Here is a 56,021-nt window from a genome sequence, read left to right as displayed (position 1 = left end):
CGCCGCCCCCTTCTTGTTCAAGGGGCCGCGCCAACGGCGCGGGAATACGGTGGATTGGACCATTGATCATCTGTGCCGAAGGCGCAGGCGATCAATTCCAGCTCAGAACCACCTTGCCGGCCTTGCCCTGTTCCATCAGGTCGAAGCCCTTCTGGAACTCATCGATCGGCAGCTGGTGGGTCATCACCTTGCCCAGCGGGAAGCCGGACAGCACCAGCTGGGTCATCTTGTACCAGGTCTCGTACATCTTGCGGCCGTAGATGCCCTGCACGGTCAGGCCCTTGAAGATGATCTTGTCCCAGTCGCAGCCGGCGCCCTTGGGCATGATGCCGAGCATGGCGATCTTGCCGCCGTGGTACATGCAGTCGAGCATGTCGTTGAACGCGCGCGGGTTGCCGCTCATTTCCAGGCCCACGTCGAAGCCCTCCATGTGCAGCTCCTTCATCACGTCCTTGAGCGAGGTGTTGGACACGTTGACCACGCGGGTGGCGCCCATGTCGGCGGCCAGCTTCAGGCGGAAATCGTTGACGTCGGTGACCACCACGTTGCGCGCGCCGATGTGCTTGCAGATGCCCGCGGCGATGATGCCGATCGGGCCGGCGCCGGTGATCAGCACGTCCTCGCCGATCACGTTGAACTCCAGCGCGCAGTGCGCGGCGTTGCCGTACGGATCGAAGAAGGCGGCCAGCTCGGACGGGATCTGGTCCGGGATCGGCCACAGGTTGCTGGCCGGCATCACCATGTATTCGGCGAAGGCGCCGTTGACGTTGACGCCGATGCCCACGGTGTTCGGGCACAGGTGCTGGCGGCCGCCGCGGCAGTTGCGGCAATGGCCGCAGACGATGTGGCCTTCGGCCGAGACGCGCTGGCCGATTTCATAACCGGTCACGCCCGGGCCGATCTCGGCGATGCGGCCGACGAACTCGTGGCCGATGGTCAGGCCCGGCTTGATCGTGCGCTGGCTCCACTCGTCCCACAGGTAGATGTGCAGGTCGGTGCCGCAGATGGCGGTCTTTTCCAGCTTGATCAGGACCTGGTTCGGACCGGGGGTGGGGACCGGAACCTCTTCCAGCCAGATGCCCTTGGCGGCTTCGCGTTTGACCAGGGCCTTCATTGTTTGCTGCGCCATCGGGGTGGAACTCATCTGGGGGAAAACGCGGATTATAGAGCCGCTGGCGTTTTTCCCATGTTGCAGCGCGGGTGGGCTGGGCGGTGGCCATGCCCATCATGGCCGCACTGTGTGCGGCCAGCCGACCATGGGTCGGCTCTACCCGGCTTCGGGCCGGGGCAGCGGCTGGGCTAGAATCGGCGGTTCTTTCACCAGGGGCTGCTCAATGCGCTCGAACCTGCTTGCCTTCTCCGTCGTCGCCAGCCTTGGGCTGGTCCAGGTCGCCCATGCCGCTGAAGGCATGTGGGTGCCGCAGCAGCTGCCGGAAATCGCCGGCCCGCTCAAGCAGGCCGGCCTGAAGCTGTCCCCGGAGCAGATCTCCAACCTGACCGGCGACCCGATGGGCGCGGTCGTGGCATTGGGCGGCTGCACCGCCAGCTTCGTCTCCCCGCAGGGCCTGGTGGTCACCAACCACCACTGCGCCTACGGTGCGATCCAGCTGAATTCGACGGCCGAGAAGAACCTGATCAAGGACGGCTTCAACGCCCCGACCCTGAAGGACGAACTGAGCGCCGGCCCGAACGCCCGCGTGTTCGTGCTGGACCAGATCACCGACGTCACCGACCAGGCCAAGGCCGCCATCGCCGCCGCCGGCAAGAACCCGCTGGCCCGGACCCGCGCGCTGGAGGCCTTCGACAAGGCCCAGACGGCCGCCTGTGAAGCCGATGCCGGCTTCCGCTGCCGCCTGTACAGCTTCTCCGGCGGCAACACCTACCGCCTGTTCCGCAACATGGAAATCAAGGACGTGCGCCTGGTCTACGCGCCCCCGGGCAGCGTCGGCAAGTTCGGTGGCGACATCGACAACTGGATGTGGCCGCGCCACACCGGCGATTTCTCGTTCTACCGCGCCTACGTGGGCAAGGACGGCAAGCCGGCCGCCTTCTCGGCCGACAACGTGCCTTACCAGCCCAAGCACTTCCTGACGTTCGCCGACCAGCCGCTGGGCGCCGACGACTTCGTGATGGTGGCCGGCTACCCGGGGCGCACCAACCGCTACGCCCTGGCCGGCGAGTTCAATGAAACCGCCAGCTGGACCTACCCGACCATCGCGCGCCACTACAACGCGGTGCTGAAGATGATCGACGAGGCCGGCAAGGCCGACCCGGACGTCAAGGTGAAGTACGCCGCCACCGCGGCCAGCATGAACAACGTGGCCAAGAACTACGCGGGCCAGTTGGAAGGCTTCAAGCGCATCGACGCGGCCGGCCAGAAGCAGGCCGAAGAAGCCGCCGTGCTGGCCTGGCTGAAGAAGCGCGGTGCCGCCGGCAAGCCGGCCCTGGCCGCACATGCGCAGCTGATCCAGCACCTGGACACCAGCAAGGCCACGCGTGAGCGCGACCTGTTCGTCAGCCAGTTCAACAGCACCTCCGCAGTGGGCTCGGCGATCACCCTGTACCGCCTGTCGATCGAACGCAGCAAGGCCGATGCCGAGCGTGAGGTCGGCTACCAGGAACGTGACCTGCCCTCGATCGAAGGCGGCCTGAAGCAGATGGACCGCCGTTACGTGCCGCGCATGGACCAGCAGCTGCAGACCTACTGGCTGAGCCAGTACGTGGCCCTGCCGGCCGCGCAGCGCAGCAACGAGGTGCTCAACCAGTGGCTGGCCGGCAGCGACAAGGCCGCCGTGGATGGCCTGGTCGGCAAGCTCTCGGGCACCAAGCTGGGCAGCCTGGATGAGCGCCTGAAGTGGTTCAAGGCCGACCGTGCCGCCTTCGAAGCCAGCACCGACCCGGCGATCCAGTACGCGGTCGCGGTGATGCCGGCGCTGCTGCAGCAGGAAGAGCAGAAGAAGACCCGCGAAGGCGAGTCGCTGGTATCGCGCCCGCTGTACCTGCAGGCCGTGGCCGACTACAAGAAGAGCAAGGGCGAGTTCGTCTATCCGGACGCCAACCTGTCGCTGCGCATCACCTTCGGCAACGTCATGGGCTACGGCAAGGACGGCGTGAACTACACCCCGTTCACTACCCTGGAAGGCGTGGCGGCGAAGGAAACCGGCGAAGACCCGTTCGATTCGCCCAAGGCGCTGCTGGAAGCGGTCAAGGCCAAGCGCTATGGCGGCCTGGAAGACAAGCGCATCGGCTCGGTGCCGGTGAACTTCCTGTCCAACCTGGACATCACCGGTGGCAACTCCGGTTCGCCGGTGCTCGATGCCAACGGCAAGCTGGTCGGCCTGGCCTTCGACGGCAACTGGGAATCGGTGAGCTCCAACTGGGTGTTCGATCCGGTGATGACCCGCATGATTGCCGTGGACAGCCGTTACATGCAGTGGATCATGCAGGAAGTGGCGCCGGCGCCGCAGCTGCTGAAGGAACTGAACCTCAGCAAGTAAGCCGACACGTCGGTTTCGATGACCCCGCAGCGAAATCTGCGGGGTTTTTTTATGTGCGACGTACAGTCAAGCCCGCGGCGTCTTGTTTTCCCCCGTGGGGGCGCGCCGGCCTGGGCCGGGCAGGGTAGGCCAGCAAGCCAGCATGCCCGCACGCAACGAAGCGCAAAGCGCCGCACAGCTTCACCGCCGCGACCGGGTATGATCCCTGTTCGGTGTGGTTTCACAGGACGTGAACGAAACGCCGCAACCTCCTCCCCCCAAGGACCCCTTGTCCGCATGCGCATCCTGCTTGCCCGTCACGGCGAAACGCCGTGGAATGCCGAAGGCCGCTACCAAGGCCAGATCGATATCCCGTTGTCGCCGATCGGCGAAGCCCAGGCCAAGGCCTTGGGGGAACGCCTCAACTCGGTCGACATCACCCGCGCCGTCGCCTCACCGCTTGTGCGTGCCCAGCTGACCGCCCAGCTCGCCCTTGGCGCCGAGCGTGCCCCGATGCTGCTGACCGAGCCGGACCTGCAGGAAATCGCCCACGGCGAATGGGAGGGCCTGCTGGCCAGCGAAATCCACGAGAAGGATCCCTCCCGCCTGCGCGCCTGGCGCGAAGAGCCGGATACCGTGCTGATGCCCGGCGGCGAATCGCTGCGCCTGGTGCTCGAGCGCAGCTGGCGCGGCCTGGCCCGTGCCGCCGAAGGCCTCGGCGAGCATGACACCCTGCTGGTGGTCGCCCACGACGCCGTCAACCGCGTGATCCTGTGCCGCATCCTCGGCCTGCCGATCTCGCGGCTGTGGACCTTCCGCCAGGCACCGACCACCCTCAACCTGCTCGAAGGGCCCGACCTGGACCAACTGGAAGTGGTCCGCCTCAACGATTGTGCCCACCACACGCCGTTCTTCGGCGAAGCCAAGCACCGCGCGCTGTAACGCACTGCGTCCCATCCTGCCGTCCGCCCCAACGATTCCGATCCAACGACCATGACCACCACCGCCCGCCCGCAGACCCTCTCCGACTGGCTCGGCTACATCGAGCAGCAGCACTCCGCCACCATCGACATGGGGCTGGACCGGGTGCGTACCGTGGCGCAGGCGATGGGGCTGGGCGCACCGGCCGAGCGCAGCATCGTGGTCGGGGGCACCAACGGCAAGGGCTCCACGGTTGCCTTCATCGAGGCGATCGCCCGTGCGGCCGGCTGGAAGGTCGGCGCGTACACCTCCCCGCACCTGCTGCGCTACAACGAGCGTGTGCGCATCGATGGGCAAGACGCCAGCGATGACGAACTGATGGCCGCCTTCAACGCCATCGAAGACGCGCGCGGCGATACCACGCTCACCTATTTCGAGTACGGCACCCTGGCCGCGCTGCATCTGTTCGCACAGGCCGGGCTGGATCTGGCCGTGCTTGAAGTCGGCCTCGGCGGGCGCCTGGATGCGGTGAACATCGTCGATGGCGACGTGGCGGTGATCACCACCGTAGACATCGATCACAGCGATTGGCTGGGCGAGGACCGCGAAGCGATCGGCACCGAGAAGGCCGGCATCATCCGGGGCTGGAAGCCGGTCATCCTGGGCGAAATCGATCCGCCCTCGAGCGTGCTCGCGCGCGCCTACCTGCTCGGGGCCAATGCCATCCGCGGCGGCAGCGACTTCTTCGCCGAGGCCATCGATGGCGAACGCTGGCGCTGGCGTGATGTCGGCTTCCGGCTTGAACTGCCGCACCCGGCCCTGCGTGGCCCGATCCAGCGCGCCAATGCCGCCACCGCGATTGCCGCGCTGCGTGCCCTGGATCGCCCGCTGCCGCGCACCGCCTTCATCGAGGGCGTGGCGGCCGCGCGCATCCGTGGCCGCCTGCAATCCTTCGATCGTGATGGTGTGGAGGTGCTGGTCGATGTCGGCCACAACCCGCAGGCCGCCCGTGAGCTGGCGGCGGCGCTGAAGGCCAGTCCCGTCACCGGCAGCACCATCGCCGTGTTCGCTGCCCTGCAGGACAAGGATGCTGCCGGTGTGGTGGATGCCTTGGCCGATCAGGTCCAGCAGTGGCATCTGGCCGGCCTGGAGGGCGCGCGTGCGCAGAGTGCCGCGGAACTGCAGGCACGCCTGGCTGGTACGGCTGCGGCCGCCGCAACGCCGCACGCGACCGTCGTGGAGGCACTGCAGCATGCCGTGACGCAAGCCAACGCCGGCGACCGCGTGCTGGTGTTCGGCTCCTTCCATACCGCCGCACAGGCGCTGCAGACGCTCGACCCCGGCGCCTGAGGGCGCTTTGCGGTGCCGTTCAGCCGCATCAGCCGCCGCACACGCGCGCACCCGTATAATCGCCGTGGCATTCCGCCGCGCCGCCTGCCTGCCTTCACGTGGATACTCCTCTGAAACAGCGACTGATTGGTGCCATCGTCCTGGTGGCGTTGGCCGTGATTTTCCTGCCCATGCTGGTCAAGGGTCCCGCACCTGACAGTGGTGTCGCCAACGTGCCGATCAGCGCACCGGCCGCGCCATCGGACGGTCAGTTCGAAACCCGCGAGCTGCCGCTGGTCGCACCGACCGGTGGTGCCACCGGCCTGCAGAGCGGCGCATCGACCACCCAGCCGCTGGCCGACAGCGCTGCCGTCGCCGCCGATCCGGCCCCGGCCGATACCTCGCCGGCCGTCGCCGCCGGCAACTACGCCGTGAGCTTTGGCGCCTACGCCAGCGAAGCCGATGCCGACCGCGTCATCGCCTCGTTGAAGAGTGCCCAGCTGGCGGGCTTCCGCGAGCCGGCCACGATCAACGGTCGCCAGGCCTGGCGCGTGCGCGTGGGCCCCTACGCCGACCGCGCGCTGGCCGAAGCGGGCCGCCTGCAGGCGGTCAAGGTGCGCAACGATGTCAAGGCCGAGGTGATCACCCTCGATGCGCGCGCGGCCACCGCGGTTGCCGCGACCCCGGCCGCCACCGCACCGACTCCCTCGGCTGCACCGCCGGCCTCCAGCGCCGCCGCCGCGCCATCGGGCAACACGGTGAAAACCGAATCCCTGCCGGCCGAACCGGTCGCGGCCGCCAAGCCGGAACCGAAGCCGGCCGCGCCCAAGCCCGAACCCAAGCCGGCACCGGCACCCAAGCCCGAAGCTGCCGCTGCGGCGCCTGCTGCCCCGGCGGCCCCGGCGGCCAGCAGTGTCGGCTTCGCCGTGCAGCTGGGTGCCTTTGGCCAGGCCACCGAAGCCAACGCGCTGCGCGACAAAGTCCGCGCCGCCGGCTTCAGCGCCTTCGTGGAGCAGGTCCGCACCGACAAGGGCACCCTCAACCGGGTCCGCGTCGGGCCGGTCGCCAACCGCGCCGATGCCGAGAACCTCAAGGCCCAGGTCGCCGCCAAGGTCGGCGTGGCCGGCATGGTCCGCCCGCATCCCTGATGCCTGACCTGCGCCGCCCCGCAGCTGCTGGACGGCGCCTGCCGCGCGGCCTGACGGCATGATCGACATCGTCCTGCTGGTCCTGATCGGCGCCTCGGTCCTGCTGGGGCTGATGCGCGGCTTCGTCGGGATCGTGGTCGGCACGCTGTCCTGGCTGCTGGCCGGCTGGGCCGCATTCCTGTTCGGCAACGACGCGGCGCACTGGTGGGCCGCCCCCCTGGAACCGGGCACCGGCCACTATGTTGCCGGCTATCTGGGGGTGTTCCTGATCGTCATGATCGCGGTGGGCCTGATCGGCATGCTGATCAAGGCCGCCGTGAAGGTCACCTGCCTGACGGGCGCCGACCGCGTGCTGGGCGGCGCGCTGGGCCTGGTCCGGGGCGCCTTCCTGGGCTGCGTGCTGCTGATGCTGGCCGCCTTCACACCGTTGCCGCAGGAGCCGGCCTGGCAGACTTCGCAGGTGCGCCCGCTGCTGCAGCCGGGCGTGCGCTGGATGCAGGCGCAGCTGCCCGAGATGGCGTTGCCGGAGGTGAATCTGCCGCAACTGCCGACGATGGATTTGGGCAAGCCGCTCGCGACAGGCGATAATGGCGTCCTTGGCGAGGTAGTGGCAGGGCGCGGATGGCCGCGTCCCGTTGACGAGGGGAGGGAGACGGCACCTGCCGACGCTGCGGCGCGCGGGCCGGCTTCCACACTGCCAGTCAATATCGAGCCGGCGCACCCGCGTCCGGACGACACCGCTCCGGCACGGAACGGTACCCCCGGCCAGGCACGGCCACCTTCACTGTAGATGGGCGCAGCCCAGCGGAGAACTCGCACCATGTGTGGCATCGTCGGAATCGTCGGCAACCAGAACGTCGCCGGGCAGTTGTATGACGGCCTGACCGTCCTCCAGCATCGTGGCCAGGACGCGGCCGGCATCGCCACCGCCGATGGCACCCGCCTGCGCGTGCAGAAGGCCAATGGCCTGGTGCGTGATGTGTTCGATGCCAAGCGGATGTCCACGCTGGAAGGCCGCGTCGGCATCGCGCACGTGCGCTATCCCACCGCCGGTTCGGAAGGCATGGACGAGGCGCAGCCGTTCTACGTGAACTCGCCGTACGGCATCGCGCTGGCCCACAACGGCAACCTGATCAATACCGAAGCCCTGCGCCAGCAGGTGTTCGAGCAGGACCGCCGCAACGTCAACACCGATTCGGACAGCGAAGTGCTGCTGAACGTGTTCGCCTTCGAACTGGACGCGCAGCGCCAGCTGACCCCGGAAGCGGCGATCCGCGCCGTGGCCGCCGTGCACCGCCGGGTCAAGGGTGGCTATGCGGTGATCAGCGTGGTGCTGGGCCTGGGCCTGGTGGCCTTCCGCGATCCGCATGGCATCCGCCCGCTGGTACTGGGCAAGCGCGCCCACGCCGAAGGCGATGAATACATCGTGGCCTCCGAATCGGCCGCCCTGGACGTGCTCGGCTTCCAGCGCGTGCGCGACGTGCGCCCGGGTGAAGCGCTGGTCATCACCGCGCGCGGCGAGCTGTTCTCCGAAGTCTGCGCCGAGCCGGTCGAGCACAGCCCGTGCATCTTCGAGTACGTGTACTTCGCGCGCCCGGATTCGATGATCGACAACGTGTCGGTGCACAAGGCGCGCATGCGCATGGGCATCAAGCTGGGCGAGAAGATCCTGCGCCTGCGCCCGGACCACGACATCGACACCATCATCCCGATCCCGGATACCTCGCGCGATGCCGCGCTGGAGATCTCCAACACCCTCGGGGTGAAGTACCGCGAAGGCTTCATCAAGAACCGCTACATCGGCCGCACCTTCATCATGCCGGGCCAGGGCGAGCGCGTGAAGTCGGTGCGCCGCAAGCTCAACCCGATCCACCTGGAGTTCCGCAACCGCGTGGTGCTGCTGGTGGATGACTCGATCGTGCGCGGCACCACCAGCCAGCAGATCGTGCAGATGGCGCGCGACGCCGGTGCCCGCAAGGTCTACCTGGCCAGCGCCGCGCCGCCGGTGCGCTATCCGAACATCTACGGCATCGACATGCCGGCGGCCGAAGAACTGGTCGCGCACAATCGCAGCATCGAGGAAATCGAGAAGCACCTGGGCTGCGACTGGCTGATCTACCAGGACATCGAGGACATGGAAGCGGCGGTGAGCGAAGGCAATCCGGAGCTGAAGTCGTTCGATTCCTCGTGCTTCAACGGCGTCTACCCGACCGGGATCGAGCCGGGCTATTTCGAGCGCATCCAGCAGCTGCGTTCGGACGATGCCAAGCACAAGCGTCGCGCCTGAGGGCCGGGCATGAGTGATGTGTTGGACAGCGCGGCCGGCGATCTGCTGCAGGCCGCGCAGCAGTGCCTGGCCGAGCCGGATCCGCTGCGCAAGGTTGCCTTGACCCAGCACTATGCCGTGCAGTTCCGCGCCGGTCGCCTGAAGGCACCGGCCGATGCGCCGCCACCGGCGCCGATCCGGATGCCGGGGCGCCCGGCCAGGCCGACGCTGGTCCACCCGCGCGATCTGCCGCGGCGTGGCCTGGGCAGCGTGGAGGGGCGTGCCGCGTTCGTGCATGCCATCGCGCATATCGAACTCAATGCGATCGATCTGGCCTGGGATGCGGTGTACCGATTCCGCGGCCTGCCGACGTCGTTCCATGCCGACTGGGTCAGTGTGGCCGATGACGAATCGCGCCACTTCATGCTGCTGCACGATCGGCTGCAGGCCAATGGCTATGCGTACGGCGATTTCGACGCACACAACGGCCTGTGGGAAATGTGCGAGAAGACCGCGCACGACGGGCTGGCGCGCATGGCGCTGGTGCCGCGCGTGCTCGAAGCGCGCGGGCTGGATGTCACCCCGGGGATGATCGTGAAGCTGCGTGCCGGTGGCGACCATGCCACCGCCGATGTGCTGGAGATCATCCTGCGCGAAGAAGTGGCGCACGTGGCCGCCGGCTCGCGCTGGTACCGCTGGTACTGCACGCGTGAAAACGTCGAGCCGCGACCGCGGTTCATGGCGCTGCTGAAGGAATACGCCGGCGGCTATCTCTATGGCCCGTTCAATCTCGAAGCGCGCCTGCTGGCTGGCTTTGATGAGGAAGAACTGGCCGAGCTGATCGAACAGACCGAGCTGCGCGGTCAGGTGTTGGCCAGCACCACGCGCTGACCGCTCGCGGTCGGCCGGTTGACGTAGAACAGGCCTGGCCCGGGTCGATACGGCAACTCCCGGGTGCCTTCATCGGCGGCGTAGAGCAGCGCGGTATCGCCCAATGCATCGAAGTTCCAATGTGCTGACTGCATCAGGTAGCGCTGGCGCAGCAGCAGCTCCTGCGCGGCGTCCAGCGGCTGGCCGGCCAGCAGCCGCGCTGCGATCGGTTGCAGCTCCATCGGCAACGCCAGCGCAGGCAGCTGATCGGGCGAGGTCGTCCACGCCACGCCCGCCCCGGCGGCGCGCTGGTGCAGCAGCCGCAACGCGATGAACTGGTAGCGCGCATCGATCTCGCGGCGCAGGACGACCGCCGCGTACCCACGCAGGGTGAGTTGCGGCAGCACGCTGCGGCTGCCGGCGATGCGCTGCAGCTGCCACTGGTGCCAGACATCGACCCAGATCGCGTCATCGCCCAGGCCAAGCGTGCGCTGCCAGCGGCGGCAGGTTGCCTGCGCGGTGCGGTAGACCGTGCTCGCGCGCAGCAGTGCCGGCGGCGGCACCGCGCCTGGCGCCAGCCCGGTACCGCGCAGCAGCTGACCCTGGGGCCGGCTGAGCAGCTTGGGCCCTTCGATACGCTGGTCGTAGCCGCCGCCAATGTTGGCGTGCACGCCCGGCAGGGCGATCTCTTCGTGCTCGGGCGCCACGCTGGTGAGCGCGAAATGCTCGCGGTGTTCATCGCGGGCGACCAGCTGCACCACCTTGTCCGCACAGCCGGGGCGCAGCGCGAGCGCCGGCATCTCATCGCGGTGCTGGCGGCCGATCGCCACCACGGTATCGAGCAGCCCCACGAAGCGTACCGGCCGCGCGGTGGCGGGGAATCCCGGCGCCAGCGCCCAGCCCGAGCGCACCAGCTGTTCGCGCAGCCACGCGGCACCGGCGGGCGCATTGAGCACGTTCACCACGTCGCGTGCACTGGCCGCGCCACGCGAATAACCGAACAGATCCACCCGCACGCTGCCCAGGGTATGACCGGGCTGCGCGCGGGCCAGCTGGCGCAGCGCCTCCGGCAGCAGCTGCTCCAGCGCGCGCCGTCGTTTGGCGCGTACGCCGGTGCGTCCGATGCCGAACGCCAGCCCCATCAGGTCGTCTTCCTCGCCGGTACGCGTGCCCACGCCTTCGATGTAGATCGACAGCGCGAGGGTGCTTCCGGCCGGCGGCAGCTGCCGATGGTCCGGGTACAAGGCGTGCAGCCGCGCGATGTTGGTCAGGCCGTTGCTGTAACTGCTGGTCAAGCGGCTCTGGTACGGCGAGGCATCATCGGCGACCACCGCAGGTGGGCGCGGCGCAGGCGTGGTGGCACCGGGCGGGCGCGAAGCGCGCTGCAGGTTGTCGGCGTTGTTGCGGGTGCCGTCGAAGAACAGGCCGATGTGCAGCGACACCGTCGGCGTCGTCGGTTGGGTAGCTGCCACCGCCATATCGTCCCTGTTCCCCGAGGATGCCCGGCTAAGGTAGCGCGGAAGCCCCGCGCCGGAACAGCACGGCAGGCAGGGCTGCTGCCGGCGTCAGCTCGCCAGCGAATCGAGGGTCCAGCCGTCTGGGGTGACGCGCAGCACCGAGCCCTGTTCGTACCAGTCGCCCAGCACGATGCGCGTGCAATCGCGGCCCCCGGCCTGCAGCGCATGGATGGCGGGGCGGTGGGTATGGCCGTGGATCATGGTGTCCACGCCGTAGCGGCCGAAGGTAGCATCCACTTCCGCCGGCGCGACATCGGTGACGGTCTCGAACTGGGCACGGTCCCCCTGCTTCATTTCCGACTGGCGCGCCTGGCTGGCATCGCGGGCCTTCTGCGCGAAGGCAATGCGCGCGGCCAGCGGCTGCGACAGGAACTGCGCCTGGAACACCGGGTCGCGGGTCTGTGCGCGGAACTGCTGGTAAGCGGTGTCGTCGGTGCACAGCAGGTCGCCATGCTGCAGCAGCACCGGGCGGCCGTACAGATCGATCACACTCGGGTCGGGCAGGATCGTGAATCCCGCGCGGCGCGCATAGTCCTCGCCGACCAGGAAATCGCGGTTGCCTCGGATGAAGTACACCGGCACGCCGGCGTCGGCCACGGCATGCAGCGCGACCGCGACCGCATCGGCGGCCGGGGAGGGCGTGTCATCGCCGATCCAGGCTTCGAACAGATCGCCCAGGATGTACAGGGCATCGGCCTGCATCGCTTCATCGCGCAGGAACGCCAGGAACAGGTCGGTGATGGCTGGACGACTCGGGTCCAGGTGCAGATCGGAGATGAACAGCGTGGTCATGCCCGCATTGTAAAACGGGATCACGGGCGAGGCATCGCTGCAGGGTGAAGCGCCTGGCTGCGTCAACGCAGCACGGCCATGGCCGCTACAGCGGCAGCCACTGCAGGCTGGCCGCCGCCAGCAGGGCGGCAATCCCGGTCGCGGCCAGCACATCGCTGGGGTAATGCAGCCCCAGCACGACCCGCGACAGCCCGATCAGCATCGTAAAGGGCACCAGCACCGGGGCCAGCCACGGGTAATAGGCCAGTGCCACGATCGTGAAGGACACCGCGTGCAGGGTGTGCCCGGACGGGAAACTGAACTCGTCCAGCGGCGCCACCCAAGCGCGGATGCGCAGGTCGGCGGCGTAGGGCCGCGGGCGTCGCGTCCAGCGTTTGAGGCCTTTGTACAGCAGCAGGGCCATCAAGCCGGTGGCGGCCATGTGCAGCGAGGCGCGCAGGCCGTCCAAGCCATCCAGCAGCACCAGCGCACCCATCAGTGCGTACCAGAAGGCGCCATCACCCAGGCGGCTGATCACCGCGAAGGCATGGCGGATCCGGCGGTGCCGGCAATAGTGGTTGGCGCGGCGGCACCAGCGCGTTTCGCGGCCACGCAGGGCGTCAAGCGGCGTGGTCGGCATGTGCCCTCCGGGCGTGGGCCAGTTCAGAGAGCAGCGCATCGAACTCGGCGACCACGTGCTGCGGATGCAGGCGCTTCATCGCCGTGGCGGCGTTACGGCCGAGCCGGTGGCGCAACGTATCGTCGCCGGCCAGCTGCACGGCGGCGGTCACAAACTCGCTGTCGTCACTTACGGCGATGCCGTTCTCATCGGTACGCAGGTATTCGCGGGCGGCGCCGTAGTCGAAGGCGACCGTGGCCAGTCCGCTGGCCATGGCTTCAAGGGTCACGTTGCCGAAGGTCTCGCTGCGGCTGGGGAACAGGAACAGATCGCCGCTGGCGAAATGCCGCGCCAGCGCGTCGCCGCGCTGCACGCCGCAGAAGATGAAGTCCGGGTTGTCGTGGGCCAGCCTGGCGCGCGCTGGGCCATCGCCGACGAAGATGAAGCGCGCCTTCGGGCGTACCTGCTGCAGGCGGCGGAACGCTTTGACCGCCAGCCCGAGATTTTTCTCCGGGGCGATGCGGCCGACATGGATCGCCGCGAATCCGTTGCCGTCGATGCCCCATTCCTCACGCAGCGCCGGGTCGCGCCGCTCGGGTTCGAACTGGCTGCTGTCCACCGCGCGCGCCAGCAGACGGACGCGGTCGAAGCCCTGCTCGCCGAGGAACTGCTGCAGCTCCTGGGTCGGCACCAGCGTCGCATCGGCCTGGTTGTGGAAGCGGCGCATCCAGCGCAGCGCGGCGGCCTGCAGCCAGGCCACGCCGTAGTCGGGCAGGTATTCGTCAAAGCGGGTATGGAAGCCGGTCGCGACCGGAATGCCGAGGCGTCGCGCGGTGCGCAGTGCCGACCAGCCCAGTGGGCCTTCCGTGGCGATGTAGATCGCGTCCGGCCGCTGCTGCTGCCACTGGCGGCCCAACCGGGCGGGCGCGGGCAGGCCGAAACGCAGGCCGGGGTAGCGCGGCAGGTTGGCGCCGGTGACCAGGACGGTGCCTTCGGCGTTGTCCACATCGGACGGTTGCCGGGGCCGGACCAGATCCACCTGGTGGCCGGCGGCACGCAGCCCCAGTTCCAGGCCCTGCACGGTCAGGGCGACGCCGTTGACTTCCGGGGGATAGGTTTCGGTGACGATGGCATAGCGCATGGCGGGCCTCCGGTATGCCACGCATGCTGGGGCCGGGCGATGTAGCCGACATGACCGCCGTATGACGCCGGCATGACGCGCACGCCGGCAGAAAAACACCACGGCCCCGAAGGGCCGTGGTGATCAAGCGAGGTTACCGGGCGGCGATCAGAAACGCTGCTGGTACTTCATGTACAGGAAGCGGCCGATGTCGTAACCGCCGTAGTACGAGAACGTCGAGTTCGGCTGGGTGTACATGATCGGGCCGTACTTCTCGAACACGTTGTTGGCACCGACCGAGACGGTGGCGTCCCACGGCAGGGAGTAGCGGAACTGCACGTCGTGGAAGGTGACCGAGCCGCGCTCGTTGTAGTCACGCGAGCCGGCATACCACGGGGCCTGCACGCCGGGGTCGGAGCACTCGTCCGGTCGGGCTCGTGCGTTGATGCAGCGTTCCTTGACGCCGGAGTAGTAGCGGGCGGTCCAGCTGGCGCCGAAGTTGCCCACGTCCCAGCCCAGGGTCAGGTTGGAGCGCACGCGGAAGCCGCTGCCGATGCCGTTTTTCGTTTCGGGCACCACATCAGCGTCGTTGGTGGTGCGCTCGAGGTAGGAACTGACATAGGTCGTCGTCCATCCCGTGCTCAACTTGCCATGGCGGGTATCCAGGTGGTGGCTCAGCTCCAGGTCGTAGCCTTCGGTTTCCAGGAAACCGGAGTTGCGCCTGCCGTACGTCAACTGGTCCACGATGCCGGTGACCGGATCGCGGGTGAAGCCGCTGCAGCGCGAGGTGATGCCCTGCTCATAGCAGTCGCGCAGCATGTCGTTGGGGTGATCGTTGACGATGGTGTTGTCGATGCGGACCTTCCACCAGTCCAGCGCCACGTTGAGGTGGGGCACGAAGGACGGGCTCCAGACCAGGCCCAGCGTGCGGCTGGTCGAGGTTTCCGGCTGCAGGTCGGGGTTGGAGCCGTTGGTGAACGGCACCGGGGTCTGGTCGCTGCTGCTGGTGATCGGCACGCCGCCCTGGCGCAGCTGGCGGTAGGCGTCGGCATTGGCGATGTCGGCGGCGCACCGGGCGCGCACCTCGGCACTGCTGGCCGAGGCCCCGTAGACGGTGTCGCAGGGGTCACGGTAGCCGGTGGTGAAGGTTTCCGAACCGCCGCCATACAGATCGGAGATGGTCGGCGCGCGGAAGCCCTGCGCCCACGTGCCGCGCACCAGCAACTGCTCGATCGGCTTCCACTTGAAGCCGAACTTGCTGTTGAGGGTGGTGCCGAAGGTGCTGTAGTCCGAGTGGCGGGTGGCGGCGCTCAGGCTCAGCTCGCGCGCACCCGGCAGGTCGGCCAGGATCGGCACGCTCAGCTCCAGGTAGGCCTCATTGACCTTGTAGCCGCCCCCGGTCGGGCCGGCGGCCAGGTTGGTGGTGGCACCGCTCTGGGCCAGCGCATCGGGGATGAACTCACCGGCCTCCTTGCGCGTTTCCACGCCGAAGGCGAAGCCCAGATCACCGGCCGGCAGGGTCATCACCGTACCGGCGATGCTGGCGAACGCATTGCGGGTGGTGGTCTTGCCGCGCGTGATTTCCGGCGGGAACAGATGGTCGATCAGGGCCTGGTTGCCGCTCAGCCCATTGGGGTCGTTGCTGCCATACGGCGCCAGCGGGTTCCACGGCATGCAGCCCGCGATCGGTGCGCCCGGGACGCCACATTCCACCTTGCCGGTGGCCTCGTTGTAATACGACGGGCCGACCGCGTTCTTGACCCGTTCCTTGTGCAGATTGCCGGTCGACCGCTGCAGCAGTTCGCTGCGGTTGTACTGGTAGCCCACTTCCCAATCGAAGTACCGCTCGCCCACCTCGAAGCTGCCTTCCAGCGCGGCCACGGCGCGCCAGGTGGTCAGCTCGCTGGTGCTGACCCGCGGAACCTCCCAGGCGCGGCGGTTCCAGGCGATGTCGGTGGGGGTGTCATAGCCGTGGTGGTTGCCGAACGGATTGAACCAGCTGTCGGCCGACATCCGCCCGATACCGGCGGTGGCGGACTGCAGCGGATAGCCGGCCACCTGGCGCGTGGATGTGCGCTTGTTGTAGCCCAGCTGGGTGGTCAGGCGGATGTCATCGGTCAGGTCCAGGCGGCCATCGAGGAACAGCGAATCGCGCTTGAGCGGCGAGATCAGGTGCATCTGCTCCTGTGCGTTGCTGACATCACCGGTGAACGGGGTCAGATCGCTGAGATGGTAGTTGGCCGGGTTGGTCGGGTCGGCGCCGCGATCCAGCGAATAATTGCAGCCCGCCGCGGCGGTGCAGCCCGGGCCCCTCAGGCCAGTGATCTGGCCCCACTGGCTGAGCTGGGTCCAGTTGTCGCCGGGGTGGCGGGTGGTGTTCGGGAATTCGCTGAACCAGCGGTTGCGTGCCCAGACGCCCTTCTCTTCGGTGTGCTCGGCCGAGAAGGTCAACGAGGCGCGGTCGTTGGACCAGCCGGCCACCACATCGACACTGGTGCGCGCGCCATCGCCCTGGCTGTACTGGCCCTGGTAGACGTTGGCGGTCACGCCGCTGACGTTGCTGCGGGTGATGATGTTGATCACGCCGGCCATGGCGTCCGAGCCATAGATCGCCGAGGCGCCATCCTTCAGCACCTCCATGCGTTCGATCGCCGAGACCGGCACGCTGGAGATGTCCTGGTAGCCGCCGGTATTGATGCCCAGACGCTTGCCGTTGATCAGCACCAGAGTGCGTTGCGCGCCCAGGTTGCGCATGTCGATGTAGGTGCCGCCGGCATTTTCGCCGGCAGCGAGCACGTTGGAGCGGCTCAGCGCCGGGCTGCCGACCGCGGTCAGGTTCTGCAGGATGTCGGCAACTGAACTGAAGCCCTGCCGCTCGATGTCGGCGCGGCTGATCGCGAGCACCGGCTGGGCGGACTCGACATCGACCTGGCGGATGCGCGAGCCGGTGATCTCGATGCGGTCCAGGGTGGTCGGGGTGGCGTCCTGGGCGAGGACGGCGGTGGAAGCCAGGCCAGCGGTGCCGGCGACCAGGGCCAGGCGGATCGCCTGCCCCAGCGGGGTAGTGGATGAAGACATGATCGACTCTCTCTCTAATCGGAACGACGTCCAAGAAGTCGGCGGACCCAAGTACCGCCTTCTTCAAAAATCCAGCCCAATGAAGGCCGGTGTCCCGAGAGTAGATCGATTCGTTAAGCGTTCATGAAGGACATGTGAGGGCGTTCTCACAAATACGTCATGGGCCGTGCGTTCTGCGAATTCAGTCCACGAATTGCTGCAGACGCACGTTTGGAAGCGGGTAGAAAGCGTCAGGCAACAAAGGGGCGGAACTGCACACCGAGCCCGGCCATGCCTTCGGTTTCCCCGATCAGGTCCGCACGCAGCAGCGGACGCGCATCGATGTACGCCTGCGGCAGGATCAACGACAGGCGCGCGTCCTCGGCGGTCAATTCCAGCTTCGGCATCGGCGTGTCTTCGTGCGCGCGGTTGAGCAGCACTGCCAGGCGCAACAGGGCGGTCATGCGCCGTGCCGGTTGCAGCAGACGCTCGGGCAGCGCATCGAAGGCGGACTTGGAAATATTGCGGCGATGGCTGCGCACGAGCGCGGCGAGCAGCTGCTGTTCCTGCCGCGAGAAGCCGGCGATGTCCGAGTTCTCCAGCACGTAGCTGCCATGCACGTGGTAACCGCTGTGCGCGATCATCAGGCCAAGCTCGTGCAGGCGCGCGGACCAGCCGAGCATGCGCGCATCGTCCGGGTCCAGCTGCCAGCTTTCCTCGACCTGGGCCAGCAGGTTCATCGCGGTGTTCTCCACGCGATCGGCCTGGACGGTATCGATGCCGTAGCGCTGGGTCAGGGCCGCGACCGACTCGTCGCGCAGGTCGTTCTCGCTGGCGCGGCCGAGGATGTCGTACAGGATGCCTTCGCGCATCGCCGCCTTGCTCACCAGCAGCTTCTGCAGCCCCAGCGCCTGGAAGGCCGCCTCGAGCACCAGGATGCCGCCGGCGATGATCGGGCGGCGATCGGCGGACAGCCCCGGCAGATTGATGTCCTCGATGCGCTTGGCCTTGAGCAGCTCATCACGCAGCTGCGGCAAAGCCTCGGCGGTGATCGCGCCCTTGCTGAGCTTCATGGTGGCGCAGATTTCGCTGATCGCCTTGTGCGTGCCCGACGAGCCCAGCGCTTCGTGCCAGCCCAGCGCGCGGTACTTGTTGGCGAACTGCTGGAACTCCGCGCCGATCTCGGTCAGTGCGTCCTTCCAGCGCTTCTTGCTCAGCTTGCCGCCGGGGAAGAAGCGCCGCGTGCTGGCGATGCAGCCGGCCTGCAGGCTTTCGCGCTCCAGGGTCTGCATGCCCTGGCCGATGATGAACTCCGTGGAGCCGCCACCGATGTCGATCACCAGCCGGCGCTGGTCCGGCTTGGGCGGCTGCGCATGGGCCACGCCCAGGTAGATCAGGCGCGCCTCCTCGCGGCCGCTGACCACTTCGATGGCATGCCCGAGCGCGGTTTCGGCCGGCATCAGGAAGGCCTGCGGCGAGCGCAGCTGGCGGACCGTATTGGTGGCCAGGGCGCGGACCCGCACCGAGGGGATCGCGCGGATGCGCTGGCCGAACCGGGCCAGGCATTCCAGCGCGCGCTGGCGGGCTTCGGCGGACAGGCCGCCCTTGCCATCCAGGCCGTCGGCCATGCGTACGGTCTCGCGCAGGCGGTCGACCACCCGCAACTGCCCGAGGGTGTATCGCGCGATGACCATGTGGAAGCTGTTGGATCCCAGGTCGATGGCGGCGAGCAGGTCGCCATCCTGCAGGGCGGGCGGTGTCGTGGAGGTATGCGGCATTTGCGAATGTTAGCCGAACGGTGGGTCGCGAAGTCACCGCGCGCCCTTCACATGGGCAGGCTGCGACGACCGGTCGCATCGAAGGGGCAGGCAATGACCGCGTACCGACCAACGGTCGGTACCTACAGACCCTGCAGCAAGGCCATCTGCGCCGCATGCGGCGGCTCGTCATGGCCCGGCGTGCACTTGATGTAGCCGCCGTCGGCCTGCAGCTCCCAGGCGTTGAGGTTGTCGTCGAGGTAGTTCTGCAGCACATCGCGGTAGACCTTGCGCGCCAGCTCCGGGTCCAGGATCGGGAAACAGGTCTCGACCCGGCGCAGCAGGTTGCGTTCCAGCCAGTCCGCGCTGGCGCAGAACAGCTCCGAGGCGCCGTCATTGCCGAACCAGTAGACCCGGCTGTGCTCCAGGAAACGGCCTACGATCGAGCGCACCCGGATGTTGTCCGAGACGCCGGGCACCCCGGGGCGCAGGGTGCAGGCGCCGCGCACGATCAGGTCGATCTGCACGCCGGCCTGCGAAGCGGCATACAGCGCGCGGATCATCTGCGGTTCGTTGAGGGCGTTCATCTTGGCGATGATCCGCCCGGGGCGCCCGCTCGCAGCCAGCCGCGTTTCGCGCTCGATCCGCTGCAGCAGGCCCGGGTGCAGGGTGAAGGGCGACTGCAGCAGGCGCTTGAGCTTCATCCGCGGGGCCAGCCCGGACAACTGCTGGAACAGCAGATGCACATCGTTGCCGATGTCCGCATCGGCGGTGATCAGGCTCAGGTCGGTATACGCGCGTGCGGTGCCGCTGTGATAGTTGCCGGTACCCAGGTGGACATAGCGGCGCAGCTTGCGGCCTTCGCGGCGCACGATCAGCAGCATCTTGGCGTGGGTCTTGAACCCGACCACGCCGTAGACGACCTGCACGCCGGCTTCCTGCAGACGGTCGGCGAGGCCGAGGTTGGCCTCCTCATCGAAGCGCGCGCGCAGCTCGACCACCACGGTGACGTCCTTGCCGTTGCGGGCCGCCTGGATCAGCGCGTCCACGATCAGCGAGTCCTTGCCGGTGCGGTACAGCGTCTGCTTGATCGCCAGCACGTTGGGGTCGACGGCGGCCTGCTTGATCACATCCAGCACCGCGGTGAACGCATCGAAGGGATGGTGCAGCAGCACGTCCCGGCGCGCGACGATCTCGAAGATCCCGTCGCTGTCGCGCAGCGTGCGCGGGCTCAGGGCGGGGTACTTCAGTTCCGGCCGCTGGATCACGTCGTACAGCTGGATCACGCGGTTGAGGTTGACCGGGCCGTCGATACGGTAGACCGCGTTTTCGGTCAGCCCGAAGTTCTGCAGCAGGGTGCGCACGATGTCGCGCGGGCAGTCCTGCGCGATCTCCAGCCGGACCGCCGGGCGGTAGCCACGGTCGACCAGTTCATCGCGCAACGCCAGGGCGAGGTTCTCGACCTCTTCCTCGTCCACCACCAGCTCGGAATTGCGGGTCACGCGGAACTGGTAGGCCCCCTGGACTTCCATGCCCGGGAACATCTCATCGACGAAGGTCGACAGCACCGAGGACAGGAACACGAAGGTCTGCGGGCCGCCGAGTTGCTCCGGCAGCTGGATGATGCGCGGCAGCGAGCGCGGTGCACGCACGATCGCCAGGTGCCCGGCGCGGCCAAACGCGTCGGTGCCCTTGAGCACCACCACGATGTTCAGCGATTTGTTGAGGATCTTCGGGAACGGGTGCGAGGGATCCAGGCCGAGCGGGGACAGCACCGGCATGATCTCGTTGCGGAAATACGCGCGCAGCCAGCGTTTCTGGCGGTGGTTCCAGGAGTGCCGGCCGAGTACGTCGATGCCTGCCTCGTGCAGCGCCGGGCGCAGCGTTTCGTTCCAGCAGCGGTACTGCTGGTCCACCAGCTGTGCGGCGCGGTCGTGGATCGCATTGAGGATCGCCTGCGGCGTCATGCCATCCGGCGCCGGCGGCAGGCCGAACTCCTGCGCATGGCGCACGGCGGCCGCGCGGATCTCGAAGAACTCGTCCAGGTTGGTGCAGGAGATGCACATGAAGCGCAGGCGCTCCAGCAGCGGCACCTGCGGGTCCATGGCCTGGGCCAGCACGCGGAAATTGAAATCCAGCTGCGACAGTTCACGGTTGATGTACAGCGCCGGGTCGCGCAGCAGATCGCCGTCCACGGGTACGGCGACGGGAACAGGAGTACTCATGCGGAAAAGTCTTCGGCGGAAGGAAGGGAGGCGACCTCGGAGCGCGCACGCACCTGGTCGGCATCGAAATGGCAGGAGAACGTGCTGCCCTTGCCGACTTCGCTCTGGATGTCCAGGCGGGCATGGTGCAGCCCCAGAATGTGTTTGACGATCGACAGCCCCAGGCCGGTGCCGCCGCTCTCGCGCGAGCGGCTGCTGGACACCCGGTAGAAGCGTTCGGTCAGGCGCGGCAGATGGTTGGCCGGGATGCCGTAGCCGGTGTCACGCACCGACAGCACCACGCCATCCCCTTCGCGGGCGAACTCCACTTCCACGCGGCCACCGGCCGGGGTGTAGCGCACGGCATTGGTGACCAGGTTGGAGAACGCGCTGTGCAGTTCCTTGTTGGAGCCCTGCAGGTCCACTCCGGCCGTATCGATGATGCTGATCTGGTGGCGGCCCTGGCTGTGCGCTTCGGCTTCACGGCGCAGCGTGGCCAGCATCGGCGTCATCGCCACGGCCTCAGCTTCGGTGTGCTCCTGCGATTCCAGCCGCGACAGGGTGAGCAGGTCTTCGACCAGCTGCGCCATGCGCTGGGACTGCTTGCGCATTTCCTCCAGCATCGGGCCGGTGCCGGGGAAGTCCTCCGGGTCCATCATGTCCAGGTAGCCATGCACCACGGTCAGTGGCGTGCGCAGTTCATGCGAAACGTTGGCCACGAAGTCGCGGCGGACCTGTTCCAGCCGCAGCAGCTTGCTGACGTCTCGCGCGATCAGCAGCCAGTAGTCCGGCGAGTAGGGAATCAGGCGCAGGTTGAGGCGGATCGCCGGATCGACCGGCGAGGGCACGTCCAGGATGGGTTCGGCATTGCGGCCACCGGCCAGCCAGTGGGCCAGCGGCATCGGCTGCAGGCGTTCGACCAGCGCCTCGCCGAGATCGCCTGGATGATGCAGGCCGAGCAGCGAGGTGGCCGCTTCGTTGAACCACTGCACGCGCTGGCTGTTGCGGTCCACCACCACCACGGCATCGGGCAGTGCCGCGGCGGCGGCGCGATAACTGCGCAGCATGTCGAGCAGGCGGCGCTTGCGTGTGCGCATTTCCCACTGATTGCGGTAGAGCAGGCGGTCCAGCTCGTTCCACACGCCGGTGCCGTCGCCCATGTCCCAGCGATGGCGCGCGGTGAGCCCACGCAGCACCCGGCGCAGGCGCCAGTAATGCCAGGCCAGCGCGCCGATGGAGGCCAGTGCGATGCACATCCACACATGTCCCACTGCCAGGCCCAGCAAGCCGGCCGCGAGCAGCAGGGCGGCGAGGGTGGCCAGCGTTTTCAACCAGGCAGAACGGATGTGGCGCGGCATTGCGGTCTCGCAGAAGGTGCGGTCCTCGGACTCGATCCAAGGTTATAGCAGGAGTGGCCGGAACCAGGCATGCGCGCCAGGTCCCGGCCCGACGAGACTCAGGTCGAGGTCGAGAACCGGTAGCCGGCGCCGCGCACGGTCTGCACCATGTTCTCCGCGCCGAACGGCTCCAGCGTCTTGCGCAGGCGGCGGATGTGCACATCGATGGTGCGCTCCTCCACGTACACGCTGCCGCCCCACACGTGATCCAGCAGCTGGGCACGGGTGTACACGCGCTCAGGGTGGGTCATGAAGAAATGCAGCAGCCGGTATTCGGTCGGACCGATCGGCACCGGCTGATCGCCGGCGAAGACGCGGTGCGCGGCGCCGTCGATGCGGATCGTGCCGACCGCCACGCTGCCGTCTTCGTCATCGTCGCGGGCACGGCGCATGACCGCACGGATGCGGGCCAGCAGTTCGCGCGCCGAGAACGGCTTGACCACGTAGTCGTCGACACCGGCCTCCAGGCCACCGACGCGGTCGTTCTCTTCCCCGCGCGCGGTCAGCATGATGATCGGCACCTCGCGGGTGAGGGCTTCTTTGCGCCAGCGCCGGGCCAGGTCCAGGCCGCTGGTGCCCGGAAGCATCCAGTCCAGCAGGATCAGGTCCGGAACGCGGTCGGCGATGGCGGTCTGCGCCTCGCGGGCGTCGCCGGCATGGATCGGGTCATAGTCGCCCTTGCGCAGGGCAAAGGCGACCATTTCGCGGATCGCGGGTTCGTCATCGACGATCAGGATGCGTTTCTGCACGTGCCCACCGTATTGCTCATCAGATCGGGATTGAGCCCAGTAGACTACGGTTTCATGACAGGTTTGTGACGAGGGGGCCGTTCCCGTCGTTGACCGCCATCCCACCGTCATCCCGACCCCTTGAACGGCGCCTCAGCGGCGGTCCAGTTCCGGGTCGTCGATGCCTTGGCGGCGCATTTCCAGCACGGTCGGGGTGATGCTCTCGATCCGGGCATCGACCCGGGCCCGGCCCACGTAGTCCAGATCCGGTTGCCGCTTCAGGGCCTGCAGCTGGATCAGGGCCTGCTCCGGCCGGCCGCTGAGGAAGGCCGCCTCGGCATAGGCCTCGCTGGCCCGGGTGGTATCCCCGGCCAATTCGCTGGCGCGGGCGAAGCGCTGCTGGAAGACCGGATCATTGCCGCTTTGCGACAGCATCGGGCGCAGCATCGCCTGCGCGCGCTGGCCGGCCTCGCGCCCGCCCTGTTCATTGAGGATGGTGGCGTAGGTCAACGCGACCGGGCGGCTGCCGGGGTGCTGGCGCATCAGGGTCTCGAAACGGGCGTTGGCCTGGGCCTGCTGGCCGCTGCGCGACTCCGCCTCGCCCAGCGCCAGTGCCACCCAGACGTTGTCCGGGTGGTCGCGCAGCAGCTCGGCCAGGTCGCGGCTGGCCTGCGCGGCGGCACTGTTGCGCAGCCGGCCCAGGGCCAGCCCGTAGCGCTGTGGTTCGGTCAGCCCGTTCTTCTGCGCGCGCTGCAGGCTTTCGTATTCGCGGATGACATCGCCCGGGGTGTCGGCGCTGAGCACCCGCAGCCGCTCGCGCGCCCATTCGAACTGACCGGTGCTGCCGCGGCTGAGCGAGTTGACCGAAATCTGCATCGAGGCCGGCAGCAACGGGTTGCTCCGCCGCACCAGCGGATCGGACAACGCCGGGTCGGACGGGTTCACCCGTTCCTGCCGGACGCCGCCGGGCACCTCGGTGGTCAGCAGCACCGTGTCTTTCTTCATCTGTTCGGCGCGGGCCTTGGCCTCGCTGATGCGGGTGGTGGTGACCGGGTGGGTCTGCAGGAAGTCCGGGACGCTGTAGCCCCCCTGGTTGCCACGCATCGAGGCGGACATGCGCTCGAAGAAGCCGGCCATGGCATCCACGTCATAGCCGCTGCGGGCCAGGGTGCGGATGCCCAGGCGGTCGGCCTCGGATTCGTTGGAGCGGGTGTAATTGATCTGGCGCTGCTGCATCAGCCCCATGCCCGAAGTGATCGCGGCCATGGTGGCGTCACCGGAGGAGTTGCCGCCGGCCTGCTGCGCGGCCACGATCGCGGCAAGCATGCCGAGCAGGATCGGGATCTGGTCGCGCTGTGCGCGCTCGACGCCGCGCAGCACGTGCTGCTGGGTGACGTGGGCGATTTCGTGGGACAGCACCGCGGCGACCTCGTCCTCGCGCTCGGCGGTCAGTACCAGGCCCGCATTGACCCCGATGTAACCGCCCAGGGTCGCGAAGGCATTGATCTGCCGGTCCTTGAGCATGAAGAAGGTGTAGGACTGGCGTGGCTGGGCGCTGTTGGAGCCCAGCCGGGCGCCCATGGTCTGCAGCCAGTCATCGACCAGCGGGTCATCGAGCAGGTACCCATAGTTGCGCAGTTCGCGCAGCATCATCCCGCCGTATTCGGCCTGCCGTGCCGGGGTCAGCAGCTCGCCGGCCGAAGAACCGATGTCCGGCAGCTTGCTTTCCTGGGCCCCGGCCAGCGGTACGGCCAGGGCCAGGGTCAAGGCGGCAGAGAGCAGCAGAGGGCGCAAACGGAGCTCCTGGGGGAAGGCGGACGACAGCGTGACAGGGCCAGTGCAACCTGCAGTTAAACCACAGTGTTGCGACGGTGACGTGGAAAATCCAGCGGACCGCTACCATATACAGACCAACGTTCCGCTGTGGAGTTTCCCGTGAGCCAAGATGCTGTTTCCACCCCCGGTGGCGCTCCCGCCATCACCATCTACTCGACCGCGGTGTGCCCGTACTGCGTGGCCGCCAAGAACTTCCTGAAGAGCAAGGGCCGCGACTGGACGGAGGTCCGGATCGACCTGGACCCTGTCGAGCGCGAGAAGATGATGGCCAAGACCCGCCGCACCAGCGTGCCGCAGATCTTCGTCGGCGAGGTCCATGTGGGCGGCTACGACGACATGATGGCGCTGCACCGTGCTGGCAAGCTGGAGCCGTTGCTGGCCGGGCAGGACCCGGCATGAGCGCGGCCGACGACGGCAGCAAGGACCGTATCGCCGAATTCACCGAGTTCCGCCAGCGCATGAATCAGCGCATCCTGGGCGAACCCAACCAGGTCGTGCGCCGCTTCTTCGCGCTGGACACCCAGACCTACCAGGCCGGCGCGCTGGATGTGAAGACCAAGGAGCTGCTGGGCCTGGTCGCCTCGATGGTGCTGCGCTGCGATGACTGCATCAGCTACCACGTGGCCCAGTGCAAGGACGCCGGCGTGACCCGTGAGGAGTTCTTCGAGACCTTCTCGGTCGGCCTGGTGGTCGGCGGCTCGATCGTGATCCCGCACCTGCGCCGCGCGGTCGATTTCCTGGACCAGCTCGAAGGCGGCGCCGAAGCGCCGGCCGTTCACGAGCATTGAGGTCGGGGCCGACCCGGCCCCACCGAGGTAGAGCCGACCGTTGGTCGGCTGCTTGGGCGCCCCGACGATATCGGCGCCCGGCAGTGCGCTGTTCATGTTCTAGATCCCGTTCCACCGACCAACGGTCGGTGGCTACCCCGTCGTTCAGCCCACCCCTGGTTGCCGGCCAGCGGCCGGCACTACCGATCGCGTGTCTTGAGCACAGCCCCCTTCTGTTGATGGCGGCGCGCCAACGGCGCGGGGAGAGGGGGAATGCGCGGGCAATGCTGCCTTGCCCGCCTAAGACCAATGGCCCATTTGGGGTCCATCGGGCGGGTAAGGCATAATTGCCGATGAAACTTCCCTTGCGCCCGCGCTTCGCGCACCTCACGGATGGCGCTCCCCCCTCGGTTCGGAATACACATCAATGACGCAGAAAATCACGGTCATCCGCGGTGACGGCATCGGCCCGGAGATCATGGACGCTACCCTGTTCGTGCTCGGCAAGCTGGACACCGGCTTTGAATATGAAGACGCCGACGCGGGCCTGGTCGCGCTGGAGAAGCACGGCGATCTGATGCCGGCGGCCACGCTGGAATCGATCGCACGCAACAAGATCGCGCTGAAGAGCCCGCTGACCACGCCGGTCGGTGGTGGCTTCACCTCGATCAACGTCAGCCTGCGTCGCCACTTCGACCTGTACGCCAACGTGCGTCCGGCGGTGTCCTTCCCGAACACCAAGTCGCGTTTCGGCGACGGCGTGGACCTGATCACCGTCCGTGAGAACACCGAAGGCGCGTACCTGGCCGAAGGCCAGGAAGTGTCGGCCGATGGCGAGACCGCCTTCTCCGGCACCCGCATCACCCGCAAGGGCTCCGAGCGCATCGTGCGCTACGCCTTCGAGCTGGCCCGCAGCACCGGCCGCAAGAAGGTCACCGCCGTGCACAAGGCCAACATCATCAAGTCGACCTCGGGCCTGTTCCTGGCCGTGGCGCGTGAAGTGGCCGCCAAGTACCCGGACATCGAGTTCCAGGAAATGATCGTCGACAACTGCTGCATGCAGCTGGTGATGCGTCCGGAACAGTTCGATGTGATCGTGACCACCAACCTGTTCGGCGACATCATCTCCGACCTGTGTGCCGGTCTGGTCGGCGGCCTGGGCCTGGCCCCGGGCGCCAACATCGGTGAGAACGCGGCGATCTTCGAAGCCGTGCACGGCACCGCGCCGGACATCGCCGGCCAGGGCAAGGCCAATCCGTGCGCGCTGCTGCTGGCCGCCGCACAGATGCTGGACCATGTCGGCCAGGTCGACAACGCCGAGCGCCTGCGCAAGGCCATCGTGGCCACGCTGGAAGCCAAGGACTCGCTGACCGGCGACCTGGGTGGCACCGGCAACACCATGGGCTTCGCCCAGGCCATCGCCAGCCGCCTGTAAGCGGCCGGCGCTCTTGCTGGGTGCTGTCCCAGGCGGTAGCCAGGCAACGCTGCGCATTGTTGAAGACGGGCCGTCCTTGTACGGCCCGTCTGCGTTTTAAAGTGCGGCTTTTCACCGACAGGATTTTTGCAGATGCCTGATGCGGCTGTGTGGGTGGTGGCGGCTGTTGCCGTCTATGCGATTGGCGTAGGCATCTACTTCGTCTTCTGCTGGCCCTGGTCCCGTTCGCAGCGCGCGTTGCGTCGCCTGCGGACGCATGGGGTCTCCATCCGCAACCTGCGGCACAGCGAAGCGCGCGCGCTGCAGTTGATCGAATATCCGGCGGGGGCGCCGGTGTACCGGCTGGAGGGCGCCTGCGCGGAGTTCATCATCAGGGGCAAGAATGGGGCAGCGCATGTGCAGACCCTCGCAGGGGTGCCGGTGAAGTACCCGGCGGGCCTGGAACGTGCCGTGCGCGCTGGCAGCAACGCTGCCGACGTGGTGCCAGGGCGAAAGGACGCGGTGATCGTGCGGCTCAATGGCGTCACGCTGGCGTCGTCGAGTCGAGCCCTGCGCGGCTGATCGTTTACGGGCGCCCCAACGAAAAGCAGTCGCGCCTGGCGCGACTCCACACGAACGGTCGGTTCGAAATCTGCACAGATCATGTGTCAATCCATGGCTGGTTCGTGCGCCATCCGCCTCGCATCCTGTGCCCACTTTCCATCGCACAGGAGTCGTCCCATGAACCTCACGGCCTTCGGCCTGGCCAGCCTGATCGGCATGGCTGCCACCGCTCCGGTTGTTGCCGCTGAACCGTCCCATCCCACCATCCGCCACATGGCGGGTGCCCCGGTGCCCGCCTCGCTCGACGCAGCGAAGACCGCGGTGCTGGTGATCGACTTCCAGAACGAATACTTCGATGCCCGTGCCGCGCCAGGTTTCGCCGGCGGCCGCATGGTCATTCCCGACGGCATGGCCGCACTGCGCCAGACCCGCCGCGTGGTCGACTTCGCCGATGCCCACGGCATCCGCGTCATCCACGTGCAGCATGTGCTGCCGGCGGGCGCGCCGCTGTTCGCGCAGGGGAGTGTCAACGTCGCCTTCCATCGCGACATGCAGCCGCGCAGTGGCGAAACCGTCATCCAGAAGGACAACGTCAGTGTGTTCGCCGGCGCCTCGGCTGCGGCGCTGGATACGGTGCTCAAGCAGGCCGGCATCGACACGTTGATCATCACCGGCCTGCAGACCCATGCCTGCGTCGTCGGGGCCGCCCGCGACGCGGCTGCCGCGCCGCGCGGCTACCGTGTCCTCGTGGCGTCCGATGCCAGCGCCAGTCGCGACCTCGACCTGGCCGACGGCACGCGCATCGGCCACCGCGCACTGCACGAGGCGTCCCTGGCGCAGATCGAGGATGCGTTCGGCGATGTCATGGCCACCGACGCGATCCTGGCCCTGCCGGTCCGCGAGGCGGGCAAGGGCGCTTGATAAGCTGGCCAGGCCCGCATCCGGCGGGTCCTGCCACTCGCCTGGAGCTGACTGCCGATGGATCACTTCGCCGCCCTGCGCGCGCTGCGCGCCATCGTCGAGGCCGGCAGCTTCAGTGCGGCCGCAGAGCGGCAGGGAACCACCCACTCCTCCCTGTCGCGGCAACTGCGGCAGCTGGAAGAGCACCTGCAGGTCCGGTTGCTCGATCGCACCACCCGGCGGCTGTCGCTGACCGAGGCCGGGCGCGACTATTACCGCGATGCCGTAGCCCTGCTTGAGCGGCTGGAGCTGGCCGACGACCGCGCCCGCGCGGGCCAGGCAGCGCCGAGCGGGCGCCTGCGCATCAGCGTGCCGCAGGTGGTGGCCAGCCAGGAATTGCCGCAGTGGCTGCCGGGGTTCCTGGCCCGCTATCCGCAGGTAAGCCTGGATCTGTCGGCCAACGACCAGCTGGTGGACGTGGTCGGCGGTGGCTTCGACATGGCGCTTCGCATTGCCGCCAGCCTGCCTGACAGCCAACTGGTGGCCCGCGAGCTGGCGTGCTGCCCGCGCATCCTGGTGGCCGCACCGGCTTACCTGGCCCGGCACGCCCTGCCGCGCCAGGTGGCGGACCTTCCGGCGCACACGCTGCTGGCGTTCCAGCCCGGCGCGGCCAGTACCGCTTGGCACCTGCAGGGCCCGCGGGGCGCGCAGGCCAGCGTGGAGGCCGGCCAACGGCTGCGCGTGGACGCCACGCCCGCCCTCTATGCCGCAGTGCGGGCCGGCATGGGTATCAGCCTGTTCACCGCGTTGACCGTGCAGGACGATCTGCGCGCCGGTCGCCTGATCCATGTGTTGCCCGGCTGGCATGCCGGGCAGCGCCGCTACTTCGCGCTGTATCCGCACGCACGTTCGCTGGCGCCAAAGGTGCGCGCGCTGGTGGAGCATCTGGCCGCGCATTACGCAGGGCAAGCCGGCGCGGCGGCCTAGTACCCTGCCAGGCGCTCCGGCCGGGGCTTGCCGGGGCGCCATGCGGGCGCATGAAAAAGGGCGCCCGAAGGCGCCCCTGATGCTTGCCTGGCCAGTGGCTCAGCGCTGCTGGATCTTGGAGAGCAGGCGCAGGAATTCCACGTACAACCACACCAGCGTGACCATCAGGCCGAACGCGCCGTACCACTCCATGTACTTCGGGGCGTGTGCGGCGGCACCGGTTTCGATGAAGTCGAAATCCAGCATCAGGTTCAGCGCGGCCACCGCCACCACGAACAGGCTGAAGGCGATGCCCAGCAGGCTGGCATCGTGGATCACCGGCACGTTGATGTTGAAGAAGCTCAGCACGAAGGAGGCCAGGTACACCAGCGCGATGCCACCGGTGGCGGCGAACACGCCCATCTTGAACTTCTCGGTGACCTTGATCACGCCACTGCGGTACAGCATCAGCAGCGCGAACAGGGTGCCGAAGGTCAGCAGCACCGCCTGGAACACGATGCCTGGGAACTTCATGTTGAACACGGCCGAGATCGCACCGAGGAAGAAGCCTTCCACCAGGGCATACATCGGCGCAGTGACGGGCGACCATTCCTTCTTGAACACGGTGACGAGTGCCAGGATCAGCCCGCCCACCGCGCCGCCGATGGTGTACATCATCGCGCTGGAGGACACCTGCCCATAGGCATCTACCGACTGGCTCCACGCGAACGCGGCCGTCAGCACGGTGAGCAGCAACAGGATGCCGGTCTTGTTGACGGTGCCGTTGATGGTCATCGCCTGGTCGGGGCGGGCCACGACCGAGCCGCTGGCCAGGTCGAGGAAGGTCGACTCGGAAAGTGCGGGATTGCCGCTGCGCATTGCCAATCTCCTTGATGGGGTAGGGGGCTGGCCATCCGGCCACTGACCCGAGCATAGCCGAAGCGACCCTCGCCAATGGCGACAGGTGAATTGATGTGTGAAAACCGTTGACAGATGCCACGCCGATTCCCACAATAGGCGGCTCTTTCGGGGGGAACCCCGGAGGGAAACAAACCGCCGGGGTATAGCGCAGTCTGGTAGCGCGCCTGCTTTGGGAGCAGGATGTCGGGGGTTCGAATCCCTCTACCCCGACCAAGCCCGCTGCTCAAACCGGGATTGGAATGCGACAATCCGGATCGAGCGCCCGTAGCTCAACTGGATAGAGCACCGGCCTTCTAAGCCGGCGGTTACAGGTTCGATTCCTGTCGGGCGCGCCATTCGGTGCAAGCGGTAGGAAGCAAGGTTTTCAGTGGTGGCTGTAGCTCAGTTGGTTAGAGTTCCGGATTGTGATTCCGGTGGTCGGGGGTTCGAGTCCCCTCAGCCACCCCACTGATTCAAACTGGTTCATCGAAAGTGAACCAGGGTTGCAAAAGGCAGCACACACGCTACAATGTGCGCCTAAGTTTTTCAGGGCTGTTAGCTCAGTTGGTAGAGCAGTTGACTCTTAATCAATAGGTCCAAGGTTCGAATCCTTGACAGCCCACCAAGACAGAAGCCATCGGGTCCGCCCGGTGGCTTTTTTCTTGTTGGCGACACGTTGAACCGGTGGCGCATTGGCGGTCCACCGCCGCCATTGGCCATCCATTCAAATAAAACGCTTGCGTCGCGCGCAGGAAACCCTGCATAATTCGCCTCCCGATTTTCGGGCTGTTAGCTCAGTTGGTAGAGCAGTTGACTCTTAATCAATAGGTCCAAGGTTCGAATCCTTGACAGCCCACCAAGACAGAAGCCGCCTGGTCCGCCAGGCGGCTTTTTTCTTTTCCGGGCGTGCGTATCTGAAAGCCTCCTGAAACCGGGGTCGAACGCGACACGCAGCGTTTCCAAGCTGCGCGACAGCGCACGGATCGCAACCGGCAATCAGGTTCCACTCGACGGACCGCGCTTAGGCGCCCATCGAGGTACGCCCATCATGATTCTCCGGATCCTTGCCGCCGTGGCGTTGACCGCCTGCGCGGCCACGGCCGCCACGGCTGCCGAAACGCCCGCCCACGCATCGCTCGAGCCGGTCCTGGCCGGTTATGCCACGACCGTGATCCGCCACACTCTTCCTCCTGGCGGTTTCCAGCCGGCCAAGCCACTGCCCCGTGTCTCCATGCAGGATGCGCCCCAGGCCGAGGAACGCCAGGCGCTGGCGAAAGGGCCGCTGCTTCCCGGCGTGGCGCTGCCGGCGCGATAGCCGCTGATCCGCGGGTAGGGCACGCGCTTCACCTCGTTAAGCGACATGACGACCTTCCGCTTTCCGGCCCCGCCTGCAACAATGTGCGCCTGGGCTTTCAGGCTCGCGAAAGTGGCGGAATTGGTAGACGCCCTGGATTTAGGTTCCAGTGACTGAGAGGTCGTAGGGGTTCGAGTCCCCTCTTTCGCACCAATTGGCCGTGCCCGGATCGCCCTAAGCCTTTGAAAAATAAGCTGGCGACGGTTAGTAGTGCTATTGGATTCCCGACTTGGCAATTGATCCCTGTCTCGGAACGTCACCTAGTACGCTCGATGAGGCGGGGAGGCGGAATTGCTCCAGCGCGGACATCCCTTGCAGCGATTGCTCGGCGAGGACCTTGGCGTAAACCGAGGAGGTCGTCTGGATGTCGCGGTGACCCAGCCACTCCTGCACCAGCTTGATGTTGCCGGTCGCAAGCAGCAGGCGGGTCGCGCAGGAGTGGCGCAGCGCATGGGGCACGCACTCCTTCTCGTTAGCGAGATGTGTCCCCTTGATGGCCCACTGCCACATGCGGGTCGCCCTGGTCCGATTGAGCATTGAGAAGGGACCTTCGGCGGTGGTGCCGTGGGCCTCCCTCCGACGCCGCAGGACCTCCGCCACGCGGGCGGTGCAGGGTAGGGTGCGGGGTCGCCCCTTCTTGAGCGTCTCGTGCCGCCAGAAGCGCACATGGAGGCGGCCGCTTTGCTCCACTACCTCAGACCAGCGGATGCCGATGGCCTGGCTCATGCGACAGCCCAAGTCAGCCAGGCAGATGAAGAGGTCGCGGTAGTCGGCACCATCGCGCACCCGAGGGTGTCCCCCGGCCGGTCCGTTCGGGAGGGTGTCCCAATCCAGCAGCCGCCGCAGGATCATTTCCTCGTCGTCCACCGTGAGGACGAAGGTGCGGGCGTTGTCGCGCTCGTCGGCCAGCCGGTACTCAGGCACCTCGCCCACGTAGCGCCCGGCCTTCCGCTCGCGTTTCAGTACCGCGAGGAGGCACTGCATCTTACGGTTGACGGTGGCGGGGGCCGCGCCCTCCTCGCGCATCCGCTTCGCCATGTTGTTCACGGCGGCCTGATCGATGGCGTTGACCGGCTGATCCGCTCCGAGATAGGCCTGGACCACCTTGCAGTTGATCTTGATGGTTTCCAAGGAGCGCTTGCCGCCCCAATGGTTCGGGTCGGCCAAGGCCTCATCCATCGCGGCCTTAAGGGTGCGCGCTCGGGCATTGGCCTTCGCCACTGCGAGCTGCGCGGAGCGCGTCTTGCCGCGGATGAGTTCGCGCAGCGCGTCCTCCGGGATCTCGGGGTCATCGCGCAGGGCGTCGAGGACCGATTGCTCTTTGCGCTCGGCTGCTACGCGGTCGCGGGTGCCGGTGGACAGGCGCACGCGCCGGTATCCGTCCTGCACGTCGAGCATGTAGTAGCGCTTATCGGGTGCGCCATCCTTAGGCGCTGTCCCTTTGAGGCGAAGGGCCATTTTTGTGTCTCCAGAAAAAGAAAAAGCCCGCACTAGGCGGGCCTCGGGTAACGCTGTGTTGTTCTTTACGCGGCGAACTTCGCCGCCATCTTCCGGCTGACTCTTTCGGCCAGCGAGGACAACCAATGCAGAGCCTTGGCGGTCGGGAAGATGAGGTTGCGCTTGCGATAGGCAGGGTCGGAACGCTGCTCAAGGAAGTCCGGTCCGGGTTCCCGATTGCGTTTGATCTGCGAGAGGTCGAGGACGTTACGGCTAACAGCCGAAGGAGAGAGGCCCCCAAGCGCCTTCTCCAAGTCCACCTGCTGAATGCCTGGCTCGTCTACCACTGTGAGCAAGGTCAGGATGCGAGTGGCTGTGATGTCCTCGTCGATCTCCTCTCGAAATGCTGACAGAGCGGTGGTCAAAATGACCGTCAGTTCTTTCTGGGAGAGATTCATGGCTTCTCAATTTCCTAGTGGGGATGGTTCCCCCGAGGGAGCCATCAGGTTCTATCTTCGCAACGCAACGTAAGGATTACAAGCCCGAGGCCAATATTGGTGGCATGTTTGCCGATCTTGTCGATCCAAAAGCCCCTTTGCCAAGGGGCAGGTCGGAAGTCGAGGTCGATGTCATATCCGAATGCTTTCACGTACTTGTCCAGGTACTACGCCCGCCTGCTGGGGGTCATCCAGACCCCCGCACGCGGCTCCGCAAAACACAGCCCATCCCCGGCTGCGCTCTCATTAAAAAGTTTAGAACTCAACGACTTAGTGCGGGCAGGACAAGCATCATCCCCAGGGTCACAAAGGCCCCAATCACGGCGACCAGAAAGAGCGCTTGCCCGGTCCGCACCAAGGCGAGCGCCATTCTCTTTTTCGCGTCTCTCATAGAGTGAGACTGCCTTCCTGGTCGTCCGAGGTGAAGGACGATGCCAGGTGGCACCGTCCATCGCTCGAAGTCCAACACCAGAGCAGGGCGCGACCGCAATAGTCTAGTACCACGGGAGAGATTGATCCCGGCTCAGGGAATGAACTATTCATGGTCTGTGGGGTTCCGTGAACCGTCCGGGGCGTCTTTGGGGACGGGGTAGGTGAGCGTCCAGCCGGTAGCCTCGGGGGCCATCGTGAACTGCACGCCGGTCCGCATCAGGCCGAGCATTGCCCGGATGGCGGCGCGGCGCTCCTCGTGGGTAAAGCGGATGGTTCTCATCATTGGCTGGCCTCATCAGGCTCGGTTTCGATCACGGTGGCGATCAGCTCCTCCTCAATGATCAAGAAGGGGCCGACCTGGCGGACCTTGAGGGAGGTAATGACGATCAGGGCGTTACGCATGTGTTCCGTCTCCATTAGGCAAGTGTTACAAATATAGAACGCTCTAGACCAGCAGTAGGACAATGGGCATAATGATGGTGCGTGACCGTCATCCCCCTGCCCGGTAACAAGGAAGATCGAATGGACGACCCCCATTTCTGGCTTTACGGCATAGGCCTCGTGCTCAACCTTTGGATATCGATTCCGAGGGTTCACAAGGCGTATCTCTACGTGCGGCGATTGCTGCGGCCCAAGAAGGGCTAGCGGTTCCAGAAGTAGAAGCCCGAGGCCTCGTAGGCATCGCCGCCAAGCATTAGGTCGCGGCCGTAGCTCTCGTAGTCGAAGTAGCGCGCCAGCTCGACGGGCACGTCTGCTAGGACGCCCTGTTCTTCGATCAAGTGCTCGGCGAAATCCGCCCAGGAATCGAACTGACCCGCGTAGGCGTCCCGGAAGTCGTCCACGGTGACGCCGTCGTGTTCGTGGTCTCGATAGGCGAGGAATGCCTCCCGCTCGGCATCGTCCAGCTCCTCCAGCGTCTCTACGAACTCGCACAGCTTGTCGAGGTCCGGATATTCGCCCCACGACGCGGGCAAGTCGTCGCAGTCGTGAACCGCCCACTCCTCGGCGCTGGGAACACTTCCGGCGCTATTACAGGTCGCGCAAGCAGCGTTGAATGCTGCGGCCTCGTTGTAGTGCGGCCCGCAATCGGGGCAGGGTACGCGCACGTTCGGGTGCGGCGACTCGCGCAGGATGCTGCTGATCTTCTCGCGCAACCCGTTGGCGTCCAGGCCTTCCAAGTCGATCCAGTCGCCGTGCTGTGCGCCGTTGTTATAGGAGGCCAGGCAGGCCACGTAGATTTGCATGGGATGCTCCAGGCATGAAAAAGCCCGCTCTAGGCGGGCGATTATGAGGAAGTGAAGCTGCTCGGTTGTTTTTAGTAACTTTTATATAATCGAAGTCACTTAACACAAGGCGGGAGAATGGCGATATTATTCGCGCGCCGACCAAGTTGGCGGCGTACAGAAAGTGATGGGTATTTAGCTATGAGCGATTTTACGGATTCAATTCAAAACGCCGGCGGCTTGCTGCTACTGGAGCCGCGCTCCGAGTTCGTGGCGGCGCATACGGCCTATGGTTCCATAAGCGAACTGCTTGTTGCCGCAGGCGTTGATGAGAACAATGAGGCGGAATTGATTGGCTTTGCGCGCGCGGGTGCAGACAATTTTATCCGGCAGGCTTCGTCGTTTGGGTCATGGCAGGAGTTTCTACACGCGGCCCTGGCCGACGCAGAGGAATATGCCCGCCACTAACTGAGTAGCCCGATTGGACTGCGTTTCCTAGTGCGCCCAATCGGGCTTGATGTTCAGCAGGTACGCGGCGGCGACTGCGCGGGCGGACTCTTCGTCAGCCACGTCGGCGATCCACCACCACCGATCTTTCCCTGCCCAGCGGTAGACGCCCCAATACTGCGCAGCGCACGGCGCGCACGGCTCGACGCTTCCCTCGAACTCTTGACGCGGCCCGTAGGAGACCGAGCGGTCGCCGATGGTCACCAGCTTGTCCCCGGCCGGGAGGGCCAGGTCGTTTTCTTCGTTGCTCATGTTGAACTCCGGACAGCAAAAAGCCGCCTCTCGGCGGCTTCGTGTGTGCCCCGCTGGGGGACTTAGAAGAAGTATTTGGCCAGACCGATAGCCGCGGCGAAGATGCCGGAACAGACCAGCATCGGATACCAGCGCGCCTCAGCGTTGATCTTGGCCGTTTCGGCGATCAGCTTGGCGATTTCAGCGTCCGTCTTGCGGGCGACACTGGCGTCCATTTGTGTACCTCGGCGGCTCATGCGGTTTGTCCTGAGTGTAGCGGAAGGGTAAGGCGGGCGGCGACAAGCGCGCCCAGCGTCGGGAAGAAGCCCACCACGCTACCGTTGCAGCGGAGGAGCCAGCGGCCGCGCTCGCGGCGACAAGTGAAGGTCATCGGGTGACCTCCACGCGCACCGTGGTGCGCTTCCGATCAATCAGCACGAAATGGCGTCGGCTTTCCTCGCCGGTCTCCCGGCTGATCGACTCGATCATCAAGCGACGCCAACGCCCGGCCGTGTAGACCTCCCAATGGGTCTTGATGGGGCCACGGCCATAGTGGTCGTCGGTGTGGGGTCTGGTCCGCGCGGGGCACCGCTCGGTCACCATCGACTCTCCAGCGCTTCCGTGCTGGACGTAGCAGTCAGTGAAGGGGACGAGGTCAGATTTCATGCGGCGCGCTCCAGTTCGGCGGTGATCCACTCGCGGGCGATGGCTTCGGCGGTGGCGAGTTCGGGGTCGGCTTCATCGGCCAATCGCGCTCCCAGCGGCTCGGCGATCTCGTACCCGAATACGCCGGGGAAGCCGTCCGGCTTGCACAGTTCATCGAACAGCCGATGCAGCATCCGGGCGACGTCGGTCAGGAACTCCCCGACCTCGATAGTCACCGGCACGCTCGCGCTGTGCCATCCGGCTCCCAGCAACGCGAGGTCGATGGGGTCGAAGTCGGTGCCCTTGATGGCGCGGTTGACGTCCTCGGCGAAACGCTCGGCCTGCTGCGGCGTCATGGCGGTGGCGGCCAGCTCCTCGTGATAGTGGCCGTCCCGGTGAAGGAAGACATTACGGGTGCCGTAGGTGCGCAGCTCAGTCATGGGCCACCTCCACGAACAGGAAGGCGGCGACGACGAACTCCTGCGCGCTCATCCAATCCAGCACCGACCGCGGCACGTCGATGTAGCTGCCGTCCCCCGTTCCGATCTCCTCGGTTTCCAGGGCGCAGAAGAAGGTCGCCGAGGAGTCGCGGGGGCCGTACAGCATTGCCGGGGTGCCAGCGCCGGGGTCATCCGGGAACACCTCGCGGCGGTCCAGCTCGATCCTCCATATCGGCGCATGGGGGCAGGTCAGGGTCTTGGTATCCATATTGGGCGGCTCCTGTCAGGCGATGAGGACGTGGGACTTGCGGGTGCGGCAGAAGGAAAAGACGTAGGCGCGTCCCAGCACGAAGACGCGGAGGAACGTGATGCCGCCTACGGTTTGCTTACGGATGCTCATGTGACCTCCGGGGATCAATTGCGATGCGGGGATGCAATAGGCACAGCTTTGGTGTCGCGGTCGGGGGCCTTGCGCTCCAGGTCATTCAGTCGCGCCCGGTGTTCCCGGATTGCCTTGCGGATGCAGCCCGCCACGAAGTAGTCGCGGGCGGTCATGCTGTAGTCGATGTGTTCCATCGTCGTTCTCTCAGTGAATCCGACCACCAAAAGCCCCAATCACCTAGGGCCTTTGGCGGTCAGACTCCACACGGTGTGTGTGTCGTCTAACCGTCGCCAGCTTCCGGGGTTTCTGTATGACTCGCCTCATGCGGGCCTAGGGGATCGCGTCGGGGCCTTGCGCCCCAGCTTGGGAGGAGTCGTTCAGTCCTCCCCGCTATCCCTAGGTTCCGCCGTCGTCGGCCAGTCCCCCGGTCACTCCCCACTCCTAGGTAGGGGACAACCTTCGCCAGTAACAGGCGTGTTCGCAGTAGGCGCTTTCCAGCACTCCACGGCCTGCGGGTCTCGGCACCATGCCGATCTGCAATCACCACCGGGGCAACCGGCGGGCGGCGTCCGTGCCGCATCTATCCATCCCTGTCTGTCCAGTGATCCCTCGAAGGGGATGCACCGGGTATACCTCTTGCCTAGCCTCGGACGCCTTTCGGTAGGTCCTCGGCGCTCCAGCGTTATCCCTATTGGCTCTATGGCGACCTATCCGTGTCGCGGCCAGCGGTGGAGCGTTTCAGCGTGGGGCTATCCTAGCCCGTCCATCCCGGTTTGTCAATCCCTCCCTGTAGTGGGATGGTCCAACTTGCCGAATCGCGTTGTTGCTGCGACGGGGACTAGATTAGATCAATCCCGGATGCGGTGTCAATCCCCTTTCGGCAAGAATGTTGGATGGGGTCTGAATCGGCCTGTATAGGGCAACACGCGCGCGCAAAGGGCAGGCGGTAGGTGTGGCCGTGGTGGGCGTAGGGCGGGCCGTGGTGGGCGTGTGGTGGGCGTAGGTAGGGCGGTGGTGTGCCGAGGTGTGCCCAGGGCGAAACGTGGACACGCTGGGGCCAGGTATCGACGAATCAAAAAGACAGATAGGGACAGACAGACGCGGATGGATCGCAGCGCGTGGCGGCGTTGAATGGCCGCTGATACCCTTGGTACTGGATACGTAATCCAGTGGTTTGCCTTTGTAATCAACGGGTTAGCGCTGGTGGTGACAGCGCAGGTGACGCGCGCGTTCTCTCAGGGTGCCGCTGGACGGCTTGGGGGCCTACGGGGGGTGAAGCGCGCGTTCCGAATCGTCATATACCCTAACGAAAATCTCTGACGAACATTCGAGCCATGACTAAAGGACGAGCCGCCTTTGTTCTTCTCCTGCTGCTCCAGGCGGCGACTGCGTTCTCGCGGGAACCAGTGAAGACGTCAATAGCGCGGCCTTACTTCGAGTGCGTGCGGGACGCCGCCGTTCGATACGCAGCAAAGGCTGAGGACGTCAATACGGTCATCCAGGCTGCGGAGGCATCTTGCCAGGAGGGGCACTTTGATCTTCTTGCGACGATCTTGGCCGAACATGCGATGAGAGGCACGCCAGGTGACCTAGAACAAGTAGGCAAGCGAACCTTGGACCTCATGGAGGCGGCATGGCGGCCAGACATCGTCAAGGCAATACTCGACGCTCGCTGACCTCAGTCCCTCGGGTCGGGGACAGCAGCCCGGCCACCGCGGCCCTTGGATACACGCCAGGCGATCATGGCGAGACCGGAGAAGCCCCACAGGACGCACAGAGGAACAGCCCAGGTCATCCCGTGGCCGTGCGCGTAGATCGCTATGAGGGGGTTGATCGGGGTCATGCCCGCGATCAGCAGGATCAGAAGGAGACGCTGCATGGTGGTGATCCGACAAGTGGGGACTCAGGTGGACGTAGGACACACCGTGAGTACATAGGACTATCCATAGTTATCCTTGTTGATGAATAACTATGAATAGTTCTACTAGGTAAACATATAGAAGAACTATAGATATACAGGGTAGCACGCCTGTCAAGAGGGTCTTCGACCTAGCGCCTCTGGCAGAATAGCTTTGCGCCATGGAGGCGCTACTAAAGGGGAAGGAAGATGAGCGAGGTAGATGGTTGGAATGTCTGTGTGATTGAAGGAGATATGTCGTCGGACAGCTCCGCGGATCAGTACCCCCAAGTCAACGTATGCCCATCGTGTATCAAGGAAAACCGCGGTAGCGAAGAGAGCGACCATATCGTGTCGATTGAAGGTCCTTACGATCCCAACTACGGCCCCGAATGCGGCCTCTGCGGGACTTCCCCGGAAGAGTAAAGAATGGGGGCGCTATCTTGCGCCCCCTTCCTTTGGTCTTACCGCCTGGGTTTCAGCCAGGTTCGACGTTGGGTGTCGTAAGTGCGAACCGGAGGTCCGCTGTAGAGGTCCGTGGTGCAGGCCAGGAGTACAGCCTCGGTGGCGGTCTTCCCATCCTTCATTCCGGCCAGAGCGATCGGTGCGCCACTACCGGCCACGAACAGGTCGCGGCGGACGTCACAGGCGAGACCATCCTCGCCGTAGTAGACCACGGGGGTCTCCCGCAGACCGACCACGAGGACAGAGTAGTCGCCCATCGAGAGGCGTTCGTCGCCAGCGGCGATCTCCCTGACCGCCTGCTGGATTTCCGAGGAAGTCCCCGCGCCGAACACGATCAGCTCCTTGCCGTCGTCGGTGGTCACCGCGTAGGACTTGTCCTCCTCGTAGCGGATGCCCCCGGCAGTCACCTGGCTGTCGATAGCAACCAGGCGACCGTCGTAGGCGAGGGTCGTCACGAGGCGATGTGTTCCTTCCAGAAGGTCTTCCCGAGCTGGCGGTCGGCGACGAAGATGCCCCACAGTTCGACCGCGAGGTCTCGCACGGTCTCCCATAGGCGCAGCGTCACGGTCACCGGGATGGCGAACAGGACGACGGCCACGACGTACCAGAAATAGGAGACGCGCACGGCGACGTCCAGGCGCGCTACGGCCTCGCGGGCACGCTGCGCTACGTGGGTATAGGCGGACGCGCAGGCGGCCCGCAGGCGAACGCACAGAGCGTCCACGGTGGTCTTGATGGTCACAGTTTGGAGTTCCAGAGATTGACCTCCGCTTCGCGGCGGTCGATGAGTCCTTGCAGGTCCTTGAGGACGCCCTTTACGCGGCCTTTGGTCCAGCGGCGGAGCTGCGCAGGAACGGAGGCGTAGTCGCCAGCGTTGAGCTTTCGCAGCAGAGTGGATGTGGCGAGATTGCCTTCGCCCAGGTTGAACACGAAGTCGATCAGAGCGGCTTCCTGCGGCGCGCTAAGGGGCACGCGGACGAGGCGGCGGACGGTGGTAGCGGCCGAGGCCAAGTCGGCCTCCAGCAGCTCCACAGCGCGTTGTTCGGTGATGCGCAAACCAGGCTTTACGTCACGGCCGGTGTGGCCGTAGCCGATGGTCCATTTGTCAGCGGGGCAGAGGTACGCCACCAGGCGCAGACCCTCCGACTTCATCGTCAGAGGGCGCGCGAGCTGGACAGCCTGGCTCATACCGGGGCGTAGGGATCGAGCTGGCCGCCAGTGACGGGAGCCGTGGGGGTACCGTCGATGTCGTTGTCGTCGTCATCGCGGTGGCGGAGGAACAGGTACAGCAGGGCAGCGGCCACGAGGGCCATCAGCCAGGCAGCAAGCGCGTGCGACATAGGGGGTCTCCTAGTACGTGTCGAGGTAGTTGGTGGGGTGGGGCGAGTTGCCCAGGACGGACCGGATGAAGTCGGCGTACTGCTGGTCCAGCAGCTCGGCGGCGTACCGCTTCTCTTCCTCGGTCACGTCGCGGCTCATCTGCTCGGCCCAATAGTTCACGGCCATTGCGAGCGCATCGAGGCGGTCGTCATGCCGGAGGGCACCGCGGTCGCGGGTGATGCGGGTGAGCTGGTAGAACAGTTGGTACTTCTGGTCGGACTTCTGGTCCGTGCGGAGCAACGACGCATCAACGACCAGACGATGCTGATTCAGCACCGGCTCCAGGATGTTGATGATTCGGTTCTCCTTCGAGGTGCCGTAGTGCTTCACTTCCTCGATAGGGCACGGATAGATGCGCTGCAGGACGGCCTTGAACAGCTTGGTGAACATGCCGTCGCCGAAGTTGGCTTCCAGCAGGATCACCGAGACCTTCTCGGCCCGTGCGATGTGCGCCAAAGTCTCCAAGGCTTCATCGTCGAAGCCCGCCTTGGTCGCCCCCGCGCGGCGCGCATAGAGCATCCCTCGCAGCATCGAGACCACCGCGTAGCCGGTCTCGTCGCCGCCGCGGCCGGACGGGTCGATTGCCATGACCTTGCCCGTGAACTCCTCCATATCCGGAGCGACGTACATGGGGCGGTACAGGCGGTCGCCAGTGAAGCCGACCGAGGGAATGTCCAGGGCGTATTCGTTGCCCGAGGACCACACGGTGCGGACCGGGGCGACCTCGCGGTCGATGTCCATGACCAGCAGGTCGGAGAGCTTGAGCGGGTAGCGCTCGCTGTCCGACAGGGTGGTGTCCAGCATGAACTGGAGCATGAAGCCAGAGCGGCCGTAGGACGCCTCTCGCTCCAGCAGGTCCTCATCGGAGAAGCGAACGGACTCCGCGTTCTTCCAGGCGAGGCGCTTGGGGTCAGAGTCAAACTGATCGGCCAACAGTGGAGCCAGGCGGTCGCCGTAGGTGGCCCGGTGCTTGGCGTCCTTGGGGAACCGAGCGGGCCAGATGCGGATTGCGTAGCCGCGCTCGGGCAGCTTGTTGTAGATCGACTCTTCGGTCTGCGGGGTGCCCAGGTAGACCACCTCGCCACCGGGCTTGAGGACCGCGTCGAACTCCTTGATGAGTTCGCCCAGCTTCTCGCGCTGCACGATGGTGAGTGAGTTCTTTGGCACCTCGACGTCGTCGGCCACGATGGTGTCCGCACGGGAGCCGGTGAGCTGACCGGTGATGCCCACGGACTTCACCGAGGGGGACTGATCGGGCAGCGCCGGGCCGACGTCGAACGCCAGGTTGGAGTTACGCTGGTCGCCGCGAGGCTTTAGGTGGTGCAGCTCGGGCAGCGTTTCGATGAGGCGCTTGACGAACACGGAGAACGAGTCAGCGCGCTCCTTGCTCGCCGAGACCACCATGATCTTGTGCTGGGGGTTCTTCCAGAGAAGCCAGCAGACGTAGGCCGCCGTTACCCAGGACTTCCCGACGCCGCGATACGCCATGATGATGCGACGTCGCGGCCCGGCTTGCAGGTATTCGCAGATGTCGTACTGGATCGGAGTGGGCGTGGGGAGGCCCAGCTCCTTCCAGACGTACCAGGCGAAGTTGCGGAAGTCCTCGAACGGATGGCGAACGTGGAGGCTGGTGATGCCCTCCACTTAGTTCAGTCGGCCATCCTGAGCGGGGTCGAACGGATACTGCGTCATCCTGTCTGCCACGCGGCCCATCGGCGAACCGGGGACCGCCACGGCAGACACGTCGTTGTCCTTGACGAACTGGCGGATGACGTTCAGCAGCGCCGCAGCGCCCTTCTCATTGGGGTCGATGTTGTCGAGGGCTTCCTCGAACACCTCGGCCAGCTTCGAGTGGACTGCGGCGATCTTGTCGATGGACGCGGCGCGGCTCACTTGGACACCACGCGATTGAACAGGGCCTCCAGGGCGGAGGCACCCAGGGACGACAGGATGCACGCGAGTGCAACCTGGGCGACGAAGGAAACGCCGGGGATGAGGATCACGATGGCACCTGCGGCAACGCCGGTAGCGCCGGAGAGAACTGCTCGGCCGCAAGCCTGCTTCCAGGTCAGCGGTTCGTTCGAGGTGAGCATCTTGGCGATGCCCACGATGAGGCCAGCGCCCGCGAGGGCACCGACCAGCTTGACTTCGTCGTGCATTGGTCTCTTGTGTGTGATTTGCGGTTACAGCGGCACGCCGAAGGAGTAGCTGTAGCTGCCGCTGACGGTGATGTTGGTGACGCCGTCAGTGACGACGACGGTGTATGTGCCGGACTTCTCCTGGTTGCGCCCGGTCGCACTGACGGTGATCGTGAGACCACTGTGCGAGATCGACGCGCCGCCAGTGACGGTGCGGGAGACAATCGAGTAGTTGCCCGTGCCGCCCGAACAGCTCACGGTGGCGCTGCGTGACACGGTGCCTTGCGTGGACTGCGCCCACTGGCCGGACAGCCAGCTGGTGATGGACGCCTGGAACGGAGTTGCCTTGACCGCGTTGTAGAACCACGACAGGTACATGATGCCGCCCGTGGGGACGTTGGCGTTGGCACCCACGTCAGGCACCAGTCCTGCGCCTCGGAAATATTGGTGCGCGTACACCGGGTAGCCGCCGCCGAACTCGGCGCGGATGGCCTCGAACGACAGCGCGCCGGAACCAGGGAGGGCCATTAGGCACCTCCCTCAAGCTCGGCGAGCCGCTTGCGCAGCGCCTGCACCTCGGCGATCAGGAGCGGCACAGCCTTGTCCCAAAGGATCGTCTTGATGCCGTTGTGCGCGGACTCGTGGACCATGTACGGCAGAACCTCCTCGACCTCCTGGGCAATCGCTCCGTACTCGTGCTTGGACGAATAGGTGAATCCAGGGTTCAGCTCGGCGATCTGCTCGTCGTTCCAGTCGAACTCCCGAACTTGGAACTTGGCGAAGAAGTCGTCCACCTTCGATTGCTCGATGGCGGTGACGTTCTCCTTGAGTCGTGCGTCCGAGGCATAGGCGATGATGTTGCTCTGACACTGCCAGTCGTTGCCGCTGTTTCGGAAGCAGGACCAGCCGAAGCTGTTGGAGGCCAGGAAGCCCAGGTTGTTGTCGTTGCAATGCAGCCAGTGGGACGTACCGTTGTCCGTGTCGTAGAACGTGATGGTCGGCGAGGTGCTTTCCAGACGGAGACCGCCATCGGTTCCACCAGCGCTGGCAATCAGGATGCCCTTGCCGTTGTAGGTGCGAACCCAGGTGCTGTCCTGCATGTGGATACCGCCGCCGTGAGCGTCGGAATACCAGCCGGTGCCTGCCTGCTGCGAGCGGAACCACCCAGCGCCCAGGTAGATTTGGTTGCCGACGTTGAGGCGTCCAGCAACAGCGGCAGTGCCATCGGTCTGTACCGAGAAGCGATCACCTGCCCCGGCCGCCCACAGACGGAGCGCGCTACCGGTGGCGTAGAGGTTCCACTCGGGACCGCCTGAGCGATCCTCGACGGCTAGGCAGGATGAATTACCCAGCGACTTGACGCCGCCCTTGACGGTGAGTGCGCCGTACTCGTCGCCGCCGATGGGGGCACCGTTGACGCTAACGCGCCCGTTCACGCCCAGCGCAGCGAGACCGCCAGTTACCGGAGTCTTCATGCTCAACAGGTTGTAGCCGTTGGCACCCGTCGAGTCGTAGGCGTACATCGCCAGCGAGCCATCACCTTCCAACACGTCCAACCAACGGGTTACCCCGTTCGACCAGCCACGCCCGATCAGACCTGTCTGGACGGCGAAGGTGCCGCCGAAGGCCGACACTCGGTGCGCCGACAGTGAGCCGATGACCGCAGCGGGTGCGTTGACGTTGACCACGGAGCCGCGCAGGCTCAGGGGCGCATACGCGGAGTTGACGCTGTTCACTGCGTCAATGGTGACGCCGCAGGAGCCTTCCTGGCGGATGAATGCCTGGTCGGTGCCTGCACCCGGCTGGATGCGCGCGGTGTTTGCGTAGAAGGTGCCTGCGCTCAGGTTCGTCACAGTGCCACCCGACTTGTCCAGCTTCGCGTCCAGGGCGGACTGGAGACCACTGACGCTGGCTACGGTGTGCGTATGGCCTACGTCGGTCTTCCCGTCCAGGGCCGATTGCAGCCCCGAGACGTTGGCGATGGTGTGCGTGTGCGACGACGCTGCCTTACCGTCGAGCGCGGTCTGGAGGCCGGTCACGTTGGCGATGGCGTGCGTGTGCGAAGCAGCAGCCTTACCATCAAGCGCCGCCTGGGTGGCAGCGCTGACCGGCTTGTCCAGGTCGGCGGTGTTGTCCACCTTGTCCAGACCCACCTGAGCCTTCGTGTGCGAGTGCGTGCTGGGCGGATAGGTCGTCGGCTTACCGGTGACGTGGGTGTTGAAGTCCACGTCGCTACGGGTCGCCAGTGCGCCCAAGCCGCCGATGTCGCCAGCGACGAGCGACACGTCGCCCTGCTTACCGGCAACGCTAGTCACCTGGTCGGTGTTGTCGATCTTCTCCCAGGCCGCGCCGTAGAGCGCCTGATCTCCGGGACGCCAGTGGATGTCACCGACCGTGCCCTCGCCGACCACCTTGTAGAAGTGGCCCTTCACCGGATTCGCCGGGAACTCGCCAGTGCTGGCATCCCACGACCCCATGTAGATCAGCGAGCCGGTAGCCGCAGCCTGAGCCTGGGCGGCCCAATGCTTCGCCGAGAACTCGCCCGGCGACACCTCGGTCCCCTGCGGCGCATTTGCGTACAGGTTCGCGGTGTCCCGTGCGGTCTCCGCAGCGGTCTTGGCGGACGATGCGGACTGCGCCGAGGATGACGCAGCGGATGCATAGCCCGACGCGGTGGACGAGTGGCCCGCCGCAGTGGTCGCCGAGCCAGCCGCCTCGCTCGCCTTGGTCGTCGCAATGGACGCCTGGGCTTCGGCGCGGTTGGCCTGGGCAGTTGCATCAGCGAACGCGGTGGCCGCATCGGAAGCGCTTTCGGCGGCCGCAGCAGCCGAGGCCGCAGCTTCGGTCGCATCGGCTTCCGCCAGGTCTGCCGTGTCGGTCACGTAGCCCAGGATGGTCTGTGCCTGATCGCGCGAGGTGGCCGCAGCGGTTGCCGCAGCCTGCGCATTGGTGCGCGCGGTGCCAGCCTCGGTGGACGAAGTGGCGGCGCTGGTGGCCGAGCCAGACGCAGCCAGGGCGGACGCGGCGGACTCCTCTGCCGCCGAGGATGCGGCGTAGGCAGATGCAGCCGCCTGGGTGGCGCTGTTGGCGGCAGCGGTGGCCTGCTGGTCCGCACGGGTTGCAGCATCGGCAGCAGCGACCGCCTCGTCGGCGATGTCTGCGGCAGACGCGGCAGCACGCACAGCGGACGCTTCTGATTCCTCTGCGGAGGCAGCGGACGCCTGTGCCGATTCCTCGGAAGCAGACGCCAGTGCCGTCGCGGTGGAGACCAGGTCGCGCACCTGCACGACCGAGCCGGTCAGCTCGTTGGTCAGCGTGCCTACATCCTTCTGGAGCTGCGGGAACGACGGGAGCGTGTAGTTGACGCCGAGGCCGTCCGTCACAACGACGGTGCCTTCCTCCTGCGTCAGCAGCGCGATCATCTGATTCTCGCGCCGATTCCAGCGGTCCACCAGCGTCGAGAGGCGGGTAGCCAGCTCGGAGTTGGAGACGTAGCCAGGGGTCGTACTCATGCGGTGATTGCGTTCTCTTGAGGGTTATCGAATGCCGAAGGCGAAGCCGCCAATCGACGTGATTAGGTAGTTCGGATAGGCCGGGGCGTCGTAGCCGTGGACCTGGGGCGGCGGGCTGGATGCACGGGCACGCACGCGGAACGCACGGGCACCACCAGTCCATGCACCGGACGCCGACAGCGTCACGCTCTGCTCGTAGGTGTAGAAGTCGGAGGCGGTGAACGAGTTCCCCGCGCCGTCCATTACGGAGATCAGCGCGTGGTACATCGGCGGCTCGTGCGAGGCGATGACCACCCACACGGAGTCGCGCAGCTCCTCCAGGATCACGTGCAGTCCGTAGACGCGACGGTTCGCGGTGACAGTGACCGACACGGAGGGCGTGTGCCCTTCGCCAGCCAGCACCGGAGCGCCAAGCCAGAACTCGTGGATTTGCACCCAATCGCCCAAGGGGATGAAGTTGTTGCCCGCCTGGTAGCAGAGGCTCGTCGCCCCGCTCCAGCCAACGCCGGTAGCGGATTGGAACTGGCCCACGATGTTCGGGGCGTTCACCTTGCCAGCGAACTTGGCGTTGCCGTAGCGGTCCACCCACATCACCGCGTTGTTCGCGGTCTTCCCACCGGAGCCAATCCACAGCGGCCACTCGCCGACGTTGGACATTTCAGCGCGGAACTCCAGGGCATTCACGACGTTGCCGTTGGCGTCGAGCGTGTGCGTCTTGAACGTACCGCCGTTGATCGTGCCCGCATTCGCGGTCAGCGCCGACAGCGAGTTCACCCTGATCTTGTCCGCAGTGATCGTCCCGTCCACCACCAGCGCACCCTGGATGCCCACAGTGGACACGCCACCAACAGTGCCGATGACGAAGGGGTAGCGGATGGCCGCCAGCGTGCCGCCCGAGGTGTACTGCGGGTGGACGAAGGCGAATCGGTCGGCGCTCACGATGAAGTCGCTGCCGGTTGCGGGGTTGGCCGACAGTGCGATACCGGCGACCACGGGGACACCGTTGACGGTGCCTGCGTTGATCTTGACCGAGTAGTTCGCCTGCCACTGCCCGTACATGCCAGCGTGTTCGCCAGCGACGACGTTGAAGCTCTGCTGGAGAGTTGCGAATGCGCCATCCTTGAACGCCTGCACCTGGGTGCTTGCGATGGACTGCGCCTGCTCTGCGGTGATCTTGGTGGACTGGAGCTGCTGCACCAGCGCGCCGGTTGGCGACGTGGTGTCGATGTCAGCTTTACGCCAGCTCGCGCCGTCCCAAACGTGCGTCAGATACGCGCCGGTCTGTCCGGTCTTGATCCAGAACGTCGGAACCTTGAAGCCGCCAGCGGGGGCCGTTGGCTGCGTCTCGGAGAAGATCGTCGGCGCGGTGGTCGTCTGGAGCGTGGACACCTGGGTTGCCAGGGCCTCGCGTGCTGACGCCTCGGTGTCGATGCGCTGCTCGAATGCAGCCGACACGGCGGACACTTGACCGTCGATCTCGTTGGCGATGCCCTGCGGCACGTTCGCGCCGTAGCTCGAAGCCATCTGCTGCCGGAATGCCGTGTTGGCACCCTCGGCGGTCGTAAGGGCTTCCGTGGATTCCAGCAGGCCAGCGATGTTGCCACCATGCTCGACCACGGCGGTCTCCAGGTCGGAGACTCGGGCCTTCGTTGCGTCAACCTCGGCCAGCACCGCAGTGCGTACCTGAGCGACGCTGTCCGCGATCTCGGCCCCCAAGCGCTGCTCGGTGGCCGCGCGGGCTTCCTCGGTCGTGCTTTCGACTTCGTCGATCCGCTGGTTGAGCGCTGCGGAGACGACCTCGCCGTTCGACACGATCTGAGCTTGCAGCTCGGTCAGCGCCTCCACGCGGGCGGAGGTCTCGTCGGCGATGGCCCGGTTGATCTCCAGGAACTGCGCCTGGTTGCTCTGCGTGGCGGTATCGACGCGGGCGAACAGGTCCACGATCTGCTGGGCGATGACGCGGTTGCCCTCGGTCAGCACGCCGATCTCCTCGGTGGCCGAGCTGATCTTGTCGCCATAGTCACGCTGCACGTCGAAGAACTCGTGCGAGCGCATGATCTCCTCCAGGATCGCCTCGGCGTTCATGTCGATCAAGTCGATGCGCGTCAGGAGGTCCTGGAGCGCAGGCGAGCGAAGAAGCTGCTCAATGATCGCATTGAGGTCCGAGTCACCACCGCCGTTGCCAGGGGTGCCACCGGGGAGACCGCCGCTGCCGAACTCCAGGAGTTCCTGGTGGGCATACAGCAGTTGGCGGAAGGACTTGGAGAGGTCCCTCGCCGGAAGGTTCGCGCCTTCCCGGTAGTTGACCAGGAGGGCGTCAATCGGCGTGAAGCGCCGGATGGTCACAGTGAATGGTGCTTGCAGCACGTCATCCTGCGACGGAATCTCGATGGTGTTGGCGTCTACCCACGAGACGGAGACAGCGCGGGCCGAGCCGGGTTCTCCGACATACGCCCGGACGTGATCGCGGGTGATGTACGGGAACGGCACGGTGAACCGCGTAGGGCCTCCCTCGTAGGTGAACATCACGAAGGAAAGGCCGCGCGATAGTTCGATCATGCGTCCTCAGAAAAGGTGAGGCCCCTTTCGGGGCCTCGGTGGTTAATCGTCAGTGCCGTCAGCGTTGTCGGGGAATTGCTCCTCGATCACCTTGTCGGCGAGGTTGCGTGCGCCTGTCATGTTGTTGAAGGCCCAAATCTTCCAGAAGTCCTGCATCTGCTTCTCGGTGATCTGCTCGTCGTCCTTGATGGCAGCGCCAATCATTCGACTGGAGCCATACACACGGTTTGCCAGGTCGAGCGTGGGGATGCCCATGATTCCGTTGGACAAGCCGGTCGAGCGGTTGTTGGAGAAGATAGGGTCGTTGCCGAGAGTGTCGGCCCACACGAAATCGGTGATCGACGGGATGGCCGTGGACCAGCTCGATTGGGCGATGCTGTTCTTGTAGAAGTTGGTGGTGGTGAGCTGCTTCTTTCGCTGCTCCTCATTGCCGATGGTGTTGATGTACGTGCGCGCCGCCCAGCCCATGCCAGCCGCCGACGCCGAAAGCGTGACCATCATGTAGGTCCGCCAATCGTCGTAGTGGTGGAACGAATTGAGGAAGTGGCGCGTGTAGCTGTTGACCATGAAGCTGCGGAACTGCGTGACCAGACGCCCCACGGTGGAGTGCATCAGCTCGATGGAATCCGATGCGTCGCCTTCGAGAACCTGGTGACGCGATACGCGGAACAGGAATGCAGCCATGCGCTCCCTGGTCTCGAACGAGACAGCGTTCGGGTCGATCTGGTCGATCTTGCGTTTACCCTTGAGGTAGCCGAACAGGTCAGCCTGGGCCTTCTCGTCGAGTCCCCAGGAACGCAGACGTGCCACCTCGGCCGTACTCAGCTTCTGGGCGTTCGCCATATCGAGCATCCGCAGCATCGTTGCCCGTCCGGCGATTCGCTGGAGCATGGTGTTCACAGGAGCCATGCCAGACATCACCGAAGTGACGTGGGAGGCACCGTTGAGGGCGTTGTCGAAGCCGACCCCGAACCGGTTGTTGCCGAACGTCGGCGGTGCGAGGGCGTCGTCGTCCATCCGCATGAAGGGAGGGTTACGCAGCCAGTCGGTGCCAGGTGCGAACAGCGACTCCATCACTCGGGCCTCCTTGGAGGTGAGCTTCCCGTCCGCACCGCGGATCAGGAACTCCTTGGCGGCCAGCGTGGAATCAACGAAGTTCCGCACGCCTGCGTGGGCGATGGTGGGGCCGAGTTCCGCGAACAGCGAGAAGCCGACCTGGTTCATCACGCGGGAGAAGTTCCAGTTACGGAGGGCGCGCGCATAGCGCGAACCCTTGGATGCTGGATCAAGTTCAGTGGAACGGCCGAAGGTGGATTTGATGCCGATGTCCACCATTCGCTCCAGGTCCTTCACGTCATCCCCGGCGCGCTTGGCGTCGAGCTTGAGGTTGGACTGGAAGCGGTCGAGCTGCGCCCGGTTACGGACGTTGAGCTTTGACGACAGTGCGGACCACCCGGTGACCTCACGGAGATACCGGGCCATGACCGACTCGACATCATTGTCGAAGAGGTCGCTCATCTTCACCTGGATCGCCTCGCCCGCCTCGTTGGTCAACGTGGTGGCGAAGTTCTCGTCCAGGTCGATTCGCTGCTTGGCGCGGGCGAGCTTGCTGGCCTCGTAGGTCTTGCGTTCGAGGTTGCCCATGATCTCCTGCATCCGCACAGGGGCGACGCCAGCTTCCGCCAGCATCTTCTCGATCTCCTCGACTGAGTCGGAATCGAGCGGCCGCACCAGCAGTGCGCCGCCATCCCCCTCGAAGTTCGCCTGGGCGCGCTTGAGGTAGCTATTGGAAACTGCGGACAGCAGCTCATCGTCGATCTCATCACCCTCGTCAGCGAGGGCGGCCCATGCCTTGCGCATGGCGGGCTTGACCAAACCGTCGCGGACCTGATCGAACGTCAGGCCCTTCTCGCCGAACAGGGATTGAAAGCCCTTCTCGCTCCAGTAGCGCGGCAGGTAGTTGGGGTTGTTCCGGATGTTGTCGAAGCCGTCGAGACCCGAATCCTGCGCGAGCTTGAGCGCATCGCGCATCGTCTGGCGGACGCCTTGGGCGGCCTTGATGGCTTCGGGGGAGACGTCGGTGTCGCCGCGGACAGCACGGCCGATCTCTTCGTTGAACTGGCGGCGCGCGCCGTAGTTCCACCAGTGGGTGCCGGTGCGGTCCTTGAAGTCCGCCCATGCCGCATTGGACGTGCCGCGCCATTCGGTCTCCAGGGTGCCGAGGTGGCGCTTGGAGAACTCGGTGGCGGATTCCTGCACGGCGATGGAGCGGTCGGTATAGCCGACGCCGTCGCGGAACAGGCCACGGCCCGCCTCGCGGACCAGCGTGGACTTGGCCTTACCCATGCGCGCCGCTAGGTCGCGGCGGATACTGGCGTAGGCGGGGGCGATGTGCGCGTTGGTGAGCGCCTTGTCGGCGAACTCGACCTCGCGGTCGGTTCCCTCGCGCAGCGGGGAGATACCGGGGGTACGGTCTTCGGGGAGGTTGGCGACACGGGCAGCGGACAGAGAGTCCTTGCCGAACGTGCTGGTTGCCAGCTCCTTGACTCGGGAGGGATCGACGTCACCGTCGTACAGCGCGCCGCGCCGCGCGCCCAGCGCACCAGCGAACGCGAAAGATGTGGCAGCGTTGAGAGCCAGGTCTTCGAGGTGCTGGGACGGGTCGTACTGCATGGATGCGCCCTGGACCACCGTGGTGACGGCCGCCGCCTGGAGGCCAGAGCGAGCCATGTTGGCGATACGTCCAGCCTTGGCGGCATAGCCGAGGCCACCGGAGGCGATGTCGATACCGGTGGCGACCGGGTCGGTGAGGCCCAGCGCGATGTTGCCGCCCAGGCCGAACTGCGCCAGGTCTTCGTCCGCCATCTGGTTCTGGAAGGCGATGCTCTCCAGGTAGCTCAGATGCTCGTCGGAGGTAGCCTTACCGAACAGCTCCCACTGCTCGGGACGGAGGCCCAGCGTTTCCCAGCGCTTACGCGCGTCGGTAGGAATGCGGTAGTCGGGGGTCGGCTCGAAACCGAGGGAGGTAACGAAGCGGTCGATGAAGCCGATGCCGCCTTTGACCTGCGCGGCACCGATACCGTCCCACACGGTCGTCTGGTCCTTCCGGCGCTGCGCTTCCTCTCGGGCTGCTTTGTTCTCGCGGACGGCATCCACGACGGACTGCTGGCGCGCAGGCGCGAGCTTGGTCTCGTCAGCGCCGGGAAGGTTCTCGAACATGCGGGTTATTTCCTCGTCAGGTACTCCAGAAAGTCCTCGGGGACTGCCGGGGTTGCGTTGGTAGGGGCGGGGGTTCCGAGCGTCTTGCTCAGGTCGTCCAGCGCGGGGGCGGTCCACACCGGCTTCTGTTGCTCCACGGCGGACGCCGGGAGGCCTGGCCGGGCAATCACAGCGGGTACTGGCTGATCGCTGCTGGTGGAGCGCTGCTGGCGCATACGGCGGGCGGTGTTGGCGAAGGAGTTTGCCTCCGCAGCCTGGCGTTGCTCGACGGCGTGCCGAGCGCGGTATTCGGCCAAGTCACCCTCCCAGCGCTTGTGCCCGGAAGCGATCATTGCCGGGGAGAACCCGATGGCGCGCTTGGTGTCCGGATCGGTCAGCGGGTAGCCGTCCTTGCCGACCACCTGCCACTGAGCGGGGTTGCGCGGATTCGGGACAACGCGGAGGTCGTCCACGTCCAGGTCCAGCTTCTTCGCAACGCTGCCTAGCAGCACCTCGGTAGCCTTCTCTGCACCCTTGGGCATACCGATGTTCGGCACGCGAGCGTTGTTGACCACCGTGTGCTGCGAGTCAAGGCGACCCACGGCGGCACGGATTGCGTCCTCGCCGGTGACGCCCGAGTTCATCGCAGCGAACCGTTCGGCCTCCTCGCGGATGCGGAGGATTTCGCGTGGGTTGCGCTGGTGACCATCGGCGGTCTCCAGGTACTCCTTGATCTTGTCCTTCCAGGCGTCGCTGACGACCTGGCGGGCTTCTTCTGCCTGCCGCTTGCCCTGACCGAAGGTCTGGACCGATTGCTCGAACGACAGGCCGATGTCCCGTGTGTTCCGGTAGTGGGCTTCCAGGATTCCAGCGGAGTCGCCCGAGGCCACACGAGAGGCGTACACCGGGTCAAATGCACGGAGCTGCGAGTACAGCGTGGTCGCAGCCTCGAACGCTTGCTTGTTGCTCGGGGTGGCGCGGTCGAGAATTGCGGAGAGCTGCGGGATCGGCACGCCAAGGTTGGCGTACTTGCGGATCAGCGCCCCGCGTTGTGCTTGCGGGGTGGCATCCCACTCCTTGCCTGCGGCTTTGCGAATCTCCGAGTCGGAGAACGAGTAGGCGTTGCCGCTTGCGATAGCCGCGCGGAGGGCTGCGTCCTTGTTGCGCTCCTTCGCCTCGGATTCCCAGCGGCGGAGCGTCTGCTCCTGCTGGGTGTTCCAATGACGACGGAATTGCATCAGGTCGCCGCCCGACAAGCCGAACTTCTCGGCGTACCCGTCGATGGCTTTGTGCGTCAGGCGGCCCTTGTCCGCGAGGTCCTGGAGGGACCACTCGGCCTCGGCCATTGCCTGATCGCGGGCTTCGTCCTGGCGCTTTCTGATGACGGTCGCACCAGCGGCGGCTGCGCGCTGGAGGTCATCCTGGTATTTGGGGCTGTTCATCAGGCCCGGAGAACCGTCGTCACGCGGCTTCTCGAAGAAGCCCACGATGTCGGCGGGGTCGCGTTCGCCGGACGCCAGCAGGTCCACGGCGGCGCGCGCCACGATGGCGTCCACGTCGTCGCGGTTGAGGTAGGCAAACTCCTCGGAGTCGAGGTTCTGGTACAGGGCCTTCATGCCGCCTTCGGCCAGCAGAGAGCCATCCTTCATCCCCTCGCGGGCAATGACGGTCAGCGACTCTTCCTGCCGGGCAAAGGTCTCCTTCACAGAGTCCTCAGTCCACTTGAGGCGCACAGCATCGGCCGCACGACCTACAGCGGGCAGCAAGGCTTGCTTGACTTGGGGGTCTTGAAACTCGGGCGCAGCCAGTAGTTCGCCCAAGGAGGTGCGGAGGGCAGGCTCGATGTCTGAACCCGGCTCGGCCTTGGCGAGCTGCTTGCTCGCTTCGACCTGCCAGTCCCGGATGCGGAGCGCACCATCGGTCTTGAGGTATCCGCGCCGCCAGGGTTCGGACTGAGCGGCCAGGGCCTCCGCCGCTTGGCGGGGGGTTCCGGCCAGGTCTTCTTCCATGCGCGCCGACTGGCCCGCAGTGGTGTCTTCCTTGGCCTTCTTCTGCGCACCGAGCGCAGCTTGTCGGCCAGCCATGTTGGCTACCCGGCCGAGGACGGCCGCAGCCGTTCCGGTAAGCGCACCGGCACCACGGGCTACGCCAAGGTCCGTCTGGACGGCAAGCGCGGGTGCTTCGCTGTTACGCCCGACGACGTCGGTGCGTCGGGTGATCTGAGAGCGGCCACGGGCCATGCTTAATCTCCGTCAGGGATCGAGAGGCGCTTGTAGTCGGCGATGTTCCCGTAGGCGCTCATGCCTGCCTGGGCGACACCACCAAGCGCCTCGGCGTTGTTGGATCGGATGCGCGCACGGCTCTCCTCGCCGGAGGCGATGATTCCGTTGCGGCGGTTCTTGTCGATGAGGGCGATGTCACGGCCAGCCTGGCCCATGATGTCGTTTGCGATGATCGAGACCGAGTTGCCGGAGACGGCGGACTCGGCAGCAGCGGCGCGGAAGGAGGCGCGCATGGCGCGTGCCTCTTCCATGCGGGCCTGCGTCTTCTCGGCAGCAGCATCATTGACTTGATCCTGCTGTCGCTGGGCCAGCTCCTCGGTGGCCTTGTTGTTCTGGTTGGTCTGATACATGGTCGTCATCGCGCCGACAGCGGCGATGCCGATCTGTACGGCTACCGGGTTACACATGCGTGTTTCTCCACGAGGACGAACGGCACCTTGGCGGCACCGAATTCGTCGAAGGTGCAGACCTCGCGGAACCCCAGCCAGCGGAGCCAGCGCAGAGTCGTCGCAGCCTGCGCATCGACGAAGTTGAAAAGGAAGGTGAACTTGCCCGCCCACCGGTCGGTGATGCGCAGCGTCTCCTTGAGGAAGACACGGCGGGACTTGGGGGACACCAGGTAGTCGGTGCCCAGCAGCCATACACCAGCAGCGCCGTCGAAACGGGCGTATCCGAAGATGCACAGCACGATGCCGTCGTGGACCGCCGCATAGCAGCGGTCGCTCTCGGTGATGGCGTATACGAGCGCCTGGAGAGGGGTGTGCCCATGCGACGCCGCCACCTCCAGGACATCGTCCTGTCGCATGTGGTCAGCGACGAAGGCGATGTCGTCGGAGGAGGGGCGTCGATAGGTCAGGGTCATAGGCGGCTTCGAGTGACAAACATGCCGCGCCACTGTGCAGACTGGAACCAGCA

Annotated in this window: 53 protein-coding genes and 6 tRNA genes (1 of these 59 running past the window's edge); 21 read left to right on the top strand and 38 right to left on the bottom strand. The window is 65.9% G+C overall.

Going from position 1 to position 56,021, the window contains the following annotated elements; all coding sequences use genetic code 11:
- Nucleotides 1-91: 91 nt before the first annotated feature.
- On the bottom strand, nucleotides 92-1,114 hold the full coding sequence (gene tdh, locus NJD74_RS05010; protein WP_026070190.1) for an L-threonine 3-dehydrogenase: 1,023 nt from the start codon (nucleotides 1,112-1,114) through the stop codon (nucleotides 92-94).
- A gap of 220 nt (nucleotides 1,115-1,334) precedes the next feature.
- On the opposite strand from tdh, the gene NJD74_RS05005 reads away from it, so the two are divergent.
- From NJD74_RS05005 to NJD74_RS04975, 7 genes are all read left to right on the top strand, one after another.
- On the top strand, nucleotides 1,335-3,497 hold the full coding sequence (locus NJD74_RS05005; RefSeq protein ID WP_070473743.1) for a S46 family peptidase: 2,163 nt from the start codon (nucleotides 1,335-1,337) through the stop codon (nucleotides 3,495-3,497).
- A 276-nt stretch (nucleotides 3,498-3,773) separates the two neighbouring features.
- Nucleotides 3,774-4,418 (top strand): histidine phosphatase family protein, encoded by a 645-nt coding sequence (locus NJD74_RS05000; RefSeq protein ID WP_019185829.1) that lies wholly within the window; start codon nucleotides 3,774-3,776, stop codon nucleotides 4,416-4,418.
- Between the two features lie 51 nt (nucleotides 4,419-4,469).
- On the top strand, nucleotides 4,470-5,747 hold the full coding sequence (gene folC, locus NJD74_RS04995) for a bifunctional tetrahydrofolate synthase/dihydrofolate synthase (RefSeq protein ID WP_070473745.1): 1,278 nt from the start codon (nucleotides 4,470-4,472) through the stop codon (nucleotides 5,745-5,747).
- 98 nt (nucleotides 5,748-5,845) lie between these two features.
- On the top strand, nucleotides 5,846-6,874 hold the full coding sequence (locus tag NJD74_RS04990; RefSeq protein ID WP_019185827.1) for an SPOR domain-containing protein: 1,029 nt from the start codon (nucleotides 5,846-5,848) through the stop codon (nucleotides 6,872-6,874).
- Between the two features lie 58 nt (nucleotides 6,875-6,932).
- Nucleotides 6,933-7,664, top strand: a complete 732-nt coding sequence (locus NJD74_RS04985; RefSeq protein ID WP_019185826.1) for a CvpA family protein — start codon at nucleotides 6,933-6,935, stop codon at nucleotides 7,662-7,664.
- Between the two features lie 30 nt (nucleotides 7,665-7,694).
- On the top strand, nucleotides 7,695-9,161 hold the full coding sequence (gene purF, locus NJD74_RS04980) for an amidophosphoribosyltransferase (RefSeq protein ID WP_019185825.1): 1,467 nt from the start codon (nucleotides 7,695-7,697) through the stop codon (nucleotides 9,159-9,161).
- 9 nt (nucleotides 9,162-9,170) lie between these two features.
- Nucleotides 9,171-10,031 (top strand): ferritin-like domain-containing protein, encoded by an 861-nt coding sequence (locus tag NJD74_RS04975; RefSeq protein WP_046272391.1) that lies wholly within the window; start codon nucleotides 9,171-9,173, stop codon nucleotides 10,029-10,031.
- On the opposite strand, the gene NJD74_RS04970 is transcribed toward NJD74_RS04975, so the two are convergent.
- The 10 genes from NJD74_RS04970 to NJD74_RS04925 all read right to left on the bottom strand — a co-directional run bounded on the left by NJD74_RS04970 (nucleotide 10,004) and on the right by NJD74_RS04925 (nucleotide 24,974).
- Nucleotides 10,004-11,488 (bottom strand): DUF2235 domain-containing protein, encoded by a 1,485-nt coding sequence (locus NJD74_RS04970; protein ID WP_319623790.1) that lies wholly within the window; start codon nucleotides 11,486-11,488, stop codon nucleotides 10,004-10,006. The two genes, NJD74_RS04975 and NJD74_RS04970, sit on opposite strands and share 28 nt — an antisense overlap.
- A gap of 87 nt (nucleotides 11,489-11,575) precedes the next feature.
- Nucleotides 11,576-12,319 carry a UDP-2,3-diacylglucosamine diphosphatase gene (gene lpxH / locus NJD74_RS04965; protein WP_019185822.1) on the bottom strand — a complete coding sequence of 248 codons (744 nt, stop codon included), beginning with the start codon at nucleotides 12,317-12,319 and terminating at the stop codon, nucleotides 11,576-11,578.
- Nucleotides 12,320-12,404: 85 nt separating this feature from the next.
- Complete coding sequence (locus NJD74_RS04960) at nucleotides 12,405-12,938, bottom strand: phosphatase PAP2 family protein (RefSeq protein ID WP_019185821.1); 534 nt, start codon at nucleotides 12,936-12,938, stop codon at nucleotides 12,405-12,407.
- Nucleotides 12,919-14,058 (bottom strand): glycosyltransferase family 1 protein, encoded by a 1,140-nt coding sequence (locus tag NJD74_RS04955; protein ID WP_319623789.1) that lies wholly within the window; start codon nucleotides 14,056-14,058, stop codon nucleotides 12,919-12,921. The genes NJD74_RS04960 and NJD74_RS04955 overlap by 20 nt, the downstream gene beginning before the upstream one ends.
- A gap of 147 nt (nucleotides 14,059-14,205) precedes the next feature.
- Nucleotides 14,206-17,115, bottom strand: a complete 2,910-nt coding sequence (locus tag NJD74_RS04950) for a TonB-dependent receptor (RefSeq protein WP_070473750.1) — start codon at nucleotides 17,113-17,115, stop codon at nucleotides 14,206-14,208.
- Nucleotides 17,116-17,345: 230 nt separating this feature from the next.
- A complete protein-coding gene (ppx, locus tag NJD74_RS04945) occupies nucleotides 17,346-18,872 on the bottom strand; it encodes an exopolyphosphatase (RefSeq protein WP_019185818.1) in 1,527 nt (508 codons plus the stop codon).
- A 122-nt stretch (nucleotides 18,873-18,994) separates the two neighbouring features.
- Nucleotides 18,995-21,076 (bottom strand): polyphosphate kinase 1, encoded by a 2,082-nt coding sequence (gene ppk1 / locus NJD74_RS04940; protein ID WP_019185817.1) that lies wholly within the window; start codon nucleotides 21,074-21,076, stop codon nucleotides 18,995-18,997.
- Entirely contained in the window at nucleotides 21,073-22,413 is a 1,341-nt protein-coding gene (gene phoR / locus NJD74_RS04935; RefSeq protein WP_070473754.1) for a phosphate regulon sensor histidine kinase PhoR, read from the bottom strand. The genes ppk1 and phoR overlap by 4 nt, the downstream gene beginning before the upstream one ends.
- A 98-nt stretch (nucleotides 22,414-22,511) precedes the next feature.
- A complete protein-coding gene (gene phoB / locus NJD74_RS04930; RefSeq protein WP_019185815.1) occupies nucleotides 22,512-23,201 on the bottom strand; it encodes a phosphate regulon transcriptional regulator PhoB in 690 nt (229 codons plus the stop codon).
- 132 nt (nucleotides 23,202-23,333) lie between these two features.
- Nucleotides 23,334-24,974, bottom strand: a complete 1,641-nt coding sequence (locus tag NJD74_RS04925) for a M48 family metalloprotease (protein ID WP_070426710.1) — start codon at nucleotides 24,972-24,974, stop codon at nucleotides 23,334-23,336.
- Between the two features lie 141 nt (nucleotides 24,975-25,115).
- Between NJD74_RS04925 and grxC the strand changes: the two genes are divergently transcribed.
- From grxC to NJD74_RS04895, 6 genes are all read left to right on the top strand, one after another.
- Nucleotides 25,116-25,415: a glutaredoxin 3 gene (gene grxC, locus NJD74_RS04920; RefSeq protein WP_019185813.1), complete on the top strand. Its 300-nt coding sequence runs from the start codon at nucleotides 25,116-25,118 to the stop codon at nucleotides 25,413-25,415.
- Nucleotides 25,412-25,804, top strand: coding sequence for a carboxymuconolactone decarboxylase family protein (locus tag NJD74_RS04915; RefSeq protein WP_019185812.1), 393 nt, complete (start codon nucleotides 25,412-25,414; stop codon nucleotides 25,802-25,804). The genes grxC and NJD74_RS04915 overlap by 4 nt, the downstream gene beginning before the upstream one ends.
- A 406-nt stretch (nucleotides 25,805-26,210) precedes the next feature.
- A complete protein-coding gene (locus NJD74_RS04910) occupies nucleotides 26,211-27,218 on the top strand; it encodes an isocitrate dehydrogenase (protein WP_292053412.1) in 1,008 nt (335 codons plus the stop codon).
- 132 nt (nucleotides 27,219-27,350) lie between these two features.
- A complete protein-coding gene (locus NJD74_RS04905; protein WP_019185810.1) occupies nucleotides 27,351-27,779 on the top strand; it encodes a hypothetical protein in 429 nt (142 codons plus the stop codon).
- A gap of 159 nt (nucleotides 27,780-27,938) precedes the next feature.
- Complete coding sequence (locus tag NJD74_RS04900) at nucleotides 27,939-28,682, top strand: isochorismatase family cysteine hydrolase (protein WP_319623788.1); 744 nt, start codon at nucleotides 27,939-27,941, stop codon at nucleotides 28,680-28,682.
- A gap of 57 nt (nucleotides 28,683-28,739) precedes the next feature.
- Complete coding sequence (locus NJD74_RS04895; protein ID WP_070473760.1) at nucleotides 28,740-29,648, top strand: LysR family transcriptional regulator; 909 nt, start codon at nucleotides 28,740-28,742, stop codon at nucleotides 29,646-29,648.
- 99 nt (nucleotides 29,649-29,747) lie between these two features.
- Here the strand turns inward: NJD74_RS04895 and NJD74_RS04890 are convergent, their stop codons facing one another.
- Nucleotides 29,748-30,506, bottom strand: a complete 759-nt coding sequence (locus tag NJD74_RS04890) for a Bax inhibitor-1/YccA family protein (protein ID WP_319623787.1) — start codon at nucleotides 30,504-30,506, stop codon at nucleotides 29,748-29,750.
- Nucleotides 30,507-30,684: 178 nt separating this feature from the next.
- Here NJD74_RS04890 and NJD74_RS04885 point away from each other — a divergent pair.
- From NJD74_RS04885 to NJD74_RS04855, 7 genes are all read left to right on the top strand, one after another.
- Nucleotides 30,685-30,761, top strand: a tRNA-Pro gene (locus NJD74_RS04885).
- Nucleotides 30,762-30,806: 45 nt separating this feature from the next.
- Nucleotides 30,807-30,883, top strand: a tRNA-Arg gene (locus NJD74_RS04880).
- A 35-nt stretch (nucleotides 30,884-30,918) separates the two neighbouring features.
- Nucleotides 30,919-30,995, top strand: a tRNA-His gene (locus NJD74_RS04875).
- Nucleotides 30,996-31,076: 81 nt separating this feature from the next.
- Nucleotides 31,077-31,152: transfer RNA gene (locus tag NJD74_RS04870), tRNA-Lys, on the top strand.
- Nucleotides 31,153-31,310: 158 nt separating this feature from the next.
- Nucleotides 31,311-31,386: transfer RNA gene (locus tag NJD74_RS04865), tRNA-Lys, on the top strand.
- Between the two features lie 189 nt (nucleotides 31,387-31,575).
- Nucleotides 31,576-31,842, top strand: a complete 267-nt coding sequence (locus tag NJD74_RS04860; RefSeq protein ID WP_019185806.1) for a hypothetical protein — start codon at nucleotides 31,576-31,578, stop codon at nucleotides 31,840-31,842.
- Between the two features lie 105 nt (nucleotides 31,843-31,947).
- Nucleotides 31,948-32,034 (top strand) — tRNA-Leu (locus NJD74_RS04855).
- A gap of 60 nt (nucleotides 32,035-32,094) precedes the next feature.
- Here the strand turns inward: NJD74_RS04855 and NJD74_RS04850 are convergent.
- The 4 genes from NJD74_RS04850 to NJD74_RS04835 form a co-directional block, all read right to left on the bottom strand.
- Nucleotides 32,095-33,339 (bottom strand): site-specific integrase, encoded by a 1,245-nt coding sequence (locus NJD74_RS04850; protein WP_319623786.1) that lies wholly within the window; start codon nucleotides 33,337-33,339, stop codon nucleotides 32,095-32,097.
- Between the two features lie 65 nt (nucleotides 33,340-33,404).
- Nucleotides 33,405-33,776 carry a hypothetical protein gene (locus tag NJD74_RS04845; protein WP_319623785.1) on the bottom strand — a complete coding sequence of 124 codons (372 nt, stop codon included), beginning with the start codon at nucleotides 33,774-33,776 and terminating at the stop codon, nucleotides 33,405-33,407.
- 750 nt (nucleotides 33,777-34,526) lie between these two features.
- Nucleotides 34,527-34,649 (bottom strand): hypothetical protein, encoded by a 123-nt coding sequence (locus tag NJD74_RS04840; protein ID WP_319623784.1) that lies wholly within the window; start codon nucleotides 34,647-34,649, stop codon nucleotides 34,527-34,529.
- Between the two features lie 239 nt (nucleotides 34,650-34,888).
- Complete coding sequence (locus NJD74_RS04835; RefSeq protein ID WP_319623783.1) at nucleotides 34,889-35,491, bottom strand: antirestriction protein ArdA; 603 nt, start codon at nucleotides 35,489-35,491, stop codon at nucleotides 34,889-34,891.
- A gap of 180 nt (nucleotides 35,492-35,671) precedes the next feature.
- On the opposite strand from NJD74_RS04835, the gene NJD74_RS04830 reads away from it, so the two are divergent.
- A complete protein-coding gene (locus NJD74_RS04830; RefSeq protein ID WP_319623782.1) occupies nucleotides 35,672-35,938 on the top strand; it encodes a hypothetical protein in 267 nt (88 codons plus the stop codon).
- Nucleotides 35,939-35,965: 27 nt separating this feature from the next.
- Here NJD74_RS04830 and NJD74_RS04825 read toward each other — a convergent pair whose 3' ends face one another.
- The 22 genes from NJD74_RS04825 to NJD74_RS04720 all read right to left on the bottom strand — a co-directional run.
- Nucleotides 35,966-36,229, bottom strand: coding sequence for a hypothetical protein (locus tag NJD74_RS04825; RefSeq protein ID WP_319623781.1), 264 nt, complete (start codon nucleotides 36,227-36,229; stop codon nucleotides 35,966-35,968).
- A gap of 62 nt (nucleotides 36,230-36,291) precedes the next feature.
- Nucleotides 36,292-36,465, bottom strand: a complete 174-nt coding sequence (locus tag NJD74_RS04820; protein ID WP_319623780.1) for a hypothetical protein — start codon at nucleotides 36,463-36,465, stop codon at nucleotides 36,292-36,294.
- A 130-nt stretch (nucleotides 36,466-36,595) separates the two neighbouring features.
- Entirely contained in the window at nucleotides 36,596-36,874 is a 279-nt protein-coding gene (locus NJD74_RS04815; protein WP_319623779.1) for a hypothetical protein, read from the bottom strand.
- The gene (locus NJD74_RS04810) at nucleotides 36,871-37,293 is read right to left on the bottom strand and encodes a hypothetical protein (RefSeq protein ID WP_319623778.1); all 423 of its coding nucleotides are present in this window, start codon (nucleotides 37,291-37,293) and stop codon (nucleotides 36,871-36,873) included. The genes NJD74_RS04815 and NJD74_RS04810 overlap by 4 nt, the downstream gene beginning before the upstream one ends.
- A complete protein-coding gene (locus NJD74_RS04805) occupies nucleotides 37,286-37,561 on the bottom strand; it encodes a hypothetical protein (RefSeq protein WP_319623777.1) in 276 nt (91 codons plus the stop codon). Before NJD74_RS04805 ends, NJD74_RS04810 begins: the two co-directional genes overlap by 8 nt.
- Before the next feature lie 146 nt (nucleotides 37,562-37,707).
- The gene (locus NJD74_RS04800; RefSeq protein WP_319623776.1) at nucleotides 37,708-37,869 is read right to left on the bottom strand and encodes a hypothetical protein; all 162 of its coding nucleotides are present in this window, start codon (nucleotides 37,867-37,869) and stop codon (nucleotides 37,708-37,710) included.
- A 1,484-nt stretch (nucleotides 37,870-39,353) separates the two neighbouring features.
- Nucleotides 39,354-39,554, bottom strand: a complete 201-nt coding sequence (locus NJD74_RS04795) for a hypothetical protein (RefSeq protein WP_319623775.1) — start codon at nucleotides 39,552-39,554, stop codon at nucleotides 39,354-39,356.
- 482 nt (nucleotides 39,555-40,036) lie between these two features.
- Complete coding sequence (locus NJD74_RS04790) at nucleotides 40,037-40,492, bottom strand: hypothetical protein (RefSeq protein ID WP_319623774.1); 456 nt, start codon at nucleotides 40,490-40,492, stop codon at nucleotides 40,037-40,039.
- Nucleotides 40,489-40,779, bottom strand: a complete 291-nt coding sequence (locus NJD74_RS04785) for a hypothetical protein (protein ID WP_319623773.1) — start codon at nucleotides 40,777-40,779, stop codon at nucleotides 40,489-40,491. The genes NJD74_RS04790 and NJD74_RS04785 overlap by 4 nt, the downstream gene beginning before the upstream one ends.
- Complete coding sequence (locus tag NJD74_RS04780) at nucleotides 40,776-41,225, bottom strand: lysozyme (RefSeq protein ID WP_319623772.1); 450 nt, start codon at nucleotides 41,223-41,225, stop codon at nucleotides 40,776-40,778. The genes NJD74_RS04785 and NJD74_RS04780 overlap by 4 nt, the downstream gene beginning before the upstream one ends.
- Complete coding sequence (locus NJD74_RS04775) at nucleotides 41,222-41,377, bottom strand: hypothetical protein (protein ID WP_319623771.1); 156 nt, start codon at nucleotides 41,375-41,377, stop codon at nucleotides 41,222-41,224. Before NJD74_RS04775 ends, NJD74_RS04780 begins: the two co-directional genes overlap by 4 nt.
- 10 nt (nucleotides 41,378-41,387) lie before the next feature.
- A complete protein-coding gene (gene terL, locus NJD74_RS04770) occupies nucleotides 41,388-43,061 on the bottom strand; it encodes a phage terminase large subunit (protein ID WP_319623770.1) in 1,674 nt (557 codons plus the stop codon).
- Nucleotides 43,062-43,310 carry a hypothetical protein gene (locus NJD74_RS04765; RefSeq protein ID WP_319623769.1) on the bottom strand — a complete coding sequence of 83 codons (249 nt, stop codon included), beginning with the start codon at nucleotides 43,308-43,310 and terminating at the stop codon, nucleotides 43,062-43,064.
- Complete coding sequence (locus tag NJD74_RS04760) at nucleotides 43,307-43,576, bottom strand: hypothetical protein (RefSeq protein WP_319623768.1); 270 nt, start codon at nucleotides 43,574-43,576, stop codon at nucleotides 43,307-43,309. The genes NJD74_RS04765 and NJD74_RS04760 overlap by 4 nt, the downstream gene beginning before the upstream one ends.
- Nucleotides 43,577-43,600: 24 nt before the next feature.
- Entirely contained in the window at nucleotides 43,601-44,083 is a 483-nt protein-coding gene (locus tag NJD74_RS04755) for a hypothetical protein (RefSeq protein ID WP_319623767.1), read from the bottom strand.
- Nucleotides 44,083-47,067: a tail fiber domain-containing protein gene (locus NJD74_RS04750; RefSeq protein WP_319623766.1), complete on the bottom strand. Its 2,985-nt coding sequence runs from the start codon at nucleotides 47,065-47,067 to the stop codon at nucleotides 44,083-44,085. Before NJD74_RS04750 ends, NJD74_RS04755 begins: the two co-directional genes overlap by 1 nt.
- 24 nt (nucleotides 47,068-47,091) lie before the next feature.
- Nucleotides 47,092-49,626 (bottom strand): phage tail fiber protein, encoded by a 2,535-nt coding sequence (locus NJD74_RS04745; RefSeq protein WP_319623765.1) that lies wholly within the window; start codon nucleotides 49,624-49,626, stop codon nucleotides 47,092-47,094.
- 42 nt (nucleotides 49,627-49,668) lie between these two features.
- Complete coding sequence (locus NJD74_RS04740) at nucleotides 49,669-52,845, bottom strand: hypothetical protein (RefSeq protein WP_319623764.1); 3,177 nt, start codon at nucleotides 52,843-52,845, stop codon at nucleotides 49,669-49,671.
- Between the two features lie 5 nt (nucleotides 52,846-52,850).
- Entirely contained in the window at nucleotides 52,851-55,064 is a 2,214-nt protein-coding gene (locus NJD74_RS04735; protein WP_319623763.1) for a hypothetical protein, read from the bottom strand.
- 2 nt (nucleotides 55,065-55,066) lie between these two features.
- Nucleotides 55,067-55,513, bottom strand: a complete 447-nt coding sequence (locus NJD74_RS04730) for a hypothetical protein (RefSeq protein WP_319623762.1) — start codon at nucleotides 55,511-55,513, stop codon at nucleotides 55,067-55,069.
- Complete coding sequence (locus NJD74_RS04725) at nucleotides 55,498-55,968, bottom strand: hypothetical protein (RefSeq protein WP_319623761.1); 471 nt, start codon at nucleotides 55,966-55,968, stop codon at nucleotides 55,498-55,500. The genes NJD74_RS04730 and NJD74_RS04725 overlap by 16 nt, the downstream gene beginning before the upstream one ends.
- Nucleotides 55,965-56,021, bottom strand: the 3' end of a protein-coding gene (locus NJD74_RS04720) for a hypothetical protein (RefSeq protein ID WP_319623760.1). 2,076 nt of this gene lie beyond the right edge of the window; the window shows 57 of its 2,133 coding nt (coding positions 2,077-2,133); its start codon lies beyond the right edge, outside the window; it ends in the stop codon at nucleotides 55,965-55,967. The genes NJD74_RS04725 and NJD74_RS04720 overlap by 4 nt, the downstream gene beginning before the upstream one ends.

This window comes from Stenotrophomonas sp. RG-453, from assembly GCF_033843685.1.
Classification (GTDB): Bacteria; Pseudomonadota; Gammaproteobacteria; order Xanthomonadales; family Xanthomonadaceae; genus Stenotrophomonas; species Stenotrophomonas bentonitica_A.
The sequence above is the reverse complement of the archived record's forward strand: the minus strand, read 5'-3'. Positions and strand labels throughout refer to the sequence as shown.

Bases quoted from the DNA above. Each gene is read 5' to 3' on its own strand.
- tdh (WP_026070190.1), bottom strand. From the start codon at position 1,114: ATGAAGGCCCTGGTCAAACGCGAAGCCGCCAAGGGCATCTGGCTGGAA.
- NJD74_RS05005 (WP_070473743.1), top strand. From the start codon at position 1,335: ATGCGCTCGAACCTGCTTGCCTTCTCCGTCGTCGCCAGCCTTGGGCTG.
- NJD74_RS05000 (WP_019185829.1), top strand. From the start codon at position 3,774: ATGCGCATCCTGCTTGCCCGTCACGGCGAAACGCCGTGGAATGCCGAA.
- folC (WP_070473745.1), top strand. From the start codon at position 4,470: ATGACCACCACCGCCCGCCCGCAGACCCTCTCCGACTGGCTCGGCTAC.
- NJD74_RS04985 (WP_019185826.1), top strand. From the start codon at position 6,933: ATGATCGACATCGTCCTGCTGGTCCTGATCGGCGCCTCGGTCCTGCTG.
- purF (WP_019185825.1), top strand. From the start codon at position 7,695: ATGTGTGGCATCGTCGGAATCGTCGGCAACCAGAACGTCGCCGGGCAG.
- NJD74_RS04975 (WP_046272391.1), top strand. From the start codon at position 9,171: ATGAGTGATGTGTTGGACAGCGCGGCCGGCGATCTGCTGCAGGCCGCG.
- NJD74_RS04970 (WP_319623790.1), bottom strand. From the start codon at position 11,488: ATGGCGGTGGCAGCTACCCAACCGACGACGCCGACGGTGTCGCTGCAC.
- lpxH (WP_019185822.1), bottom strand. From the start codon at position 12,319: ATGACCACGCTGTTCATCTCCGATCTGCACCTGGACCCGAGTCGTCCA.
- NJD74_RS04960 (WP_019185821.1), bottom strand. From the start codon at position 12,938: ATGCCGACCACGCCGCTTGACGCCCTGCGTGGCCGCGAAACGCGCTGG.
- NJD74_RS04955 (WP_319623789.1), bottom strand. From the start codon at position 14,058: ATGCGCTATGCCATCGTCACCGAAACCTATCCCCCGGAAGTCAACGGC.
- NJD74_RS04950 (WP_070473750.1), bottom strand. From the start codon at position 17,115: ATGTCTTCATCCACTACCCCGCTGGGGCAGGCGATCCGCCTGGCCCTG.
- ppx (WP_019185818.1), bottom strand. From the start codon at position 18,872: ATGCCGCATACCTCCACGACACCGCCCGCCCTGCAGGATGGCGACCTG.
- ppk1 (WP_019185817.1), bottom strand. From the start codon at position 21,076: ATGAGTACTCCTGTTCCCGTCGCCGTACCCGTGGACGGCGATCTGCTG.
- phoR (WP_070473754.1), bottom strand. From the start codon at position 22,413: ATGCCGCGCCACATCCGTTCTGCCTGGTTGAAAACGCTGGCCACCCTC.
- NJD74_RS04915 (WP_019185812.1), top strand. From the start codon at position 25,412: ATGAGCGCGGCCGACGACGGCAGCAAGGACCGTATCGCCGAATTCACC.
- NJD74_RS04910 (WP_292053412.1), top strand. From the start codon at position 26,211: ATGACGCAGAAAATCACGGTCATCCGCGGTGACGGCATCGGCCCGGAG.
- NJD74_RS04905 (WP_019185810.1), top strand. From the start codon at position 27,351: ATGCCTGATGCGGCTGTGTGGGTGGTGGCGGCTGTTGCCGTCTATGCG.
- NJD74_RS04900 (WP_319623788.1), top strand. From the start codon at position 27,939: ATGAACCTCACGGCCTTCGGCCTGGCCAGCCTGATCGGCATGGCTGCC.
- NJD74_RS04895 (WP_070473760.1), top strand. From the start codon at position 28,740: ATGGATCACTTCGCCGCCCTGCGCGCGCTGCGCGCCATCGTCGAGGCC.
- NJD74_RS04890 (WP_319623787.1), bottom strand. From the start codon at position 30,506: ATGCGCAGCGGCAATCCCGCACTTTCCGAGTCGACCTTCCTCGACCTG.
- NJD74_RS04860 (WP_019185806.1), top strand. From the start codon at position 31,576: ATGATTCTCCGGATCCTTGCCGCCGTGGCGTTGACCGCCTGCGCGGCC.
- NJD74_RS04850 (WP_319623786.1), bottom strand. From the start codon at position 33,339: ATGGCCCTTCGCCTCAAAGGGACAGCGCCTAAGGATGGCGCACCCGAT.
- NJD74_RS04845 (WP_319623785.1), bottom strand. From the start codon at position 33,776: ATGAATCTCTCCCAGAAAGAACTGACGGTCATTTTGACCACCGCTCTG.
- NJD74_RS04840 (WP_319623784.1), bottom strand. From the start codon at position 34,649: ATGCGTAACGCCCTGATCGTCATTACCTCCCTCAAGGTCCGCCAGGTC.
- NJD74_RS04835 (WP_319623783.1), bottom strand. From the start codon at position 35,491: ATGCAAATCTACGTGGCCTGCCTGGCCTCCTATAACAACGGCGCACAG.
- NJD74_RS04830 (WP_319623782.1), top strand. From the start codon at position 35,672: ATGAGCGATTTTACGGATTCAATTCAAAACGCCGGCGGCTTGCTGCTA.
- NJD74_RS04825 (WP_319623781.1), bottom strand. From the start codon at position 36,229: ATGAGCAACGAAGAAAACGACCTGGCCCTCCCGGCCGGGGACAAGCTG.
- NJD74_RS04820 (WP_319623780.1), bottom strand. From the start codon at position 36,465: ATGAGCCGCCGAGGTACACAAATGGACGCCAGTGTCGCCCGCAAGACG.
- NJD74_RS04815 (WP_319623779.1), bottom strand. From the start codon at position 36,874: ATGAAATCTGACCTCGTCCCCTTCACTGACTGCTACGTCCAGCACGGA.
- NJD74_RS04810 (WP_319623778.1), bottom strand. From the start codon at position 37,293: ATGACTGAGCTGCGCACCTACGGCACCCGTAATGTCTTCCTTCACCGG.
- NJD74_RS04805 (WP_319623777.1), bottom strand. From the start codon at position 37,561: ATGGATACCAAGACCCTGACCTGCCCCCATGCGCCGATATGGAGGATC.
- NJD74_RS04800 (WP_319623776.1), bottom strand. From the start codon at position 37,869: ATGGAACACATCGACTACAGCATGACCGCCCGCGACTACTTCGTGGCG.
- NJD74_RS04795 (WP_319623775.1), bottom strand. From the start codon at position 39,554: ATGCAGCGTCTCCTTCTGATCCTGCTGATCGCGGGCATGACCCCGATC.
- NJD74_RS04780 (WP_319623772.1), bottom strand. From the start codon at position 41,225: ATGAGCCAGGCTGTCCAGCTCGCGCGCCCTCTGACGATGAAGTCGGAG.
- NJD74_RS04775 (WP_319623771.1), bottom strand. From the start codon at position 41,377: ATGTCGCACGCGCTTGCTGCCTGGCTGATGGCCCTCGTGGCCGCTGCC.
- NJD74_RS04760 (WP_319623768.1), bottom strand. From the start codon at position 43,576: ATGCACGACGAAGTCAAGCTGGTCGGTGCCCTCGCGGGCGCTGGCCTC.
- NJD74_RS04755 (WP_319623767.1), bottom strand. From the start codon at position 44,083: ATGGCCCTCCCTGGTTCCGGCGCGCTGTCGTTCGAGGCCATCCGCGCC.
- NJD74_RS04750 (WP_319623766.1), bottom strand. From the start codon at position 47,067: ATGAGTACGACCCCTGGCTACGTCTCCAACTCCGAGCTGGCTACCCGC.
- NJD74_RS04745 (WP_319623765.1), bottom strand. From the start codon at position 49,626: ATGATCGAACTATCGCGCGGCCTTTCCTTCGTGATGTTCACCTACGAG.
- NJD74_RS04740 (WP_319623764.1), bottom strand. From the start codon at position 52,845: ATGTTCGAGAACCTTCCCGGCGCTGACGAGACCAAGCTCGCGCCTGCG.
- NJD74_RS04735 (WP_319623763.1), bottom strand. From the start codon at position 55,064: ATGGCCCGTGGCCGCTCTCAGATCACCCGACGCACCGACGTCGTCGGG.
- NJD74_RS04730 (WP_319623762.1), bottom strand. From the start codon at position 55,513: ATGTGTAACCCGGTAGCCGTACAGATCGGCATCGCCGCTGTCGGCGCG.
- NJD74_RS04725 (WP_319623761.1), bottom strand. From the start codon at position 55,968: ATGACCCTGACCTATCGACGCCCCTCCTCCGACGACATCGCCTTCGTC.